The organism is Clostridium mediterraneense (assembly GCF_900091705.1).
Lineage (GTDB): Bacteria > Bacillota > Clostridia > Clostridiales > Clostridiaceae > Sarcina > Sarcina mediterraneense.
Genome location: NZ_LT594785.1, coordinates 549,505 through 607,175, shown reverse-complemented (window position 1 = coordinate 607,175; position 57,671 = coordinate 549,505). Strand labels below are relative to the sequence as shown.

The window sequence follows — 57,671 nt, the reverse complement described above, 5'->3', positions numbered from 1 at the left end:
CAACTCTTGCTTCAAGATTAGCTCTTGTATCAGCAACAACAACTTCACCTAATAATTCAGCAAATTTTGCTGCATGTTCTGCTTCCTCAAATGCAATTCTCTTATAAGCTTCAGCTACTTCAGGGTATCCTTCCCTATCAGCTTGTCTTGACATTGCAATATACATTCCTACTTCTGTACATTCACCTATAAAATTAGCTTGTAAACCTTCTACAATTCTTGCATCTACATCTTTAGCTACTCCAATTACATGTTCATCTGCATAAGCCATTCCTTGAACTTGCTCTACAAACTTTTCTGGACCTACTCCACAGATTGGGCACTTTTCTGGTATTTCTCCCTCAGCAATATATCCACACACTGTACAAACATATCTTTTCATTTTAAATTCCTCCAATTCAAATTCCTAAAAATTAAATAAACTTTATTTATTACTTTTATCTACTATAAAAATATTAACTAAACTTTATTTAAAATCATTCTTTGAATATATTATAAAGTAATAATAATTATTTATAAATAATTATTATTACTTAATTTAATTAATATATATATAATAAACATCATTTTTTGTAAAAAATATTATTAAAAACAATATTTTGTATAATATTATTATCTCATTTTTAAATAACTAAAAAAAGTGCTATCTAAAAATATTATAAATTTAATAAAAAAATAACTACCTTATAAAGGTAGTTATTTTTTTGAAAGCTATTTAACTTTACTTTCTATTAAAGCAGCAAGATTATTTGCCATTTTATCAATTTCTTCTTGGTTTTCACCTTCTAGCATAACTCTTACTAGTGGTTCTGTACCTGAAGGTCTTATAAGAACTCTTCCTGCTCCTTCTAAAGCTTCTTCTATTTTTTTAATTTCTGATTTAATTTCTTCATCTATTTCATGAATGTTTTTCATTGAGTTAGGAACCTTAGCATTTACTAATACTTGTGGTAATACCTTCATAACTTTTGCAAGTTCTGATAAGCTCTTGTTTGATTCCTTAACTATTGTTGAAATTTGAAGTGCTGTTGCAAGTCCATCACCTGTAGTATTATGTGATAATAAGATTATGTGTCCTGATTGTTCTCCACCAATTGAATATCCATTTTCAACCATATTTTCAAGAACATATCTATCTCCAACCTTAGTTGTAACAACATTTATTCCTTCTTTTTTACATGCAAGCATAAGTCCTAAATTACTCATTACTGTTACTACTAAAGTATCATCTTTTAATTGACCTTTTTCTTTTAAATATTTAGCTGTTATTGTTAATAAGAAATCTCCATCAACAAGCTTTCCATTTTCATCTACTGCTAAACATCTATCAGCGTCTCCATCAAAAGCAAAACCTAAATTACATTTATTTTCTTTAACAAACTTCATAAGTTCTTCTGGATGTGTTGATCCACAATTTTCATTTATATTTGTTCCATCTGGTGTATTGTTAATTACACAAACTTCTGCTCCTAATTCTTTAAAAGCTTTTTCTGCTACTGAATATGCTGCTCCATTTGCACAATCTAAAGCAATTTTAAGTCCTTCTAATGATGTATTAACAACATTCTTTGAGAATTCAATATAATGTTCTTCTGCTTTCTCATCTATTGTTTCTCTTCCTAGGTCAGCTCCAACTGGTGAAGGAACCCCTTCAAATCCGCTTTCTATTACTTCTTGTATTTTATCTTCTAATTCATCTGATAATTTATATCCATTTGCATTAAAGAATTTAATTCCGTTATATTCTACTGGATTGTGTGATGCTGAAATCATTACTCCTGCATCTGCGCCATATTTCTTTGTTAAATATGCAACTGCAGGTGTTGGTATAACTCCTATAACAACAGCTTCTGCTCCAACTGATAATATTCCTGCTACTAAAGCTGATTCAAGCATATCTCCTGATATTCTTGTGTCTTTTGCAACTAATATTTTAGGTTTGTGAGCTGCTTGTGTTAAAACATATGCACCTGCTCTACCTAAATTATAAGCTAATTCTGCTGTTAATTCTGTGTTAGCTATTCCTCTAACTCCATCTGTACCGAATAATCTTTGCATTTTGCCACCTCTAAAATTCTATCTACTTTATTAATATTCTCTTTAGTAATATTTTTCTAACTAATTTTAAAATATATTTTATGCATTTAAATATAAACTATTGAAGTTTTCTTGTCAATTGTCATAATATCTAGCATAGTCGCTTATAAACCTAAAATTAAAAATAACTTTATATTTTTTTTCAAATTTATATTATATTTAAAATTTAAAAGCATAATATTAAGTAAATTAGTGATTTATTAAAATAAAATAGCATTAGTAGTACTTTATAGTAGACATAAAATTTATAGACAATTAGAATAGTATTATAAGCGTAATTTGAAAGGGGATTCAAAATGGGAACAAAAAAGAATAAATCTTTTAAACAATACATAAAAGATAATAGCAACAACACAGACTATGCATTTGGTGCAGAGTTAGAAAATTACGATAGAGAAAGCGTAGAAAAAAGAAGAGCTGTAATCAAAGAAATTATTACTCTTGCAGAAACATCAGAAAACTGGAAAGATGCAAGTACTAAATTCTATGAATTATTAGAAAACTTCAAGGAAATACCTTGCTCTGATCCAGTAGAACTTCCAAAGCTTAATGATGAACTAAATGAAGCTAGACAATTATTCTACGATAAGAGAAAAGAATTCTATGCAAAGTCAGAAGAAAGATTCAAAGAAAATGCTGTTAAGAAGCATGAGGTTTTAGATAAATTAGCAGAACTTCACTATACAAGTGAAAATCTTAGAGATATAGATATGGCTATAAAAGCTTTAAGTGATGAATTCTTTAATATTGGATTTGTTGGTAAAGAAGAAAATGATTCAATCTTTAAGAAATTCAATGAACTTAAGAATAACTTAAGAGCAGAAAGAAAGAACTCATTAAGTGATCTTAAAGAAAACTTTGATGAAAAGAGAGCTAAGAAAAAACAAATCATTGCAGAACTTGCTGGACTTGTTAACAATAAAAACTGGAAAGATGCAACTGTTAAATTCAATGCTCTTTGTGAAGAATTCAAAGAAATCGGATTCTCAGGAAAAGAAGAAAATGATGAAATATCAGAAGCATACAAGAATGCTAAGACAGCTTTCTTTAATGAAAGACAAAAATTCTTTGATGAAGTTAAAGCTAACAACTTAGTTCATATAGAAAAGAGAAAAGAATTAATCAATGAAGTTAAGGCTCTTTATGAAAATGAAAGTTGGAAAGAAGCTTCAGAAAAAGTTAAAGCTATAAGCGAAGAATTCTTCAAAGTTGGATTCTGTGGAAAAGATGTTAATGAAGATTTAATAAATGAATTTAAAGAAGTTCGTGACGGATTCTATGCCTTAAGACAAGAATACTTCGATAAAATAAATTCTTCAAAGAATGAAAAACAATTAGAATTCTTAAACAAGCTTGCTGGAAATAAAAAGGATTTCATAGAAAAGCTTAGAGGATTTATTTCAAATGATAATGAAAGACTTGAAGATTTCAAAGGTAGACTTTTATCAGTAAAACCTGGTGATAAAGCTGAAGAAATTATTGAAAACTATCAAAATATCATAGAAGATATTAAAACAAGAATAGCTAATAATAAGGCTAAACTTAAAGAAGTTCAAGATGAATTATTTAACGTTAATAAGCAAATAAATGAAATTAAAGATAAATAAAAATAAGGGCTGTCTCTTTTGAAACAGCCCTTATTTTATTGTAAGAAAAGTTTTATTAATTCTTACAACAACTCAAGATATTCTAGTCTTTTTTCCCTTCAAATCTATATCCTACTCCATATACAGTAATTATATACTTAGGTTTTTTATTATCAGCTTCTATTTTGCCTCTTAAATTCTTAACGTGAGTATCTATAACTCTATCATAACTTTCATTTTCTTCCCCAAGAGCTGCTAATAAAAGTTGTTCTCTACTATATACAATCTTAGGAGTTTTTGCTAATATTAATAATATTTTATATTCAGTTGCTGTTAAAGGAACTAGTTCCCCATCTAATAGAACTTCATGACTTTTAGTTTTTATAACTAACTTTTCATTATCAAAACTTAAAACTTCTTTTTCGGCACATCTTTCAGTTCTTTTTAAAACAGCTTTAACTCTAGCAACTATTTCTTTAGAATAAAAAGGCTTCGCTACATAATCATCAGCGCCCATTTCAAATCCTCTTAATCTATCATTAGAATCATTTTTTGAACTAACTACGATTATTGGAACATCTGACTTTTCTCTTATTGCTTCACATACCTCTTGCCCATTCATATCAGGTAAAATTAAATCTAAAAGAATTAAAGATATTTTATTATTATTAAATATTTCTAAAGCATCAGTTCCATTACTCGCTTTAAAAACTTTAAAGTTTTCTTTTAATAAATCTTGTTCTAATTCTTCAACAACTTCGGCCTCATTATCTATAATAAGTATACTCAATTCTTTCACCTCTTTTTTAATAGATCTACTAACACTTTATCCTCATTACCACAAATTAATATATATTATCTAATGTACATATAAAATTTTACTATAAAATCTAATACATTTTCTTACAAATAACTAAATAAACTATCCTATTATCTAATTTGCCTTATTTAACCTATCTAGAACTATATTATAACCATCACTTCCATATGTTAAAGCTCTATTAACCCTGCTTATTGTCGCAGTTGATGCCCCTGTAACTTCAGCAATTTCTATGTATGTCTTTTTTTCATCTAACATCTTTGCAACTTGCAATCTTTGAGCTAATGATTTTAATTCATTTATGGTTGAAACATCTTCAAAAAATCTATAACATTCTTCTTCATTCTTTAAAGTAAGTATAGCCTTAAATAAATAATCTAGTTCATCTGACTTTATTTTTGATATAAACTCACTCATATTGTTATACCTCCAAAAGTTGAATTAATAAATCCTTTACTACTTTATAATAATAAAGGATTTTATGCATAAAGTGAATAGATAAAATTCACATATTATTATTCTACAAATAAAATTTCACTTTTTCTTTTAGTATTACTACAAATATTTCTTGTAGGAGTAAGCCATATCTCTCCTGTTCCTTCATATACTTTATACTCTTTATGATTTATCTCTTTAAAATTACCTCTTCTAAAGATAATATCATTTTTAAAAACCTTAATAGTATTTTTATTCAATCTTTGCCTTAGGATTTCTTTCTCTGATACTGGAACTTCTATAACTACAATTCCATTACCACAAAGTAAAAGTTCATCCTCACCTTCATAATCTATATTTACCTCAGATTCACATACCCAAAAACTATCCTCTTTTATAATAATCTCATCATCTTCAAGACCTATAATAACAAAATCTTTTAAAGATGTATCAAGCATAATCTCTCCACTTCCACTATAAATAGGATATATGCTCTCTTCTTCCTCTTCATCTTCCGTTAATGAAAATATCTTTTTTGCAAAACTAGTTTCTTTATATATTTCATATTTACTTATCTGCCCTTTTAAATAAAATAATTTATCTTCTCTCACCTTAACCATAGAATCATCTAGATTAATCTTAAGTTGTTTTAATTTTTTATTTTCTCCTAAATTCTCATAAGAAAGTATTTTAAAAAAAGAATCACTTCGTACTTCCAATAAAGTATTTAATTCTTTTCTTGGACTTAATGAAGTCTTCATATAAAATCCCACCTTTTATTTCTGAAAGTTCATCATTTTATATTCTATAAATACTACATACTTACCTTTTTTATCTTTCATATAACTCATTTAAACTTTTAATTTTAGATATTAACTCTTCATCTAAAACATCCTTTTTAATTCTCCAACTCCAGTTATTGCCTAGCTTAGATGGAAAATTCATTCTTCCAGTACTTCCTACTAATAAAAAGTCTTGTATTTGAGCCATAGCTATCTTCCCAGTACTTGCCCAAGCTGTTCTTATAAGCCCCCAATTTATATCTTCATCCTCTCTAAGATTAATATATTTTTTAATATATTTTTTCTCATAATCATTAGTCTCATTATCAAACCAAGCTTTTACAGTATTATTATCATGTGTTGATGTATATACCAATAAATCTTCACAATAATTATGAGGTAAATGTTCATTTTTACTTCCACCACCAAAAGCAAATTCTAGAACTTTCATCCCCATAAAACCTGTTTCTTTTTTTAATTGCCTTACTTCATCAGTTATTACTCCTAAATCTTCTGCTATTATATTCACGTCTCCAAGTTCTTCTTTAATAACTCTAAATAAATTAAAACCTGGTCCTTTTATCCACTTACCTTTTTTTGCATTTTTAGCTTTTCCATCAACTTCCCAAAAAGACTCAAATCCTCTAAAATGATCTATTCTAATAAAATCATAAAGTTTAGAACTTTCTTTTATCCTTTTTATCCACCACTTATAATTATCTTTTTTCATGTATTCCCAATTATAAATAGGATTTCCCCAAAGTTGCCCTTCTTCTGAAAAAGCATCTGGTGGGCAACCTGACTGCTTATCTAGATTCATATCCTTATCATATTTAAACATATAAGGCTTACTCCAAGCATCTGCACTATCATCTGCAATATATATAGGAATATCTCCTATTATCTTTATTCCTAATTCATTAACATATAACTTTAAATTATACCATTGTTTAAAAAACTCATACTGAATAAAACACCAGTAATTTATCTCGTCATCTAATTCCTGTTTTATCTTTTTAATACTTGCCTTATCTCTAAACTTATATTCACTATCCCATTCTTTCCAAGAACTTAAATTAAACTTTTGTTTAATAGCCATATAAAGAGCATAATCTTCAATCCACTCTTTATTTTCATCCCTAAATTGTTTTATTTTAGAATATATATTATTCTTTGCATTCTCATATGCCTTTCTAAGTACCTTGTATCTAGTATTAAATATTTTCTCATAATCTACTTTATCTTCATTACTTCCATAATCCAAATTTTTATAATCACTCTCATCTAAAAGATTATCCATTTCTAATAATTTAAAATCTATAAAATATGGATTCCCTGCAAAAGCTGAAAAACTCTGATATGGTGAATCTCCATAAGAAGTCTGTCCTAAGGGAAGTATTTGCCAAAACTTTAATCCAGCTTCACTAAGAAAATCTGCAAACTTAAAAGCCTCTTCCCCAAAAGTTCCTATACCATAATCACTAGCTAATGATGAAATATGCATTATAACTCCACTACTTCTATCCATTGTCTCTCCTAAAAAAATTCTTATTAGATTATATGAAAAAATAAATAAATTTAGCTCATTTACTTAATTAATATTAATAAATTACATACATTTTTATTTTTTGAGCATAATAAAAGTATTGTTTGAACTATTTATTGTTGTTCCTTTCTGAATTATAATAAAAGGCTGCTTTTTTATTAAAGCAGCCAATTTTTTTATATAAGAATTTCTTTTAATTTATCACCAATAAGATTATCTATACTATCAATAAGTTCTCTTATACTATTATCATCATCAATACTTGTTCCACTTTCTAAAATAGATACTGGTTTCCCAGAACAGCAATTTCTAACTAAAGCATAGACATTTACATGCATATCAATATTTTTAAACTCTTCATACTTTAAATTTTCTTTATCAATACTTACAGTAAAATCTCTTACTCCATTATTAATCTTAATATCAAGTCCCTTATATCTTTTTGAAGAAACTTCTGCTAAAATAGCTTTCATTATTTCACCCCTAAATTAATTATTTTGTTTTACTTTATAGCTATGATGTAATAATTCATGAGCTTTTCCTTTTCCAAACTCACCCATATACTTTTCATACATTTCTATTATTGAAGGATTATCATGAGCTTTTCTCTTTTCTAAAGTATTAGCATCCTGATTATATAAAACAGAAGCTCTTAAAGTTTTAATATCAATTTTACTTCTTTGTTCTGCTGATAAATGAGGTTGTCCACCACCATTTACACAACCACCTTGGCAACCCATAACTTCTATGAAATGATATCCTTCATTTACTTTACCAGAATTCATAAAATCAAATAAATTAGAAGCTCCATTAACTACAGCAACTTTATATTCATTTCCATCAATCTCTACCTTAGCTTCTTTTATTCCATTTAAGCCTCTAACTGCTTTATATTCTATATCTGTAAGATGTTCACCCTCGATAAAATCTTTAAGTGATCTAAGGCTTGCTTCCATAACTCCACCTGTTGCTCCAAAAATTGCACCAGCACCTGAATATAGTCCCATAGCAGGGTCAGCCACTCCATTTTCAAGATTTGCAAATTTAATTTTTCTAGCTTTAATCATTTTTGCAAGTTCTCTTGTTGTTATAACAGCATCTATATCTCTATTTCCATTAGTTTGCATATCTGGTCTATCAGCTTCAAACTTTTTAGATGTACAAGGCATTATTGTTACAGTAAATATATCTTCAGCTTTTATTCCAGAAATTTCAGGATAATATGTTTTTGTTGCTGTACCAAATATTTGTTGTGGTGATTTAGTTGTTGATAAATTAGGAATTAATTCTGGATAATAATTTTCAACCTGTCTAACCCATGAAGGACAACATGAAGTAAACATAGGGAAAGGCCCATTATTCTTTATTCTAGCTGCTAATTCAGTAGCCTCTTCTACTATTGTCATATCAGCACCAAAGTTTATATCAAATATTTTATCAAAACCTATTTCTCTAAGTGCTGTATATAATTTTCCTGTTGTATCAACTCCATATCCCATATTAAAAAGTTCACCCATAGCAGTTCTTACCGATGGAGCCATAGCAACTATAACATGCTTATTTGGATCATTTAAAGCTTCTTCAACTCTATCAATATGTGATTTTTCCTTAAGAGCATCAACAGGACATGCTATTACACATTGTCCACATAATAAACAATTAGTATCATCAAAACATTTAAGTTCTTCTGGTCCTACTATTCTTCCACCATCAACTCTATGGAATTTAATTGAATTGGTTTTTGTTTTAACTCTACATGCAGCAACACATCTTCCACATACAACACATTTACTTCTATCTAAAACTATAGATTTACTTCTTTCATCTACAAACTCACTTTTATCTTCTACTTTAAAAGGTTTTGAAGCTCTAGCCTTAGTTTTTATCACAAGTTTTAAAAATTCACAATTTTCTTTTCTTCCACAAGGGCCACACTTAAATTCATGTTTGTCTAAAAGAGCTGAAACTGTTGATTTTATTTCATTAGTAACTCTTTCTGTATTAGTTCTTATAACCATTCCATCTTTAGCTTTAATAGCACAAGCTCTTGCTAATTTTTCTTGACCTTCTATTTCAACTAGGCAGACTCCACATTGTCCAATATTATTACAATCTTCTAAAAAACAAAGAGTTGGAATATCTATTCCATTCTCCTTAGCTAACTTCAAAATAGATTGTACTCCTTCAAATTCTATTACTTTATCATTAATAGTTATTTTATTCAATTAAATCCCCCCCAAATATTAATCTACTCATCTTAATAATGTTATATTACCATATATTACTTTAATTATAAATAAAGCCTATAAATAGATATAATAAGCTATCCCTTATTTGAGATAGCTTATTGAATTTAATTATATAATTTTACCTCTTCTTCTGAATTTAAAACTCTTAAAGCACCTTCTGCTAATGCAAGCATTTCATCTTCTCCTCCATAAACAGTTATTGGTGCAATCCATCCAACATTTTCTTTTATTTCAGAAACAACCATTTTACTATAAGCTATTCCACCAGTTAAAATTATTCCATCAACTTTTCCTTTTAAAACAACTGATTGTGCTCCTATATATTTGCATATTTGATATATGAAAGCATCATAAGTAGCTTTAGCTTCTTTATCACCATTAGTAATTCTCTTTTCAATCTCTCTTTGGTCATTAAGACCTAAATAAGCAACATATCCACCTTTTCCAACAATCTTACTATAAATTTCATTTTGTGTATATTTACCACTAAAGCATAATTTAATTAAATCACCAACTGGAACTGCTCCTGCTCTTTCTGGTGAAAATGGACCATCACCATCTAAAGCATTATTTACATCAACAACTCTTCCATATTTATGAGCTCCAACTGATACTCCACCACCCATATGAACAACTATAAGATTTAGATGTTCATATTTCTTTCCAAATTCCTTTGCATATCTTTTTGCAACCGCTTTTTGATTTAAAGCATGAAACTTACTCTTTCTAGGTATTTCAGGGCATCCAGATATTCTTGCAACATCTTCAAGCTCATCAACAACTACAGGGTCAACTATAAAAGCTCTCCCCCCTACTGAGTCTGCTATTTCTCTTGCAAGAATACCTCCAAGATTTGAAGCATGAGCTCCTTGAACTCCAACTTTTAAATCATTTACCATACTGTCATTAACTTCATATGTTCCACCTTCTATAGGTTTTAACATCCCCCCTCTTCCAACAGCAACATTTATATCTTTAATATTAAAATTCTTTTTAGCTAATATATCTAATATTAAATCTTTTCTAAATCCTAATTGATCAGAAATAGTATCATACTTTTGTATTTCTTCAGTTTGATGTCTTAAAGTTTCTTCAAATATTTCCTTTTTATCTTCAAATACTGAAATTTTTGTTGATGTAGAACCTGGATTTATAACTAATAATTTATATGGCATTTAAATTCTCCCCCTTGAAATTAAGAATTCTGTGCTACAAGTGCTGCAAGCGCTATTGAATTAACTTTTACTTCAAAACTATCTGCTCTTGATGTTAAAATTACAGGAGCTGAAGTTCCAACTAATAAACCACCATTTCTAGTCTTTGATAACATAGTTAAAGTTTTATACATAACATTAGCTGTTTCTATATTAGGTAAAAGAACTATATCTGCTTTTCCTGCAACTTCTCCTGAAACTCCTTTATGTTCTGCTGCTTCTGTTGAAATAGCATTATCTAAAGCAAAAGGTCCATCAACAATACAATTTTTTATTTGTCCTCTATCACTCATCTTAGCAAGAAGTGCTGCATCTATAGTAGCTTGCATATCTTGATTAACAACTTCAACTGCACAAACTGCCGCAACTTTTGGATTATTAATTCCACAAGCATTTGCTACCTTTACTGAATTATTTACTATTTGAACTTTTGCCTTTAAATCTGGATATGTGTTAAATGCTGCATCTGTAAGCATTAATAATCTTTCATACCCTTCTATATCAAAAACAGCCACATGAGACATAAGCTTTCCTGTTCTTAAACCAACTTCTTTATTTAAAACACTTCTTAAAAAAGTAGCTGTATCTACAAGGCCTTTCATGACCATATCAGCTTTTCCTGATGAAACAATCCTTACAGCTTCTAAAGCTGCTTTCTTAGTATTCGGTTCATTTACTATTTCAAAATTATCTAAGTCTAAGTCAATTTCTGCTGCTATATTTTTTATTTCTGCTTCATCCCCAACTAATACAGCATCAACTATTCCTCTTTTTGTTGCTTCCTTTAATGCTTCTAATACTGGTTTGTCCTGAGCTACTGCAACAGAAAGTTTTTTCTTTTCTACTTCCTTTAGCTTTGCAAATAAATCATCAAAATTTTTACTCATCATTACACCCCTCAAAATTAAAAAGTTCATATCACTATACTAAACATAGTAAACTTATCTCTTATACCCTTTTTAATTTTATCAAATTAATCCTTTTTTATCAAATATTAACATTTATTTTATTGAATATAAAATTTTATAATCTATTTTAAAGTATTTTCCTAAAATTTCTTTATTATTCAAAAATAAAAAAAGAGCTATCTCTATTAAGATAACTCTTTTTGTAATTAAACTAATGGTGCGTATTTTTCCATAATCTTTTCAGCTACTCTTATACCATCAACAGCTGCTGAAATAATTCCACCTGCAAAGCCAGCACCTTCTCCTGTTGGATAAAGTCCTGCAAGTGTTATACTTTCAAATCTTTCATCTCTCTTCATAGTTACAGGAGCTGAAGTTCTAGCTTCTATTCCTGTCATAACACTATCCTTATCTCCAAAACCTTTAATCTTTCTATCAAAATCAGGTATTGCTTCTTTAATAGCTGCAATTACATATGGAGGTAAACATTCTCTTAAATCTCTAAATACATAGTTTGGAGCTACTGAAGGTGTTATTCTTCCAAGCTTTGTTGAAACTCTATCTTCTAAGAAATCTCCAACTAATTGAACAGGTATTTTATAATTTGAACCACCTAATTTATAAGCAAGTTCTTCATATTTTCTTTGGAACATCATACCTGCAAGTGGATGATCTGAACCATAATCTTCTGGTCCTACTGTAACAACTAAAGCTGAATTAGCATTTTCTTTATCTCTAGCATGATAACTCATTCCATTTACACAAAGTCTGCCTTCTTCTGAAGCTGCTCCAACAACAACTCCTCCTGGACACATACAAAATGAATAAACCGCTCTTTTTAATTCTTTACTTTGATATGTAAGTCTATATTCAGCTGCTTTTAATTTTGGATGATTAGCAAATTCTCCATATTGGTTAGCATTAATCTCTTTTTGAGGATGTTCTATTCTAACTCCAATAGCAAATGGTTTTGCTGTCATAAATACATCTTCTTTATACAGCATTTCATAAGTATCTCTTGAACTATGTCCAATAGCTAGAACAACATTATCTGCTTCTATTTCTTTTCCATTTACTATAATACTCTTAATTCTTCCATTTTCTTTAGTTAAACCTTCAAATCTTGAGTTAAAATTAACTTCACCACCAAGTGAAATAATTTCTTCTCTAATATTTTTAACTACACCTTTTAATATATCAGTTCCAACATGAGGTTTTCCTCTATATAAAATATCTTCTGGGGCCCCATGTTCTACTAAAGTTTTAAGTATGTATTCACATCTATTATCTTTAATTCTTGTAGTAAGCTTTCCATCTGAAAAAGTTCCTGCTCCACCTTCTCCAAATTGAACATTAGATTCTTTGTTTAAAATACCAGTTTCCCAAAACTTATCCACAGTCTTACTTCTGTTATCCACATCTTCTCCTCTTTCATACACAACTGGCTTATAGCCTTTTCTAGCAAGAAGTAACGCTGAGAATAAACCTGCTGGTCCCATTCCTATAACTACAGGTCTTGTTTTTAATTTTTCTTCACCATATACAAAATCATCTGTATAACTAGCATTTTCTATTCTAACACTAGGGTCTTTTAGCTTATTTACTAAAGCTTCCTCATCTTTCATTTCTATATCTATAGCATAATTAAATTTTAAATCATTTTTCTTTCTTGCATCTAAAGATTCTTTAACTATCTTAAAATCACCTATTTTATTTTCAGGCATTCTTAATTTTTTAGCTATTTTTTTCTTTAGAACTTCATCTCCTTCTTGAATAGAAAGAGTTATATTATTTATTCTAATTGTCATAAACTACCTCCTAATTTATATCCTTAGTAGATTCACTGCTTATTATTATAACATCATTTATCCATTCTAAAAAAAAATAATCCTTGAAAAATTTAAATATATATCCAAGGATTATTTTAATTATTTTATTTAAATATTAAGTAGTCTTTTTATCATTTGATGAAGTAGCTTTTTTTGCGCTTGCTGTTGGTTTTACTGGATTCTTAATCTCAGGTTTTGTCTCATTATCTGTTCCATCTGGATTATTTTCTGGTGGAGTTGGCTCTACTGGCTTTACTATTGGAGTAACAGTAACTCCTACTGCCGCTGGTAGAGTTTGATTTACCTTTACATTAGTATAAGGATTATTTATAACTAAGTTTACATCTCCACTACTTGTAAGTTCTGAAACATTTACCTGACAAGTAATTTTACTTGGATCAACAGCTTCTAAATCTTTTTCTGAACCTGTTAAAATAACCTCTACACTACTTTGTGAAAGTGCATACTTATAATTTTCATTTTCTCCAATCATTTCTATAGGTACAGATATTGTTTTGCTCATAGCTTTATTTACATTAATTCTAACATTTATAGTATTACTTCCTGATAAATTAATTACACCTGCTGGTAACTTAAGTTTAACTGGAATATCAGTACTTCCTGTTATGTTAGATAAATTAATTGGCTCTGTACTAATTGATGTTATAGGTGCAGCTCCTTTTTGATTTGTTACAATTTCTATTGAAGGTACACTAGGTATTATGCTCTTTAAACTTATACCATTAGGTAATTCCCCTGTTGTTTCAACCTTTATTGGAACTGTTGTACCTTTTTCCACATTAATTAAAGCATTTGCTGTTGCTGGATTTATAGTCACTCCATTAACCACTTGATTTGCTGAATTTAAAGCTATTATTGGTAGATTTAAAACTTCTGCACTATTAACATTATCAACTTGTTCTCTTATAACAAGCTTTGTAACCTCATTGACAAGACTTTCAGGTCCTTCTACAACTGCCGTTGCTGGGCTTATATTTACTTTTTTAACATAAGTACCTGCTGAATTCTTAACATTTATTTCTGAATAAATGGGCATAGTCTTCTTTTCTAAGGCTTCTAATTTAATTTTTACAAGTGGATAATTATTTTGTATTACAACTCCATTTGGTGCACTTGCAATCTCAACTGGAATATTATTTTCTCCAGCAGTTAATCCATAAGCACCTAAATCTGCAAATAATTTAAACTGTGATTTATTTATCTTATAAATTTGTGAAGAAGGTCCTTCAACTTTAAGACTTACTGTTATATCTTGATTTGGAGCTAAGGCTAATCCATATTGTGATAATATTTGAGAACCAACTATTTCAACTGGAATATTTGCAACTACTATTTCCCTTTTTGGATTTTCAATATTATTTACATATAACCAAAGTCCAAATGAAAGTAAAATACATATTACCTTTATTAATATTTCTTTCTTCTTAGCTTTGTTACCCATTCTTCTACCCTTCCTTTGAGTGATCTGCTTCCTTTATCTCTTCTATTTCTCATTATTCTTAGAAGCATATTTTTAAGCTTTTCTTTATCATAGTTTTTTGTAAGCCTTCCTTTAACAGCTAATGATATATTACCTGTTTCTTCTGACACAACAATTATAAGAGCATCTGATGCTTCTGAAAGCCCTATAGCAGCTCTATGTCTTGTTCCTAGAAGCTTATCTATATTTAAATTATTAGTTAAAGGTAAAACGCAACCAGCTGCAACTATTCTATCGTAGCTTATAATCATTGCCCCATCGTGAAGAGGAGTATTTTTAACAAATATATTTTCTATTAAAGAATCAGTAATTACAGCATCTATTTGTGTACCTGTTTTGACAAAATCATCTAGGCCCGTTTTTTGTTCTAATGCTATTAAAGCACCTGTTTTTGTAGCTGCCATATTAGATACTGCTTCTACAAGTTCATCAACCACATGCTCAAGCTCTTCATCATCAGCTAAAATATGTAAATCGTTGAATGTACTACTTCCTATATGTTCTAAAGCTTTTCTTATCTCTGGTTGGAAGATAATAACCATAGATAAAACCCCTATTGTAAGTGTTTTTGTAAGAATAAAATTCAATGTATTTAATCTTAAAAAATGACTTATAGGTATTAATAACAAAATAAGAAGAATTCCCTTTAAAAGTTGTTCTGCTCTTGTTTCTTGTATTAATTTATAACCTTTATAGAAGATATATGCAACTACTAATATGTCTATAATAGCCCATATTGAGATGCTGCTTTTTGTAATATTAAATAAAAACTCCAATTCCTGCATCATTTTCACCTCTTTGCGATACTATTTATAATTATACACTAAAAATCTTTTAAAAAATATAACTCAATATTCATATTTACATAATTTATTGTAATTAAAATTACTTCCCTTTCATATATTTAAATAAACAATTTACATAGGAGGGAAAAATGAATACTAAAAAATTTAAAAGCTTTATTTCTAATCCATTCACAATAACTTTTCTACTACTTATATCACTACTTGTAATACTAACAATAAAAACTATTATTAAACCAAATAGCTTTAAAGAACTTAAAAATATAAGTAATGAAGTAAACTCCATAAATATACAAACAAGTAATAAAAATAATATAGATGCCAAAAGTTTCATTGAATCTTTTGATAAAAATATCTCTAAACTAGATACTTTAATTCAAGAAACAAATAACATTAAAGTTTCAGATGATTTAAAAGAGCAAAAAGCACTTCTAATAAGTAGTATTAATAAAAATATAGAATTTTATAAAAATATAATATATACTCTTGAAAATATCAATAGTCCTTCATTAATAGAAAATAATAAAAAAGTACTAAAATCCAAGAGTGAGCTAGAAGATTCCTTTAAAAAGCTTAAAAATTATGAAATTGAACTTAATTTAAAAGATGATAAAAAAACACTAATCTCAAAATCTTTAAACTATATAAATGAGCTTATTAAGTTAAATAGAGATAGTGACATAACATTACATCAGAACGCAAGTTTTAAAACAAATATTGATTATATCTATACTGAATTTGCTCCTCTTAATGAAGACCTATTTGAAATAATAAAGTTAGTTAAAGAAGATAATAGAACTCTTGAGCCTGTTTTAAAATCTGTTAACGAAAAAATAGAGGAATTTAATAAATTAAATATAGAACTTCATTCTTTATCAATTCCTGATGGATATCAAGATTATTTTCAAGCAATGCTTGATATATTTAATAACTATGAAATTTATATAAATCAAATGAGAGATTACTTAATTTCTGAGGTGAGTAAAAATCCTAAAAAAGACTTATATAACAAGGCTAAGACCTCCTATAAAACTCTAAATAAGTCAATAATATCATTCCAAAAATTATCAACTAAATACAATTAAAAGCACAAAAAAACTAATTTAGGTATTAAAAGATTCTTTTTGGTTACACTACTCAAGGTACAGAGTTACAAAAGGAGGTTTCTATGAAAACAAAATATTATTTTAGTTTTTTCTTAACCTGTAGCTTACTAATTATCACTAATTTTATTAGCCCTAAGGCTAATGGACAAGAAATCGGAACTTTTAATGCAGCAAACAAAATCGAGAATATAAATAAACCAAGTTCAATAGAAAAATTAATTCCTACTTATCTGGAACCAACATACTCAACTAAAGATTTATATCTTGAGCATGAATCGGTAGTTCAAGTATTTAAGAGCAATAATAAATCTATAGAACTTTCTCAAAATGATATAAATCTTATGGCAAAGATTGTTTATGCCGAAAGTAAGGGTGAACCTTATAAAGGTAAGGTTGCTGTTGCTTCTGTTATTTTAAACAGAGTAATCGACCCTAATTTTCCAAATACAGTTGAAGGTGTTATTAAACAAAAAAATGCTTTCTCTTGTGTAGTAAATGGAGAAATTAATGTTGTCCCCAATAGTGATAGTTATAACGCTGTTATGGAGGCCATTAGAGGTAATGATCCTACTAATAAGGCACTATATTATTATAATCCAGCCATAGCTACTTGCACCTGGATGAAAGGTGTAGAAAAGAAAAACGTAAAAAATATCGGAAGACATGTATTTTTCGAAATTTAAAAAAAGTAGGAGCTTTAATGCTCCTACTTTTTTTATTAATCTATATATTTTTCTATAGTAGACCTTAAATCATCTTTTTTTCTAAAACCAACAAGTCTTTCTTTAAGCTCTCCATCTTTAAAAAGCATTAAAGTAGGTATACTTGTCACATTATAATCATCTAGTACATCTGATTCTTCATTAATATCTACTTTTACAAATTTAACTTCTTTTAATTCATTCCTTAGTTCATCTAATATTGGAGATGTAAGTTTACAAGGTTCACACCAATTTGCCCAAAAATCTACTAAAACTGTCCCTTTACTTTCTAGAACCTCTTTTTCAAAACCACTATATTTATGTTTCATAATATATAAACCTCCTAATCTATCCATATAATCTTCTGTAATATTTCAAACCATTAATTAAATTATTTATTCAAAAGTTCCTTTTACAATATTAACTCCATCTTTTTTAAGAACTTTTCCTCTTGCTATTACTCCATCAATTTCAAGCTCTTCTTTAGTTAAAATAACTAAATCTGCATCCTTACCTTTTTGAATTTCACCTTTATCTGAAAGTCCTAAAACACTAGCTACATTAGATGTTATAACTTTTAAGCCATCTTCTAGTGATATACCTTTGTCTATAGCATATTTTACCTCTCTAAATAAAGTTCCAACAGAACATACTCCAAGACCAATTAAATTTCCATCATCATCAAATACTGGGTCACTTCCATTACCATCAGATGAAAAAGTTATATTTTCTATAGGAACATTATTATTTAAAAGATAAACTAGTCCTTCTCCAGCTCTAAATTCATCTTCTGTTATATATTTTGGGTTTCCTGAAGTAGTAAGGTCTATAACTCCATCTAATTTTGTAAGTTTTATCCCCTCTTCCATAAGTTTTCTACTTCTATTAACATGAGTTGGTAGTACTTGTCTTGCTGGTATCTCAGTTTCTTCTAGCATCTTAAAGATATAATTCATCTTTCTTGCACCTTCGCCTAAATGTATATTAACAACACCAGATTTTCCTGATAAAAGTCCACCAACTCTAGCTTGAGCTATTTGGTTAACAAATTCTTGATAAGTACCTTGTGAACTTCTATGATCTGATAAAGCTATTTCTCCGAGTCCTATAATATTTTTTACAAGAGTTATATCTTCTTTAACTGACCCCATTAAAGTTTTCTTTACCGGAAATTCATATGAACCTGTATAACAATAACAGCTAACTCCTTCTTCTTCTAATCCATAAACTTTTGCTAAAAGAGTTCTCATATCTCTACATATTCCATCTGTACCTATACAGCCCACTAAAGAAGTAATACCCGCATTTATTATCTCACTTAATTGTAATTCTGGAGTTCTAGTTTTAAAACTACCTTCTCCTCCTCCACCAATAATATGCACATGAGAATCAACAAACCCAGGTACTACTATTTTTCCACTTGCATCAATTACTTCAATATCTATAAATTTATCTGGTATATTAACATTTTCATAAATTCCTTCTATTTTATCATTAGCTATAATTATATCCCTAACTCCAAGATACTTTGGACTATAAACTTCTGCTCCTTTTATAATTTTTATCATAAACTCACTTCCTAGCTTTAGTTATTTAATATAGATTCTATTTTTTCATTGTTATATATAGAATCATCAAATTGATCTCTAAGCCTTCTAGCAAATTTTTTGCTTTTTTCTTTATCCCTAGACTCATTTAAAGTAGCAAGCTTATATAAAACTTCCGCTAAATACCCCTCCTCTTCATTATTATTTTCTTTTGAATAAGCTTCATAATACTTAATAGCATTTTCATTATCTTTTAACTTTTCATAAGACACTGCAAGCATATAAGTTATATGCTTCTTTAAATAATTTTCCTCAGAATAATCATAGGCTTTTAAGAATCTCTCTTTAGCTTCCCCAAAATTCTTAGATTTAAATTGCTTTACACCTTTATGATAAAAATATTCTGCTCCATTTGAACTTATAAGAGTTTTAGCTTCTTCATAAACTTTTTTCTCTTCTTTTGATAAATTTTCTTTTTCAGCTAATAAAATAAGTTTCTCTATATCTTCATACCCTTTATCGCTTATAGCAATTTTAAGCTCCTCAATATCAAAAACTTTCTTTTCTACTTCTTCTTTTTTAGGCTCTTCTTTTTTAACTACTTCTTGCTTCTTATCTTCCTTCTTAGCTATTACTGTCTCAGTTGTTTTTTTACTATTACCATCAATAACTCCTATAGAATTTATTAATACTCCACCCATAATAATTCCAACAACTGTTGCTGAACCTATTATAATTTTCTTTTTATTAAGTGGCTTTTTTTCCACCCTATAATATTCACCTTGTTTATTTACTATCTCTAAATTTTCTTTAGCTACTTTATTCTTACTATCCATTTCTAAAACTTTTACTATATTTTCTCTTGCCATAGTAAAATTTCTTTGCTTTATATAGCAATATGATAAAGCATTCCTTACATTTATTATGTTAAAGTCACTTACACTTGCTTCTTTTAAAAGCTTTACTGCTTCTCTAATCTTCACTTCTTTTATCTTAATTAAAGCAGTTCTATACTTTTTTTCATTCTCATTAAGTACATCTTCCTTATAAGCTTTTATATATGATTTTGCTATATCATCATCATTAAAATCAACATTTATCTGCCAAGTAGCCTCTGCATCTTTTCCTTTTCCTATTAAATAGAAAATCATTCCTTTTAGATTAAGAGCTGCTGAATTTTTCATATTTATAGCTATAGCCTCTTCTAAGACTTTTAAAGCTTTTTCTAAATCTCCATTATGAAAATATTTCACTGCTTTCTCATAAACTTTTTTAGACTCCTTCATAACTACACCTCTTTTTCACCTCTACACCTTAATACAATAATTATAGCAACTCCTTTGCGTATAAAATCTATTTTTGTAAAAATTAACTATTTGTTAAAATAAAAAAGGAGACTTCATCTCTAATACGACAAAGTTCTCCTTAATTCTGTATTTTTCTTATTTATCAAACAGTATAGACTTTCCAAGAGCTAACACTTCTCTTGTATAATAAAGAGGTATAACAGACGGTGGAGTTTTAGTCCCTTCCATATAAACTTCACCATATCCAAGTCTTTTAGCTAAAAAATAACTTCTTAAACAATGGAATGAGTTAGTAAAAACTCTAACCTTAACTTCATCTATAAATTTACCTGTTTTACTTTCTATTATATCTTTAGAATACTTAAAATTTTCAAAGGTTGAAGTTGATTTATCTTCTAAAATTATTCTTTCTTCAGAAATACCATGATTAACTAAATATCTCTTCATTGCTTCTGCTTCAGAAATTAATTCATCATCTCCCTTACCACCTGATAAAAGTATATATTCTCCATCATCATTCTCTTTTAAATATTTTATAGTTCCATCAAGTCTACTTTTAAGACTTTTTGAGACTTGATCACCATCAAGCCCTGCTCCTAGAACCATAATAATATCCGATTTATCTTTAGTCTTAGTCATTGCAAATATCACCATGCTTCCCTCTACAAAAATAAAGAAACTTAAACATACTGAAAAAAATATGATAACTCTTTTTTTAAATTTATAAAATTCATCTCTATATCTTCTATATTCATATCTTTTCTCTAAAAAATAAAGTGATACAAATGTACTTCCTATCAATAAAAATACAGAATCAAATAATGTAACACCCTGAAGAAATAAAAGAAATACATAATATATTATAAAAATAGCCCCTACAACTAAACTCCACTTTTTACTTTCCTTCACCTAATCACCTAATTCACAAAAATCTTATATGTTTAATAGTATACCACATTTTTACATATATTTTCTGAATCTAGTCTACTTTTTTATCTTCTGTAAATAGACAAATTTAATTCTTCTTTTTAAATATATATCTAAATATGTAATTATAAATAAAAGGTTGTCCTAAAAGGACAACCTTTCATATATTATTCTTGTTCCATTATTATTTTCTTAGCTGTAAGCATTGATGTTGCACTCATTGAGAATTCATCTAAACCATATTCAACAAGTGTTGGGATAGCTGCTTCATCTCCAGCCATTTCTCCACACATTCCAACCCACTTACCATGTTTGTGAGCTCCATCTATTGTCATCTTTATTAATCTTAATACAGCTGGGTGCATTGGATTATAAAGGTATGATACTTTTTCACTCATTCTATCTGCTGCTAATGTATATTGGATTAAGTCATTTGTTCCTATTGAGAAGAAATCAACATGCTTTGCAAGTTCATCAGCCATAACTGCCGCTGCTGGAATTTCAACCATGATACCCCATTGAATATCTTCTGAAACCTTAATTCCTTCAGCTAATAATTCTTGTTTACATTCTTCAACTACAGCTTTAGCTGCTTCAAATTCTTCAAGCCCTGAAATCATTGGGAACATTACTGCAAGCTTTCCATAAACAGAAGCTCTTAATAAAGCTCTTAATTGAACCTTAAAGATTTCTTTTCTATCAAGACATAATCTAATAGCTCTATATCCTAAGAATGGATTCATTTCTTCTGGTAATGGTAAGTATGGAAGTGTTTTATCTCCTCCGATATCAAGAGTTCTAATAACTACTTGTCTACCTTCTGCTTTTTCTAAAACATACTTATAAGCTTCATATTGTTCTTCTTCTGTTGGAGCATTATCTCTATCCATATATAAGAATTCTGTTCTGAATAATCCAACTCCATCTCCACCGTTAGCCATAACTTGATCTATATCTTCTGGCTTACCAATGTTTCCACAAACTTCTACTCTTTTACCTGATTTAGTAACTGTTTTAACAGTTATTAATTTCTTTAATTCTTCTTGTTCAGCTTTAAAAGCTTCTTTCTTAGCTATATATTCATTAACTACTTCTTCACTTGGATTAATGATAGCTAAGCCTTCTATACCATCAACAATTATTGTATCTCCATCTTTAACAGATGTTGTAATATCTCCAATACCAACTACAGCTGGAATTTCTAATGTTCTAGCCATAATAGCTGAGTGAGATGTTCTACCACCTATATTTGTTAAGAATCCAACAACTTTGCTTCTATCTAATTGTGCTGTATCTGATGGTGTTAAGTCATGAGCTACAACTACTGTATTTTCTTTAGCATTTTCAAATGGATTAACTGAAACTCCAGCAGCATTAGCAATGATTCTGTTAGATACATCCTTTAAGTCAGCTGCTCTTTCTCTCATATAATCATTATCCATTGATTCAAATATCATAACAAATGTATTTCTTGTATTTTCAATAGCTTTTAAAACATTTAATTGTTCTGTTTCAATAGCCATGTCCATAGCCCCTGCAAATTCTGGATCATCTAATAATGTTAAGTGAGCTTCGAATACTTCTGCTTCTTCAGCACCCATTTCCTTAGCTGCTTTTTCTTTGATTACTTGTAATTGAGCTTTTGATGCTTCTAAAGCTTTAGCAAGTTTAGCTTTTTCTGCCTCTATATCTGTAATCTTTTCATCAGTTATAATAACTTCCTCATGTTTTTGAATTAGAACTGTTCCTATAGCATATCCTTTTGAAGCTGCAATACCTTTTTTCATTATGTAACTCCTCCTTAAACTTATCTTTAAATTTTACTAATACCTTAAATTATTTATAAAAAAAACTTTTAATTTTTAATCTATTTATTACACTATTTATAATTAGCAATTTATATGCCAAATTATATTTAGTTTTTCTGTTGTTAATATAGTTTACATATAATTTTTCTTTTTAACATTTTATATTAACTATATTATGTTTCTACCCTAAATTATATGTTGTCTAAATCCATTTATTCCCACTCATTTCTATTTGTTATTTATTTATCTTAAACTTAATTTACCTTTTATCTAATTTTGATAAAATTTATCAGATAATTGCTTTATTATTGATATTTTTTATCATATAATTAATATATTGATATATTTTATCAATATATTAATTTATTAATTATAAATGTAGGAGGTTTTATGTATTATCAAAATATAAAAATAACAACCCCTTCCGGCCTTCATACAAGATTTTCAGCAATGATTGTCAATAAGGCTTCTGAAATTACTTCAAAATATAAAATTAATTTATATGTAAAAAAAGAAAATTATACTGATTGGTTGGGCATTAGTATGCTTGGTCTACTTGCTCTTAAAGTAAATACAAATGAAATTTTAAGCATTGGTTGCAAAGATGTTGGAATGATTTCAAAACTTGCAATTCAATCTTTAATTGAATATATAGATACTTATATAAACTCTTATCCTGATACTATGCCTAAAATAGATAAGTTTATAGATGAAAGTACTATAGCTAATGAACAAGTTTTTGATGAATTACCTATCGGTGTACTAGCAATAGATATGAATGAAAATATAACTAAAGTTAATAATCACGCTTTAAATATTTTAGGGACTTCTTTTTCTGATACTATAGGTAAGCCAATAAAAAAATTAATCCCTAATTCAAAACTAGGAAATATATTAAAAACTAAAAATAAGGAATTTGGTGAAATTCTTTATATAAATAATAGAACTACTATAGTAAATAGGTCTCCTCTTTTTTCACATGATGAACTTATTGGAGCTATTGCTGTTATACAAGATATTTCTGATATAGTTGGTCTTAAAGAAATAAATGAGAAATTTACTAAAATACTTGAAAGCTCTAATGATCTAATCTGCTTTGTTGACGAAAATGGAAAAATAAATTATGTTAACCCTGCATATATAGAACACTTCCCTAATCAAAGTAAAAACATAATAGGTAAAGATATTTTCTCTATTTCGCCTAATGGATATAGAGCTAAAGCCTTTAGAGATAAAAAAGTATTAGATAATATACTTCATACTAAAGATGGTATAGATATAATTTCTAAAATAGACCCTATATTTATAGATAATAAATTTAAAGGAGTTATATCTACTTCTAGACCTATTACTGAACTTAAAGAACTTATAGATAAATTAGAACGTTCTGAGGAAGAACTTAATTTCTATAAGGAAGAATTTTTAAAGAGTATTAGTTCTGATTCATCATTTGATGAGATAATTGGATCTAAAACTAGTCTTAAAGATATTATGTATATATGTCAAAAAGCAGCTAAAAGTATTTCAACTATTTTAGTTAGAGGTGAAAGTGGTACAGGTAAAGAACTTATAGCTAGATTTATTCATACTAATAGCAATAGAAGAGATATGCCTTTTGTTAAAGTTAACTGTGCTGCTATTCCTGAAAATTTATTAGAAAGTGAATTATTTGGTTATGAAAAAGGAGCTTTTACAGGTGCTAATAAATCTAAACCTGGAAAATTTGAAATAGCTAATGGTGGTACTATATTCTTAGATGAAATTGGTGATATGCCACTTTCTATGCAAGTAAAACTTCTTCGTACCCTTCAAGAACGTGAAATTGAAAGTCTTGGTGGCCTTGCTCCTAAGAAAATAGATGTTAGAGTTATAGCTGCTACAAACAGAAACTTAGAAGAAATGATAATAAATAATGAATTTAGAGAAGACTTATATTATAGATTAAATGTATTATCAGTTCTTCTACCTTCATTAAAAGATAGAAAAACTGATATTCCTATTCTTGTGGAACATTTTATTAAAAAGTTGAATGTTAAACTTGGTACTTCTATAAAATCAATAGATAGCAAAGCACTATCTATTCTTTTGGAATATAACTTCCCAGGTAATATCAGAGAGCTTGAAAATATAATGGAAAGAGCTATGAATCTTTGTATAACTAACATAATATCTACTCAAGATTTACCTCCTTATCTTCTTCCAAAAACAGAATTATCTAATGATATCTTAAAGCTAGATGAAGATAATATTCTACCTTTTGAAGAATATGAAAAGAGAATAATCTCTGCTGCTCTAAAAAAATATAAATCATTTAATAAAACAGGAAAAGCTTTAGGTCTTACACATAGAACTATATCTTTAAAGTGTAAAAAGTATGGAATAAGACTTGATGAAGATATCTAAATAAAAAAGGAGCTGTCTATTTAAAACAGCTCCTTTCTTTTAAAAACAAATCTTATCCTCTGCTTTTCTACAGTCCTCTTCATTTATCTCTTTTAACTTTTTAATATCCTTAATGCCTTCTTTATCAACTCTTACACATTGTTCCTTAATCATTTCATCAAAAAATTCTTGTATAAACTCACCATTTCTATTATCATACTTTTCATCATCTAATATATCTTCAAAGAATTCCTCAATATCATCATAAGCTTCTTTTGAAATACTATAATCATTTACTTCACTAAGTCTATTTAAATAGTCCATCATTTCATCAACTGAGTAATCAAAGAAATCTATTCCTTTTTCAATTAAATTTTCTAATTCTTTTTCACTATGAAGCATAGTTTCAATTAATTCCTCTTCTCCTGAAAATACAACTATAAAATGTCCATTAGTATAATCTACAAGTTCTAATATATTATCAATAGCTGCCTTACAACTTATAATTTCTTCTATATCTTCTGCTGAATTAGAATATAAATTATTTAAATATACTAAGCCCCCACCATAATTGTCCATACTCTTTTCAATTTCTGAATTATCTTCACCTTCAAGTACTTTTATTAAATCTCTTTTTATAAAGCTATATTCAGGAATAAGTCCTAGAGTATAATATATTTTAGCTAATATTTTTGCTACTTCTTCTTTTCCAAGACCTACATTTCCTTCAAATACATAAATATAAGGTATTTGCATACTTCTAAGACCAACTCTTTGTCTTAGGATTTGAACCTTTAAATAGCTTATAAGCCTCTTTATATCATCCTTCACTTCATTTAAAGCTATCATAGGCTCAAGTTCATATTTAATTATATTATCAAGTGTATCTTCTATATATTTATTAATTCCAAGAGGTTTACCCTTAAAGAATGTTCCCTCAAATATTTTTTCTTGATTACTATTTAAAAGTTTTCCTTCTCCCCATTGTAAATCTTCTTTCCACTTACCATCATAAATTATATTTCCCTCTATATCATAGCTAGTTCCTTTTCCATTCCTTTTACCTTCTTTAAACTCACCTTCATATACCTTTTTACCTTGAATATCAAATAGAACCCCTTTTCCATCAAATAATCCTTTTTTTATATCTCCTTCATATATAACATAATCATTATAATAAATCTTTCCTTTTCCATTTTTGATTTCATAGGTATAATTCTTTTTAGACATTAAATCATCGTAATTTATATTAACCTCATCTTTATTACTCTCTTCCTTAATATCTATATCTTGCTTATCATATTTTTCTTCTTCATTTTCTATATAATCATCATCCTGCTTATCATCATCTTCACTATAATTCTCTTCTTTATCTTTTTCATCATAATAGTTATCATCTTGCTTATTATATTCATCAGAATTATTATCACCTTTTTCTGACTCTAAATCATCCTGCTCATCATAAGCCTTTTTTATATTTTCTTCATAAACTTCTTCTACAGTTTCTTGTTTTATAAATTTAGATTCATCAAAATCCTCTTCTGAAAAATATTGATTATTAATCTCATATATTTCTTCACTATTTTCAATATATTTTTGTCTATCCCCTACATCATTTATACATTCTGACTCATTATATTCATCTACTCTATGTTCATCCGCTAAACAATCTTTATCATTACTATTTATTTTTTCATCCTTATATATATTGCCATTTCTAAATTCTCCAGTGTATTCTAAAATACCATCTTTATTATACAAACTACCTTCTCCATTCTTTAAATCTTCCTTCCACTCCCCTTTGTATTCTAAGGTACCATTTTTATAATAACTCTTTCCTTCTCCTGATTTTTGGCTCATCTCAAATTGACCTTCATATTCTTTATCCCCACTTTCAAAATAAAGAACACCTTGTCCACTAGCTTTACCTTTATTCCAAGTCCCTTCATAAAATTTTGCTCCACCCTCATAAAATAAAACCCCAACTCCATGAGGTTTATCTTCTTTCCATTCTCCAACATATTTTGTTTTTCCTGAAGGATAATATAAAGTTCCAAGCCCTGATCTATAATTTCCTTCAAATTCTCCCTCATAAATAGCCTTAGAATTTTTACCATATATTATTTTATAAACGCTCACTAATTAACACCTCTAATAAAATTCCTATTACTTCTTTATATTTATAATTTTATGAAAGTGTTAAACTTTCTATGTAAAAATAAAAAAGTATTAGTATGTTATTTCATACTAATACTTTTAAAAACTATTTATTTAAAGCTTCTTTCCATTGTTCTTCTTTAAATCCAACAAGAACTTTATCACCTAATACAAGTAATGGTCTTTTTACAAGCATTCCATTAGTTGATAATATATCTAATAATTCTTCTTCTGGAGCTGTCTTTACCTTATCCTTTAATTTTAATTCTCTATACATTATTCCTGATGTATTAAATAATCTATTTAAAGTTAGACCACTCTTTTTATAGAACTCTCTTAATTCTTCTTTGCTAGGATTATCTTCAACTATATGTCTATCATCAAATTCTACATTATTTTCTTCAAGCCATTTTTTTGCTCTTTTACATGTTGTGCATTTTGGGTATTCTAAAAATAAAGCTTTCATACCTTTCACCTCATTATCTTATTAATAATAATTATTATATAACATAATATTTCCATGTACAAGATATAACTTCTATTTTTTAGGAAGTATTACATATGCCTTAAATAAATCACCCTCACATTCTATCCTAAAATCTCCATCATGCATTTCAACTATACTCTTAGCAATAGCTAGTCCTAAACCTGAACCCTCTATATCAGAATTTCTAGACTTATCTCCTCTTGAAAATCTTTCTACTATATCCTTCTCATCAAAATTTAATTCATAAGCAGAAATATTTTTAAATGAAATTTCAGCATAATTTTTTAAATCATTTATTTCAACATAAATTCTAGTATTATCAAGTCCATACTTTAGAGCATTAGTAGCAAGATTTTGAAATACTCTTGATATTCTCATACCATCAACATTTAAATAAAGCTCTTCTACTCCACTAATCTTAAATTCCATATTCTTTTCAGTATTATAATCACTAAGTTCTCCCATACTTTGATGTACAAGTTGAACTATATCTATATCATACTTATCTAGAGTAACTCTACCTGAATTCATTTTAGAAACTTCAAAAAGGTCCTCTATAAGATTTTTAAGTCTATTAGATTTTTTATCTAAAATATCAATATATTCTTTTCTTTCCTGCTCAGTTATATCTTCTCTCTGGATTATATTTACATAATTTATTATTGACGTTAAAGGGGTTTTTAAATCATGTGAAACATTAGAAATTAATTCTGTTTTCATTTTTTCTGAAGCTACACCCTTTTCAATAGATTTCTTATATCCTATCCTTATATCATTAATTCCTTTTCCAAGCCTTTGAATTTGAGGATCATCATTTTCTCTTATCTCTATGTTAAAATCACCTTTTTTAATTGATTCTAAATTAGACATTATAAATTCAATAGCTTCATATCTATAAAGTATTTTCACTCCTACATGTATAACTAAAATTATTGGGACTAAAATAATAGTTACTAACCTTAAATCATTATAAAAATCCTGAAAAATATTAATACCCATTGTTTCAAAAAATGATGTTAAAGCCATAAAACAGACTGCAAAAATTATAATTATCCAAACTACTTTATCTTTTATAAATTGCTCAAAAATTAAATTTCTTTTAAGTAATGTCAGAACTGCATTATATATCTTAAATAAATATCCCCATCTAAAACTATCTTTATATAATTTCCAACCTAATTTCTTTACCATATGAAATTTTTTAAATAAGATTATTAAAACTATTACACTAAAAAATCCACTTATTATAATAGATAAAACTATTGATTTTATTTCACTATTATATAATTCAGCCCTTGAAAAATATATTTCTTCAAACTCATCTGATGTATCTAATCTACTAGCAATTATATTTTCCTCATTATTTAATATATCTAAAATATAATCCGTATCAGAAAAATCATACGCTAAATCATAAAACCATGATTTATTAGAATAAGCTGTATTTGAAACTTTATCAAAAACTACTACTCCTATATCAGATGAAACACCTTGAATCTCTAATAGTGCTTCCTGATTAATATCTAAAATCTCTCTATCTCTAAGAGTTTCTAAATAAGGCTTTTTCTTATGTATTAATCCTGAAATCTCTTTAGCATCAGCTATTAATCTTTCACGCCTATACTGTTCTGCATCAATCAAAGCAAGATTATTAGGTACATAATAATTATTAATATCTCTTCCAAAGAATAATATACTAATAAAAATTGGTATAGATATAATAAGCATTAATAAAATAAAATTTTCAGTACTTCTAGTTCTTAGATTGAAATCTTCAAGCCAAATTTTGAACTTTTTCTTAAGATCAACTTCCTTACTACTTTTGATATTTTCCTCTTCTACATTATTCTCTATCAATTTTGTATCCAATTCCCCATACCACCTTTATATATTCTGGATTCTTGGAATTAGCTTCTATCTTTTCTCTCATTCTTCTTATGTGTACAGTTACAGTATTCTCGCTCTTATAGAAAACTTCTCCCCAAACCTTTTCATATATTTCTTTTATTGAAAATATTCTTCCTTGGTGAGATGCAAGCAAGACTAATATCTTATACTCAGTTGCTGTAAGTTTTATATTTTGTCCTCTAAGAACTACACTCTTCTCAACTGTATCTATAAACATATCTTTTATCTTTATCTTCTGTGATGAATTTTCTATATCTAAAGGCTTATCATATCTTCTAAGCTGAGATTTAACTCTAGCTACAAGTTCTAAATGATTAAATGGTTTTGTTACATAATCATCTGCTCCTATATTAAGTCCTAATATCTTATCTCTATCTTCTGATTTTGCTGAAAGTATTATTATAGGTATATTTTTAGTCTCTCTTATTTTAAGACAAGTTTGTATACCATCAAGTCTTGGCATCATTATATCTAAAATAACTAAATGTATTGGTTCACTTTCTAATTTTTCTAAAGCCTCTATCCCATCATTAGCTTTAATTACTTTTATCCCTTCACTTCTTAAATATATATCAATTGCATCCCTAATTTCTTTTTCATCATCTGCAACTAGTATTGTATATTGTTCCATAGCTCCCCCTATTTCACCTTAATATTTTTAAAATATATTCTATAATCAAAATAGTATCATATAAATTTTACCTATTTATTAAATTTAAATTAATTAAGATAGTAAATCATAATAATTTTAAGTAATTAGGAGGTTTATCACATTAAAATACTGATATATGCTTTTTTCTTTAAATACATAGATATATCAAACTAGCGTATTCTTTGAAATCTTATATAATGTAACTTATTATAGATTTTTAGGAGATTATTTTTATGTATTATCTTAGGAAAAACCGAACTGTAGTTATTGACATTATTACTATAATAATAGGGTGTTTTATAGCTTCTCTTGGAGTTAATATGTTCTTAGTTCACGCTAAACTTCTTAGTGGTGGAGCAACAGGTATAGGACTTATATTCCAATACTTAACTGGAGTGAATTCCGGTATAGTAGTTCTATGTATTAACATACCTTTATTTATTTTAAGTTACTTAAAGCTAGATAAAAAGTTTACTATATATTCTATGGTTGGTACTATTTCATTATCAGCGTCACTTTACATAACATCAAACTTTACAAAAGTACTAGCTACTAATGATACTTTACTTTATTGTATTTATGGTGGTGTACTTTGTGGAATTGGTTATGGATTTGTATTCTCAAGAAGTGGATCAACTGGTGGAACTGATATTATAGCAATGTCTATAAAGAAAAAGTACTCTAATTTCAATATAGGTAAACTTGGACTAATAATAAATCTTATCATTGTTTCTGTTGGTTCAATATTCTTTGGACTTCCAGTAGCACTTTATACATTAATCTCTATGACTATGCAAAGTATATTAATCGATAAGGTTATTAATGGTCTTCAATCTAAAAAGCTTCTTCTTATTCTTACATGTAAAGAACAAGAAGTCATCGATCATATTATTATAGATATGAACAGAGGAGTTACTTCTCTTCAAGCTGAAGGTGAATATACTAAAAAGCACGGAAAAATGTTATATTGCCTTGTAACAACTAGACAAATGATCGAATTAAAAAATAGAATACTAGATATAGACCCTAAAGCATTTATTACAGTAATAGATGTTAATGAAGTAAAAGGTAAGGGTTTTGAATCTATGATTTAATACATAGCTTGGAGTTATCTGAAAAGATAGCTCCTTTTTATTTATATAAATTATCTTTTATTTGAATAAAAAAACACTCTATAAAATATAAATATTATGTAACAATACTTTGGGAGTAATATATGAATTTAAAAGAATTAAAAATAAAAAAAATTTTCTTTATTATAAAAGTAATACTACTTCTTATAATAAGTATTTTAATTATCTATATGATAATTATAAATAACAGATTAGATAAAACAGATTATCCACCTTCTAATGCATTAGAAGTTTCTCCACTAACAGGTAAAGAAAATCTAAATCTTAACCAAGATAAAATAATCTACAATATAGAATATCTTGGCTCTGATATATTTAGTCTACATAAAATATATGAGAATGATATTATATACGAAATTTATGATAAAAAAACTGACTCTCGTAGCTATAAAGCAGCATCAATAAAAAATATAGGTAGTCACAAAGATATAGTTCCTCTTCAATCTAATACTACTAATAACTTTCCTAAGCTGTCCTTTATAAATTACTCTGATAAAAAAAATTTTATATCTGATAATTTTGTAAGTGATGTTTTTATAGAATATGGACCTTTATGCTCAACTGGACTTATATATACTAATGGCCATTATAAATATATAAACTCCGTAACGCAAGAGGATGTACATCAAGATACAAATGAACCATTAAGCTTTGCTAATATAGTAATACAATTTATTAATCCAAAAGATAAAACAAAAGGTGAGGGAATTTTATTTACAGGAGGACTATCTAAAGAAATCGTTTGGAATAATAATGACTTTTATTTTAAAAAAGGAAATAAACCTATGATTCTAAACAAAGGAAATAGTCTTTGGGTTCCTCTTGATATCTCTCTTAAAGATAGAGTTATATATAATAAATAAAGATATAAAAATAAAAATACTTAAATCTATCTTAATAATTATTTTTTAGAAAATAAAAGAATTAATTTATAAAATAAAAAGACATGATTAATAAGTAAAATCATGTCTTTTTATTATTAGAATCTATAAATTTCTAAAGTTTTATACTATTTAGTTTTGTGCTTTTGATTCTGAATTAAAATATATTTCAATTGAATCCGCTAAAACTCCTGCTATCTTATCTTGATATTCTTTAGTTGTAAGTAATCTACACTCTTCTTCATTAGATAAGAATCCACACTCTACTATTACAGATGCTGCATCAATATTATCTCTTAATATTCTAAATTGAGTTCCTGCTGGCTTTGATACTCTATTATTATCTTTATCTATCTTCTCTTTAACATTAGATTGTATAGTATCAGCTAAAAGCTTACTCTTAGTTCCATTAGAACAATACCAAACTTGAGTACCTTTATATTTAGCTTCTGGGAATATATTTTGATGTATGCTAACAAAAGCATCACAATTAGTAGCCTTCTTCATTTTAACTCTATTTTCTAAGTCTTCCCTCTTCTTTTGCTTAACTTTTTGTCCTTCCTTATACAATCCAACATCTGTTTCTCTTGTCATAGTTACTCTATAACCTTTTGCTTCAAGTTTTTGCTTTAATAAAAGAGAAATATCCAAATTAATATTTTTTTCTACAACTCCACTTTTAGAAACAGCTCCCCCATCTATTCCACCATGACCTGGGTCAATTAAAATAACCTTATCTTGATTTGCAAAGACCATTTTATTTGGTATAAATACAAGTAGAATAATTGCTAGGCTCATCATAATAAAACTTTTATTTTTCAACATTTACACCTCTTAACATAAATTTTTAATTCAATATTACTTAGTATTTCTAAAGATATAAAAAATATTAAGATAATTTATAACAAAATAAAATAAAAAGTTATCCACAGGTTATTCTAAAAAATTAACCTGTGGATAACTTACAAAAAATACAACCACAGACAAATATCTGTGGTTGTTACTATTTTATCTACTATTTTGAATTACGCTATCAGCTATATTAGTAGCATGATCACCTATTCTTTCAAAGTTACTTAAAAGATCCATGAATATAGCTCCCTCATAAGCACTACACTTACCTTGGTTTAATCTTGCAATATGATTATTTCTATATTCCTTTTGTTGTGAATCTATTCTTATTTCAATATTATATACTGATTCAGCTCTATCAACATCTCTATTTTCATAAGCTTCTATTGCTGTATCAAGAGATTTTATAGTATCAGCATAAACTGATCTTAATTCTTTTAAAGCTTCCTCTGAATAATCTAACTTCTTAACAGTTCTTTGAAGTGCGAGTTCTGCTATATTTTCTGCATGATCTCCGATTCTCTCAATATCAGTTATAACATGGAATGTTGCAGTAACTATATTCTTTTCTTTATCTGAAATATCACGCTTAGATAGTTTAACTAAATAAGCTGTTATTGATTCTTCTAATACATTTATTATTTCTTCATTTTCATAAACTTTCTTAACTAGTTTCTCATCTTTGTTTTCAAAAGCTTTCATACTAAGTTCTAAGTTATGTTTAGCCTTATTAGCCATTCTTATTGTTTCTTTAATAACTTGTCCAGCTGCGATAACTGGTGTTTCAAGTATTTTATCATCTATATATTTAGGTCCAACTTTTTCTATTTCGTCTTCTCCCTTTACTATAGTATTAACAGCTTTAATTAATAATCCAATGAATGGGAAGATTATTACTGTAGCTCCTATGTTAAATATAGTATGTGCATTTGCTACCTGTCTTGCAACATCTCCATCGCTTAATTTCATAACTGTTGTTGCTATAACCCCTATAAATGGTAAACATATTATAGTTCCAATTACATTAAATAAAAGATGTAAAAGTGCTGCTTTTTTAGCTGTAATACTTGTACCTATACTTGCAAGTAATGCTGTTACACATGTTCCTATGTTACATCCGAATAATATTGGAAGAGCTGCTTTAATATCTATAGCACCTGCTGTTGCAAGTGAAATTAAAATACCTGTTGTTGCTGATGAACTTTGAAGAACTGCTGTCATAGCAAGTCCAACTACAATTCCTATTAACCAATTATCACCTATAGCAACTACCATTCTTGAGAATAATGGAGAATTAGCAAGTGGCTTCATTGATTCACTCATCATTGCCATTCCCATAAATAAAATACCGAATCCAAGTATTATATTACCAAGTTCTCTTCTTTTCTTGGCTTTTGCCGCCATAACTATTGCCGCACCTACAGCAATAAATAAAGGTGCATAATCTGTAAGTTTAAATGCTACTAACTGAGCTGTAATAGTTGTCCCTATATTAGCCCCCATAATAACTCCTGCTGCTTGAGCAAGATTCATAAGTCCTGCATTAACAAAACCAACAACCATAACTGTTGTTGCACTAGAACTTTGTACTACCGCAGTAACAATAGCCCCCACTACTACTGCGATAAAAGGATTTTTAGTAACCTTTTCTAAAATCCCCTTTAATTTATCCCCTGCTGAATTTTCAAGGCCTTCGCCCATTATCTTCATTCCATAAAGAAATAACCCTAATCCTCCAGCAAGCTTCATTATCGTAGATATCGTAAATACTGCATTATCATTCAAGGCATTTTCCTCCACTAATTTAATTTTATCTTAAATTTAATTCCCTTACTAGTTTACAATATATGAATACCTTTGTTAAGTAGTTGTCGCTTAACTTAACCTAAACTTAATACAGCATACAAATATTTCCTTTAATTTGAAAATTAAATTCTTATTTACTAAAATTTTAGCTATATTTTTTATATTTTAATAATTCTCTCACATATATCTACTATTTTTTAACTATTCACGTTTACATTTTATTAATATACTAATTATAAAAATAAAAAAAGAGAGGTAAAAACCTCTCTTGTAAAGTAAGAAGATATTATCTCTTTGAGAATTGTGATGATCTTCTAGCTTTCTTTCTACCGTATTTCTTTCTTTCAACCATTCTTGGGTCTCTTGTTAAGAATCCAGCTTTCTTTAATTCAGGCTTTAAGCTTTCGTCAGCTTTTAATAAAGCTCTTGAGATACCATGTCTGATAGCTCCTGCTTGACCTGTTGTTCCACCACCGTGAACATTAACTAAAACATCGTACTTATCCTTTGTTTCTGTTAATACTAATGGTTGGTTAACGATCATTCTTAAAGTATCTAAACCAAAGTATGTTTCGATTTCTCTGTTATTTATTACAACTTTACCTTCTCCAGGTACTAGTCTTACTCTTGCAACTGATTTTTTTCTTCTTCCAGTTCCCATGTATTGAACCTTTGCCATTTGAATTCCTCCTCCCGAGCTTTATATTAGTACTTTAATTCAAGTACTTGTGGATTTTGTGCTGCGTGTGCGTGTTCTGCACCTCTGTTAACCTTAAGTTTCTTTAACATTTTTCTTCCAAGAACACCTTTAGGTAACATTCTTCTTACAGCTTCTTCGAATACGAATTCAGGTTTCTTTTCTAAAACAACTCTGTATGGAGTTTCTTTTAATCCACCTGGATATAAGCTGTGCTTTCTCATTAATTTTTGATCTAATTTCTTACCTGTTAAAACAACCTTTTCAGCGTTTATAACAATTACGAAATCTCCACAGTCAACGTTTGGTGTAAATGTTGGCTTATTTTTTCCTCTTAATATTGAAGCAACTTGGCTAGCAACTCTTCCTAATGGCTTACCAGCAGCATCAACAACATACCATGATCTTTCAACTTCTTGTGCTTTTGCGATGTATGATTTCATAGTTTTTTCCCTCCCTAGATTTTTCAAATAGTTTTCATTAAATTTAATCGTTCTTATATGTAAAACTTCCACTTTATGCGGACCTTATACACAATCTTCTCTTACAAACAAATACCATTATAATACACGGTTACGGGCGTGTCAACTTATTTCTTTATTTTTAATAAAAAACTTTTTCTAAGCATAATCCCTGTGCTTGCACACATTTTCCAGCCATTTTTCTGTTCTTAGATTCTAATATATTTTTAATTTCAGCTGGCTTTGTTTTACCCCTTCCAACATCAATTAATGTACCAACTATTATTCTAACCATATTATATAAAAATCCATCTGCTGATATATATATTTTGATTTTATCATCTTCTTTTTCTATATGTAAATCTGTAACTGTTCTTACAGAAGTAATAGCAGAGCTACCTAGGCTCTTAAAAGCTTCAAAGTCATGTTTACCTATAAAATATCTACATGCCTCATTCATGTCCTCTAAATTTAATCTTCCTCTATAATGTAGCATATAATTTCTTCCTATAGTTGGTGACTCTCTTCTATTTAATATAGTATAACAATAAGTTTTCCCTGTTGATAAATATCTAGCATGAAAATCTTTATCTACTTCTTCAGATTCTAAGATAATAATATCATCTGGTAACTTTGTATTTATAGCATCTTTAAATCTATCTCCTGGTATTGTAGAGTTAGTATGAAAATTTGCAACATATCCTTTTGCATGGACTCCTGAATCTGTCCTACTACTACCAAACACTTCAACCTCTTCTCCTATAGCTTTTGAAATAGCTTTTTCTAAACATTGTTGAACTGTTCTACCCTTAGGTTGTCTTTGCCATCCACAAAAATCTGTTCCATCATATTCTAGCTTTATTTTTATATTTCTCATTTTTTTCTCCAATCAATCACAAAATAAATTCTAAACTTCAAATAAGAAAAGTGTCTCAAAATTGAAACACTCCTCCTATAAATAAAATCTAAATTATATCCATTCTAAGTAAAACTGTTAAACCTATAAGAATTATAATTGAAATATAGGCAATTAAATCTTTTGCTCCATATTTTAATTTTTTCATTCTAGTTCTTCCATCTCCACCTCTATAGCATCTAGCTTCCATAGCCATTGCTAATTCATCTGCTCTTCTAAATGAGCTAATAAATAATGGTACAAGTAATGGAACTAGGCTTTTAGCTTTTTGAACAATATTTCCTGATTCAAAATCTGCTCCTCTAGCTTTTTGAGCTTTCATTATTTTATCTGTTTCATCAATTAAAGTTGGTATGAATCTTAATGCTATAGTCATCATCATAGCGAGTTCATGTGCTGGGAACTTAACTTTCTTTAATGGATTTAATAAATTCTCAATCCCGTCTGTAAGCTCTATTGGTGATGTTGTAAGTGTTAATAATGATGTACCCATAATAAGTAGTATAAGTCTTAAAATCATGAATATACTTGTTCTTATCCCCTGCGTATATATAGATAAGAACTTCCACTTCCAAACAAGATCACTAGGAGCTCCCTTTATCATAAATAAATTAAATAAAGCTGTAATAACTATAAGAATAAATACAGGCTTTAAACCCTTATATATATACTTAAAAGGTACTTTTGATATAATTATAGCTAAAGCTAAAAATATCGCTATAAAAATGTATCCATATATCTTCTTAACTAAAAATAAATTTATTATAAATAATAAGGTTATCAAAATCTTAGTTCTTGGATCTAATTTATGAGTGAAGGAGTTACCAGGTATATACTGTCCTATAGTAATATCCTTAATCATCTAACCCCTCCTTCTTTTTTATAATTTTTACTAACTCTTGTTTAGCCTCTTCTATTGTAAATATATCATCTGATATATCAAATCCTTTTTTTCTAAGTTCTCTTACTAGATAAGTTACTTGTGGAACCCCAAGTCCTATCTTCTCTAAAGTTTCTACTTCCTTAAATACTTCTCTAACAGTACCATCAAGAGCAACTTCTCCCTTATTCATAACAATTACCCTACTAGCAATTTTAGCTACATCCTCCATACTATGACTAACTAGAATTATAGTCATTTTATATTCCTTATGTAGAATTTTAATCTGTTCTAAAATATCATCTCTTCCTTTAGGATCTAATCCAGCTGTAGGTTCATCTAAAATAAGAACTTTAGGTTCCATAGCTATAACTCCAGCTATAGCTACTCTTCTTTTTTGTCCTCCTGAAAGTTCAAAAGGTGAAAGATTTCTATATTTTTCATAATCAAGCCCTACCATATTCATTGATCTTTTTACTCTTCTAGTAATCTCATCTTGATCAAGCCCCATATTTCTTGGACCATATTCTATATCTTTTTCTATAGTTTCTTCAAATAATTGATATTCTGGATATTGAAAAACTAATCCTACCTTTTTTCTTATTTCACTAAGCTTAATACCTTTATCTCCAAGATCCATACCATCAACTATAATCTTACCTTTATTACCTTTTAAAAGACCATTTAAATGCTGTATTAAAGTTGATTTACCTGATCCAGTATGTCCTATAAGTGCCACAAACTCTCCATCATTAATTGTAATATTAACATTATTTAATGCAACTTTTTCGAAAGGAGATTTAGGCATATATATATGTGTTAAATTTTCTATTTTAATTGACATAATTTCTCCACCATCTCATCTATATTTAATATCTCTGTAGAAATTTCAATTCCCTCTTTTTGTAGTTCATAAGCAAGTTCAGTTACTTGTGGAACATCAAGTCCTATTCTCTTAATCTCTGCTACATTTGAGAAAACTTCCCTTGGTGTACCTTCAAGTTTAATCTCACCTTGATCCATAACTATAACCCTATCTGCTTGTGCTGCTTCATCCATATAATGTGTAATTAAAATTATTGTAATACCTAAATTCTTATTTACATCCTTAATTGTCTCCATTACTTCTTTTCTACCTGAAGGATCAAGCATCGCTGTAGGCTCATCTAATATTATACATTTTGGCATCATAGCTAGTATACCTGCGATAGCTATTCTTTGCTTTTGTCCTCCTGATAATAAGTGTGGTGCATGCTTCCTATATTCATACATTCCAACTTTTTTTAAACTATCATCAACTCTTCTTCTTATTTCATCAGGATCAACACCTAAATTTTCTGGACCAAATGCAACATCTTCTTCAACTATAGTAGCAACTAGTTGATTATCTGGATTTTGAAATACCATTCCAGCTCTACTTCTTATCTCCCAAAGTAAACTATCCTCAACAGTATCCATGCCATCAATAAACATCTTACCTTCTGTAGGTAAAAGTAAAGCATTCATATGCTTTGCTATTGTTGATTTTCCTGAACCATTATGTCCTAATACAACTAGAAATTCACCCTTTTTTACCTCAAGTGAAACTGAATTAACTGCTACCTTTTCTATCTTCTCTTCTTCGTTTATATATTTAAAAGTTAAATTACTAGCTTTAATCATATTCTCTGACAAAAGATACACCTCCTATTTTCTAATTCAAATTCCTAATATAATCATATATTATCTAAATGTTTTTATATATATTGTACGCTAAATATAAGAACCTGTCTTAAAGATATTGTTACAATAAATAATATAATTACGACAATAATTATTAATAGATATAATTCAAAATTTATTTATTATAATTAAATAATATTTATAAATTAATAAAGTTTTTATAAAAAAAATATCTACTTATAAAATAATACTATTAATAGTTTTATTTTGTAAATAGATATAACTTAAATGAATATAAAAATAGGGATTAAGTATAACACTTAATCCCCCAAAACAAATTATACTAATTCAAGTATAACTGTTTCTGCTCCGTCTCCTCTTCTAGGACCTACTTTGTACATTCTTGTGTATCCACCGTTTCTTTCAGCGTACTTTGGAGCTATGTTATCAAATAAATCTTTAACAACATCTTCTTCTGTTACATAAGCTAAAACTTGTCTTCTTGCGTGAAGATCTCCTCTTTTACCAAGAGTTATCATCTTTTCAGCGATGCTTCTTGTTTCCTTTGCTCTAGTTACAGTTGTTTCGATCTTTCCATGCTTTAAAAAGCTTGTTACTAAGTTTCTTAGCATAGCTCTTCTTTGGTCAGTAGGACGACCTAACTTACGATATCCTGCCATTGCTCTACCTCCTAACTTATTCGTCGTTAACTTTTAAATTTAAGCCTAGCTCGATAAGTTTCTTTTCAACTTCTTCAAGTGACTTCTTACCAAGGTTTCTAACCTTCATCATATCATCCATGCTCTTAGCTGCAAGCTCTTGAACAGTGTTGATACCAGCTCTCTTTAAGCAGTTATATGATCTAACTGATAAATCAAGCTCTTCTATAGTCATTTCTAGTGCTTTTTCTTTTTTATCTTCTTCTTTTTCAATCATGATTTCAACATCATTTGTATTATCTGTTAAAGTCATGAATAACTTAAAGTGCTCTATAAGGATTTTTGCTGATAAAGATATAGCTTCTTCTATCTTTATTGTTCCATTAGTCCATACTTCAAGTGTTAACTTGTCATAATCTGTGATTTGACCAACTCTAGTATTTTCTATTGTGAAGTTAACTCTCTTTACAGGAGTATAGATAGAATCTATAGCTATAGCTGATAATGGAAGTTCTTCAGTTTTGTTCTTATTTTGAGTAACATAACCTCTACCTCTATTAACAGTTATCTCCATATATAACTTACCATCTTCATCTAATGTAGCGATATGTAAATCCTTATTTACAACTTCTACATCACCATCTGTTGTTATATCTGCGCCTGTAACCACTCCTGGTCCTTTTGCATCTATATAGATAGTTTTTGGTCCTTCACCTTCCATTGTTAATGCTAAAGCTTTAAGATTTAAGATTATTTCTGTAACATCTTCTTTAACACCAGCAATAGTTGAGAATTCATGAAGAACTGAGTCAATTTTTACAGATGTAGGTGCAACTCCTGGTAAAGAAGAAAGTAATATTCTTCTTAATGCATTCCCAAGAGTAGTTCCATAACCTCTTTCAAGTGGTTCAATGGCAAATTTACCATATGTACCATCTTCATTTGACTCTATACATTGAATAACTGGCTTTTCGATTTCTAACATTCGCAAACCCTCCTTAATATTAAAATGGCAACCTTATTCTGAGGGCAACTGATCCATCTTAAAAAAGTCATTCCTTTAAGATTAATTACTATTTGCTATATAACTCAACGATTAGAGTTTCATTAACTGGAACGTCAATATCTTCTCTTGCTGGCACTGAATTAACTGTACCCTCGAAGTTTTCTAAATTCGCTGATAACCATTGTGGTAAAGCCTTAGGGTTCTCAACAAAAGTCTTGAACTTTTCTGAAGCTCTACTCTTCTCACGAACTGAAATTACATCGTTAACTTCAACTAAGTATGAAGCAATATCAACTTTTTTTCCATTAACTAAGAAATGTCCATGATTAACTAATTGTCTTGCTTCAGCTCTTGATGAACCAAAACCTAGTCTAAACACAACATTATCTAATCTCATTTCTAAGAATCTTAATAGTAATTCACCGGTAACTCCTTTAGCCTTATCAGCTCTTTTATAAGTATTTCTGAATTGGCTTTCAAGAACTCCGTAAATTCTTCTTGCTTTTTGTTTTTCTCTTAATTGTACTCCGTATTCAGAAAGCTTCTTTCTGTTTACCCCATGTTGTCCTGGAGCATAGCTTCTTCTTACGAAAGCACACTTATCTGTGTAGCATCTATCCCCTTTAAGGAATAATTTCATACCCTCTCTTCTGCAAAGTTTACACTTTGCATCAGTATATCTTGCCATATCCTTACACCTCCCGTTATGTTACTATACTCTTCTTCTTTTTGGTGGTCTACAACCGTTGTGTGGAATTGGAGTTACGTCTTTGATTAAAGTAACTTCTAATCCAGCAGCTTGTAAACTTCTTATAGCTGCTTCTCTACCTGCACCTGGTCCTTTTACGTAAACTTCTACGCTCTTTAAACCATGTTCCATTGCTGCTGCTGCTGCTGTTTCAGCTGCCATTTGAGCTGCATATGGTGTACTCTTTCTTGAACCTTTGAAACCAAGGCCACCAGCACTTGCCCATGCTAATGCATTTCCTCTTTCATCAGTTAAAGTAACTATTGAGTTATTGAAAGTTGACTTTATGTGTGCTGCACCATGTTCAACATTCTTTCTGTCTCTTTTTCTTCTAGTCTTTTTAACTTTTTGAGCCATTATGTTTTACCTCCCTAATTATTTCTTCTTGTTTGCTACAGTCTTCTTAGGACCTTTTCTTGTTCTAGCATTTGTCTTAGTTTTTTGTCCTCTTACTGGAAGACCTTTTCTATGTCTCATACCTCTATATGATCCAATTTCTATTAATCTCTTAATGTTTAACTTAACTTCTCTTCTTAAGTCACCTTCAACAGTAAAGTTAGCATTGATATAATTTCTTATTTCGTTAACTTGATCTTCTGTAAGATCTTTGATTCTTACGTCAGCGTCAATTCCTGTTTCTTTAAGGATTTCTTGTGACTTTGATAATCCTATACCATATATATAAGTTAGACCTATCTCAACTCTTTTTTCTCTTGGTAGGTCAACACCTGCTATTCTTGCCATTAATTACACCTCCTGGTTTTGAAATGCTGATTGCTTAATCAATCCTTTATTTTCTTAACTATATTAATTAAATTTTAGGCTAGTAAATTTCTGCTGCAAATAGCATTCAAAACTTACTCACATTAACAGAACGCCTATATAATCATATTTTAGTTTTTAGAAAAAGTCAATAAATTTCCTTTTTCCATAAAACTAAATATTATTAAGGTTATTTAATTCTTAGCCTTGCTTTTGCTTGTGCTTAGGATTTTCACAGATTACCATTACTCTTCCTTTTCTTCTTATAACCTTGCACTTTTCGCAAATAGGCTTAACTGATGGTCTTACTTTCATCGGTAACCCTCCTTATTTTGCTCTCCAAGTTATTCTACCCTTTGTAAGATCATATGGTGAAAGTTCTATTGTTACTTTATCACCAGGTAGAATTCTTATAAAGTTCATTCTTAATTTTCCTGAAATATGAGCATTTATTTCATGCCCACTTTCTAATTTTACTTTAAATGTTGCATTAGGTAATGATTCTAAAACAGTACCTTGCATTTCAATTACATCTTCTTTTGACATAAGGTAATCAAACCTCCTTGACAGTGCCATTAAGCTTTATTAAATTTATTATTAAATATTCACTATATTTATGTGAATGAATTGAATTATTTCGCCATCAATCACACTTGTAAGTATTAATTGTTTAACTTACTTATTGGCAATAATTTAATTATCAAGTATATTATAGAAGTATTACCCTTCTTATCTTACTTTATAACCAATCCTGCCAACTAAGTTATTCAGCTTTCACCCCATTGATTACCCAGTCATAAATCATATATTAAAACATGAATTTATAACTAAGCAATACGCATGAATTATTTTACTAGTGTCAATATCTCTGGTCCATCAGGTAAAATTGCGATTGTATTTTCATAGTGTGCTGATAGAGATCCATCCGCAGTAACTACTGTCCACCCATCACTTAATGTCTTAACATGATGTTTACCGCTATTAACCATCGGCTCAACAGCTAAGGCCATTCCAACCATAAGCTTTGGACCTTTTCCTGGCTTCCCAAAGTTAGGCACATCTGGACTTTCATGAACTTCTCTGCCAATACCATGACCAACAAAGTCTCTTACAATTGAAAATCCTTGTGATTCAGCATATTGTTGTATCTCATGAGATATGTCTGATAATCTATTGCCTACTTTAGCTTTTTCTATACCTTTGAAGAAACTTTCTTCAGTAACTTTTATAAGTTTTTTAGCTTCTTCAGAAACATTTCCTACTGGAAATGTTCTTGCTGCATCTCCATGGAAACCACCGATAAATGCTCCGCAATCAACAGAAATTATATCTCCATCTTTCAGAGTATAACCTCCAGGTATACCGTGAACTACTGTATTATTTATAGATATGCAGACTGAAGCTGGGAAACCATATAATCCTTTAAAAGAAGGTTTCGCTCCATGCTTAGTTATAAATTCTTCAGCTATCTTATCTAACTCTGCAGTTGTAATACCTGGTCTTATATTCTGCTCTAACAAGTTTAAAGTTTTTCCAACTATCTCTCCTGCTTTTCTCATGAGCTCAATTTCTAAATCATTTTTTAATATAATCATTAATTATTGCTCCCTAAGATCTCACAGATACTTTCAAAGACCTCATTAATTGCTTTTGTTCCATCAACAGCTGAAAGTTGATTTTTATTTCTATAAAAATCAATTAATGGTTGTGTTTGTGCTTCATATACATTTAAACGATCTTGAACTATTTCCATAGTATCATCTTTTCTTTGTATAAGATCACTACCACAAACATCACATTTTCCTTCCACAACTGGTGGATTAAACTTCACATGATAACTTGCTCCACATGAAGGACATACTCTTCTTCCTGTCATTCTTTCAACTATAAAGTTTGAAGGAACTTCTATTAAAAGAGCTGTGTCTAGTTTTTCTCCTCTTTCGCTTAGGAACTTATCTAAAGCTTCTGCTTGCTCTACTGTTCTTGGAAAACCATCTAGTAAATATCCTTTTTTACAATCATCCATTGATAATCTATCGTTAACCATGTTGATAGTTACTTCATCAGGAACTAATAAACCTTTATCTATATAGCTTTTAGCTTCTATTCCTAAAGGTGTATTTTCAGAAATATTCTTTCTAAAAATATCTCCTGTTGAAATATGTGGAATTGAATATTTATTACTGATTGATTTAGCCTGTGTTCCCTTACCAGCTCCTGGAGGACCTAATAATACTATTTTCACGGGAAATCATCTCCATAATTTTTCTTATTATTTAAGAAATCCTTTGTAATGTCTCATTGTTAATTGAGTTTCTAATTGTCTCATTATTTCTAATGATACTGAAACCATAATTAATAATGATGTACCTCCAAATTGTATCCCTTTAAAGTTTGTATAATTTGCAATTATAACTGGTAATACAGCTAAAAATGCTGCAAATAAACCACCAAAGAATGATACTCTATTAAGAAGTTTTTCAAGGTAAATTGCTGTTTCTTGACCTGGTCTAATTCCTGGAATAAATCCTGAAGATTTATGCATATTTTCAGCCATTTCTTCTGGTTTAAATGTTATCTGAGTATAGAACCAAGTAAAGAATATAGTTAATAGTGCATAACATATTGGATATAATATTTGTTGTTCATTAAATGGACTCCAATTATTACTTGTAATCCAAATTGCCACACTATTATTAGGAAAGAATCTAGCTATAGTTGAAGGGAATCCCATAACTGACATAGCGAATATAATTGCTATAACAGTTGATCCTATAATACTTAAAGGAATATGAGTATTTTGACCCTTATAAACCTTGCTACCAACTGATTTACCAGCATAATGCACTGGAACTCGTCTTTCCGCTAATGATAGATATATTACACCACAAAGTAATGCAATTGTGAATACTGCAAATAATACTACCTCTACTACATTTGTTTCACCTGTTTTAGTTAAATCAATCATTTGAGCTGCTGTCATAGGTAATCCTGAAATAATATTAGTGAATATTATTAAAGAAATCCCATTTCCTAAGCCTTTAACAGTAAGTTGATCTCCTAACCACATTAAGAAAGTTGAACCAACTACTAATGAAATTATAATAAGTAATACTGTCATTGGATTACTATTGCTAAGTGCTCCACTACTACGTATTAATAAATAACTTCCATAGGACATAATGATTCCAATGAAAATTGATAAATATCTCGTGATATTCTGAATTTTCTTTCTACCATCTTCACCCTCTTTAGATAATTGCTCTAATTGAGGAATAGCAATTGTTAACAATTGCATTATGATTGATGAGTTAATATAAGGAACAACTCCTAAAGCAAAGATACTAAATCTTTGTAGAGCACCTCCTGATATTAAGTTATAAAAACCGAATAGTCCTTCTGATTGTGTTAAACTTTTCAAGCTTTCTGTATTAATTCCAGGAACAGGAATATGACTTCCCATCCTGAAAATTACAACTAAGAATACAGTCCATAATAATCTCTTTTTTAAATCTGGAACTTTCCAGGCATTGCGTAGGGTTGATAGCATACTAATTCACCTCAACTTTTCCTCCAGCTGCAACAACTTTTTCTGCTGCTTGCTTTGAGAACATGCAACCTTTAACAGTTAACTTTTTCTCAATTGATCCATTACCTAAGATTTTAACTCCATCATTTAACTTACTTACTACTCTTCTTTCAAGTAATAATTCTGGAGTAACTTCTGTACCATCTTCAAAAATGTTTAATCTGTTAACATTTATTGTAACAAAGTGCTTTGTGAATGGGTTAGTGAATCCTCTCTTAGGAAGTCTTCTGTATAATGGCATTTGACCCCCTTCGAATCCTGGTCTTACTCCACCACCTGATCTAGCCTTTTGTCCTTTTTCACCTTTTCCAGCATTTCTACCTGTACCTGATCCTGTACCTCTACCTAATCTCTTAGATGATTTAACTGAGCCAGCTGCTGGCTTTAATTCATGAAGTTTCATAGTTATCTACACCTCCTCTATATATAATTATTATATTTCTTCAACATTAAGCATATAGCTAATTTTCTTAACCATACCGTTTATTTGAGGTGTTGCCTCATGTTGTACTGATTTTCCTATTTTCTTAAGTCCAAGGGCATTCGCTGTAGCGATATGGTCTTTTTTTCTACCGATTAGACTCTTAACTAATGTAATCTTTAACATCGCTATCCCTCCTAACCTAATATTTCCTCAACAGATTTTCCTCTTAATTTAGCTATTTGTTCAGCTGTCTTTAAGTTAGCTAATCCATTGATTGTTGCTTTAACCATGTTTCTTGGGTTGTTTGAACCTAATGATTTAGCTCTAACGTTCTTAAGTCCTGCTAATTCGATAACAGCTCTTGCTGGACCTCCAGCGATAACTCCTGTACCTTCTGTAGCTGGCATTATTAGAACATCACCTGTTCCAAACTTTCCGTGTATTTCATGAGGAACTGTTCCATCAACTATGGCAACTTCTACTAAGTTCTTCTTAGCGTCTTCAATTCCTTTTCTGATTGCTTCTGGGATTTCGATTGACTTACCTGTTCCAACACCTATATGTCCGTTTTCATCACCGACAACAACTAAAGCGCTGAATCTGAAGTTTCTACCACCCTTAACAACCTTAGTAACTCTGCTTATATTTACAACTTTTTCTTTAAGTTCTAATGCGCTAGGATCGATTCTCATTGCTTTTTCCCTCCTTATTCCTAGAATTTTAGACCTGCTTCTCTAGCTCCGCTAGCTAAAGCTTCTACTCTTCCGTGATATATGTATCCGCCTCTGTCGAATACAACTTCAGTGATTTCTTTTTCTAATGCCTTCTTAGCAATCATTTCTCCAACTAACTTAGCTGATTCCTTGTTGCTTCCTACTTTATCAAAACCTTTTTCTACGCTTGATGCAGCAGCTAATGTTACGCCATTAACGTCATCTATGATTTGAGCATATATGTTTTTTTCACTTCTATATACAGCAAGTCTTGGTCTTTCTTGAGTTCCGAAAACTTTCTTACGAACTCTTAAGTGACGCTTAGCTCTAGCTTCGTTTTTGTTTGCCTTCTTGAACATAAGATTCACTCCTTTCTAATTATTACTTACCTGTTTTACCTTCTTTTCTTCTTATAACTTCATCAGCATACTTGATACCCTTACCTTTATATGGTTCTGGTTTTCTCCACTTTCTGATATCCGCTGCTACTGCTCCAACCTTTTGCTTGTCGCATCCTGAAATTATTACCTTTGTTGTTCCGTCTACTTTAATTTCAACACCTTCAACAGGTTCTACTTCTACTGGGTGTGAGAAACCTAAGTTCATTACAAGTTTCTTTCCTTGTAATTGTGCTCTATATCCAACCCCGTTTAATTCTAATGTTTTTGAGAAACCTTCGTTTACTCCAACAACCATATTATTTATTAAAGCTCTTGTTAATCCATGTAATGCTCTGTGATCTTTGTTGTCACTTGGTCTTGTAACAACTACTTCGTTATTTTCAACCACGATTTTCATGTCTTTATTCATAGCTTCTGTTAGCTCACCTTTTGGACCTTTTACTGTAACAACGTTCTCTGGTGTTACAGTAATAGTTACTCCAGCAGGTATAGCTATAGGTAATCTACCTATTCTTGACATATTCGCCACCTCCTGTGATTTTGGATCCGTAAAATATTAAAATCATTGCTTCAATCTATTAATCAATCTATTTAAACTTGAATTAAATCAGAAATTACCAAACGTAACAGATAACTTCTCCACCTAATCCTAATTTTCTTGCTTCTCTATCAACAACTAATCCTTGTGATGTTGAAACTAAAGCGATTCCTAATCCGTTTAATACTTTAGGAACTTCATCTTTCTTACAGTAAACTCTTAAACCTGGCTTAGAGATTCTCTTTAATCCAGTTATAACTCTTTCGTTATCTGAGCCATACTTAAGTGATAATCTTAACATAGGAACAACTCCATCGTTGTATTCCTCAACTTCCTTTAAGTATCCTTCTTGTAATAATATATTAACGATTGCCTTCTTAACTGTTGAAGAAGGAACTTCTACTACTTCATGTTTAACAGAATTTGCATTTCTGATACGTGTAAGCAAATCTGCGATAGGATCTGTCATAACCATTATTTTGTGCCTCCTTTCGTTCTATTAAGTATTACCAACTTGCCTTTTTACATCCAGGAATTTCACCTTTATAAGCTAATTCTCTGAAACAGATACGGCAAATACCGAATTTCTTTAATACTGAGTGTGGTCTTCCGCATAATCTACATCTTGTGTATGCTCTTGTTTTGTACTTAGGTTCTTGTTTCCACTTCTCGATCATTGCCTTACGAGCCATCTTAAACCCTCCTTATTATTGAGCAAATGGCATTCCAAGGAATCTTAATAATTCTCTTGCTTCTTCGTCAGTCTTAGCTGTTGTTACGAAGATAATATCCATTCCTCTAACTTTATCGATTTTATCATATTCTATTTCTGGGAATATTAATTGTTCTTTAACTCCCATTGAGTAGTTTCCTCTACCGTCAAATGACTTACTTGAAACTCCTCTAAAGTCTCTAACTCTTGGAAGAGCTATTGTCATTAACTTATCAGCAAATTCATACATTTTAACTTTTCTTAAAGTTACTTTGCATCCTAAAGGCATGTTTTCTCTTATTTTAAAGTTAGCAACTGATTTCTTTGCTCTTGTTAAGATTGGCTTTTGACCTGCTATTAAAGTTAAATCTGCAACTGCTGATTCTAAAACCTTAGCATTATCTTTAGCTTCTCCAACTCCCATATTTATAACGATTTTTTCAAGCTTTGGAACTTCCATAACATTTTTGTATCCGAACTTATCCATCATAGCTTGAACTACTTCTTTTTCATATTTTTCTTGTAGTCTTGGCATCATGTAAAGTACCTCCTTTCAACTTCTAGAATGTTTCTCCACACTTTTTACATACTCTTACTTTTGCGCCATCTTCTAATAGCTTGTGTGCGATTCTTGTAGCCTTCTTGCATTTTTCACAGTAAAGCATAACTTTTGAACTGTTTATAGCAGCTTCCATTTCTACAATTCCGCCTTGCATATTTTGTCTGTTTGGCTTTTGGTGCTTCTTAACTACGTTAACGTCTTTAACTACAACTGTTCCCTTTTTAGGGTTTACTTTAAGAACTTCACCGATTTTGCCTTTATCTTTACCAGATATAACTACGACTTTATCTTGCTTTCTAACATGTACCTTCATCTTAGCACCTCCTAATCCTTAAATTATAGAACTTCTGGTGCTAATGATAAAATCTTATTAAATTCTTTATCTCTTAGCTCCCTAGCAACTGGTCCGAATATACGTGTTCCTCTTGGTTGCTTGTCATCCTTTATTACTACTGCTGCATTTTCGTCAAATTTGATGTATGATCCGTCATTTCTTCTCACACCTCTTACTGATCTAACAATAACAGCTTTTACAACTTCACCTTTTTTAACAACTCCACCTGGTGTTGCAGTTTTAACACTAGCTACTATTACGTCTCCAATGTTTCCGAACTTTCTCTTAGATCCGCCTAATACTCTGATACACATAATTTCCTTTGCACCTGAGTTATCAGCAACTTTTAATCTAGTTTGTTGTTGTATCATGAAATTACCCTCCTTTCAGAATTCAGACGATTACTTAGCCTTTTCTGTAATTTCAACTAGTCTCCATCTCTTATCTTTTGATAATGGTCTAGTTTCCATTATTGAAACCTTATCGCCGATTTTTGCTTCATTATTTTCATCATGAGCTTTGAACTTAGTTGTTCTGTTAACTGTCTTACCGTATAATGGATGTCTTACCTTTGTAGCTACAGCAACAACGATTGTCTTATCCATCTTATCTGAAACAACTATACCTAATCTCTTTTTTCTTAAATTTCTCTCCATAGGTGTTACCTCCTTTCAGGATTTACTATTGAACCTTAAGCTCTTCTTCTCTAATTATTGTCTTAATTTGAGCTATTGATTTTTTCACTTCTCTGATTCTCATTGGGTTCTCTAATTGACCTGTTGCTAATTGGAATCTTAAATTGAATAATTCAGCTTTAAGGTCATTTAATTTAACAATTAAATCTTGAGGATTACTTGTTCTTAGTTCTTTTATCTCTCTAGCCTTCATTATTCTTCACCACCCATTTCCTCAAAATCTCTTCTTGTAACGAACTTAGTCTTTACAGGAAGCTTGTGTGAAGCAAGTCTCATAGCTTCTCTAGCTACTTCTTCAGCTACACCTGATAATTCGAATAATACTCTACCTGGTTTAACTACTGCTACCCAGTATTCTACAGCTCCCTTACCTTTACCCATTCTTGTTTCAGCAGGTGTTGCTGTTATTGGTTTGTCAGGGAATACTTTAATCCAAAGCTTTCCGCCTCTTCTTATATATCTATTAATTGCAATTCTCGCAGATTCTATTTGGTTACTAGTGATCCAACCACAAGTTTTAGCTTGGATACCGAAATCTCCATATGCTAAGAAGTTTCCTCTTGTAGCTTTACCCTTCATTCTACCACGTTGTACCTTACGATGTTTAACTCTTTTAGGCATTAACATGACTATAGTCCTCCTTTCTTAAGCTTACTATGCGTTAGCTTCTTCTACTTTTTCTACTTTTTTTGTTGGAAGAACTTCTCCATTATAAACCCAAACTTTAACTCCGATCTTTCCATATGTTGTGTCTGCTTCAGCAAAACCATATTCTATATCAGCTCTTAATGTTTGTAGTGGAATTGTTCCTTCATGATATTGTTCTGTTCTAGCAATTTCAGCTCCGCCTAATCTTCCTGAACAAGCTATCTTAACACCTTTAACGCCTAATTTCATAGCTCTTTGAATTGATTGTTTCATTGCTCTTCTGAATGAAATTCTCTTTTCTAATTGTAATGCTATGTTTTCTGACATTAATTGTGCGTTTGAATCAGCGTTCTTAACTTCAACAATGTTAATTAAAACATTTCTTTGAGCTACTATATCAGCAACTTTTTTCTTTAAGGCTTCGATTCCTGCTCCGCCTTTTCCTATAACAACACCAGGTTTAGCTGTGTGTATGTTAAGTTTTAATCTTTTTGCTGCTCTTTCAATTTCAATCTTTGAAATTCCAGCTGTGTAAAGTTCTTTCTTTACGAATTTTCTTATTGCTTGGTCTTCAACAAGGTTATCAGCAAAATTCTTCTTACCTGCGTACCATTTTGCATCCCATCCTTTGATGACACCAACTCTTAGTCCATGAGGATTTACTTTTTGACCCACTCTTTTTCCCTCCTTACTATTAAGCTTCTTTAACTACAAGAGTTATGTGGCTTGTTCTCTTATTTATTCTAAACGCTCTTCCTTGTGCACGTGGTCTGAATCTCTTTAATGTTGGTCCTTGACCTACATAAGCTTCAGCAACGATTAACTTAGCGCTGTCTAATTCATTATTGTGTTCTGCATTTGCAACTGCTGATTTAAGTACCTTTTCTATTACTCTAGCAGCATCTCTTGGAGTATATTTTAATATTGCAAAAGCTTCATTTACGTTCTTTCCTCTAATTAAACCAAGAACAACTCCTACTTTCATTGGAGACATTCTTACATATTTAGCTATAGCTCTAGCTTCCATTTAAGGTTCCTCCTTTCTAGGCTGTATTATCTTCTCTTTGATGTTTTTTCTGTATTAACGTGTCCTTTATAAGTTCTTGTTAATACGAATTCACCTAATTTGTGTCCAACCATATCTTCACTTACATAAACAGGAACATGCTTTCTTCCATCATGAACAGCAATTGTGTGTCCTATCATTTGTGGGAATATAGTTGAGCTTCTTGACCAAGTCTTGATAACTTTTTTATCTCCACTTTGGTTCATTTCTTCAATTTTCTTTAAAAGACCAGCTTTTATAAAAGGTCCTTTCTTTATTGATCTACTCACTAGAATTGCCTCCCTTCATATCATTGATTCAAGCGACTATTGCTTGAAGAGAATAATCTTCTCTCTTCAAACTACTTAGCGTTTCTTCTCTTAATGATGAATCTATCTGAATATTTCTTATTCTTTCTAGTCTTGTATCCAAGTGCTGGTTTACCCCATGGAGTAACTGGACTTGGTCTACCTATTGGTGACTTACCTTCTCCACCACCGTGTGGGTGATCGTTAGGGTTCATAACTGATCCTCTTACAGTTGGTCTCCAACCTAAGTGTCTCTTCTTACCAGCTTTACCTATATTAATAATTTCGTGTGTTGTATTTGAAACTGTTCCAATAGTAGCTCTACACTCTATTCTTACATATCTCATTTCACCTGATGGTAATCTTAATGTAGCATAGTTTCCTTCTTTAGCCATTAATTGAGCTGAAGTACCTGCTGATCTTACTAATTGTCCACCCTTACCTGCTTGTAATTCGATATTGTGGATAAATGTACCAACTGGCATGTGCTTTAATTGCATTGCATTACCAACTTTGATATCAGCACCTTCTCCTGATACAACTACATCTCCTACTTTTAATCCAACTGGAGCAAGTATGTATCTCTTTTCCCCATCTGCATATACAACTAATGAAATGTAAGCTGATCTCATTGGATCATATTCAATTGTTGCAACCTTTGCTGGGATGCCATCCTTATTTCTCTTGAAATCTATTATTCTGTATTTTCTCTTAGTTCCACCACCACGGTGTCTTACAGTTATTTTACCTTGAGCATTTCTTCCAGCTTTTCTCTTCATTGAAACAAGAAGTGATTTTTCTGGAACGTCTGTTGTTATTTCTTCGAATGAAGCAACAGTCATTTGTCTTCTCGCAGGTGTTATTGGGTTAAACTTTTTAACTGCCATTATATTCCCTCCTTATTAATCCTTCTCTGGCCTCAGCCACTACCGGTTACTATTATTGCATTCCTTCAAAGAATTCAATAGTATTTCCTTCTGCTAGTGTTACTACTGCCTTCTTGTAGTTAGCTCTCTTCCCGATGTGAACGCCAACTCTCTTAGTTTTTCCTTCAAATCTCATTGTCTTAACATCTTCAACTTTAACATTGAAAACTTCTTGAACAGCGTTCTTTATTTGAACTTTGTTTGCTGACATATGAACAGTGAAAGTGTATTTACCTTCTGCCATAGCTGCCATACTCTTTTCAGTTATAACTGGCTTTCTTATTATATCATGGCTTGTTAATTTCATTATGCGTACACCTCCTCAATCTTGTTTACAGCTTCTTTAGTAATCATTAATTTTTCATACTTTAATAAGTCATAAACGTTTATGTTGTTTAATGGAAGTACTGTAGCTCCTTCAATGTTTCTGAATGATTTATAAACATTTTCGTTTGAGCTTGCAGTGATTATTAAAGCTTTCTTTGCTTCAAAAGCATTTAACATCTTTACAGCTTCCTTAGTTTTTGGAGCAGCGAATTCTAAGTTTTCTAATACGATCATGTTGTTATCAGCAACTTTGCTTGATAAAGCTGATCTCATAGCAACAACTCTCATGCTCTTTGGTAAAGCCTTTCTATAGCTTCTTGGTTTTGGTGCAAATACGATACCACCCTTAATCCATTGTGGTGCTCTTATTGACCCTTGTCTTGCTCTTCCTGTTCCTTTTTGTCTCCAAGGCTTGATTCCTCCACCTCTAACTTCAGATCTAGTCTTAGCTGATTGAGTTCCTTGTCTCTTATTAGCTAATTGAGCAACAACTACTTGATGTAATACTGCTTCGTTTATTTCAGCAGCGAATACTACTTCGTTTAATTGAATATCTTCAACTTTTTGTCCTTCTTTATTAAATAATCCTAATGTAGGCATTTCGTTTCCTCCTTTCTACAGAAATTAAGCCTTAACGCTGTTTCTGATAACTACTGTACTCTTGTTTGGTCCTGGAATTCCACCCTTAATTAAGATGATATTCTTATCAGCCATAACTCTAACAACTTCTAAGTTTAATACAGTTGTGTTAACAGCTCCCATGTGTCCTGGCATTTTCTTATTTTTGAAAGTTCTTGATGGGTCTGATGCAGCTCCCATTGAACCTGGTGCTCTGTGGAACTTAGAACCGTGAGCCATTGGCCCTCTGCTAGCATTCCATCTCTTAATAACACCTTGGAATCCCTTACCTTTTGAAATTCCTGATACGTCAACTTTATCTCCAGCTTCAAATATATCAACTTTTATTTCGTCTCCAACATTGTATGCTGAGATATCATCTAATCTGAATTCTTTAAGAGTTCTTCTTAATGAAACTCCAGCCTTAGCTAAGTGACCTTTCTTTGGTTTGTTTAATAATTTTTCTCTTACTTCACCAAATCCAACTTGTATTGCTTCATATCCATCAGTTTCAACTGTTTTCTTTTGAACAACAACGTTTGAACTTGCTTCTACTACTGTTACAGGAACAACTTTACCATTTTGGTCAAATATTTGTGTCATTCCTATTTTCTTTCCTATTATAGCCTTTTTCATTTAGCTACACCTCCCAAACTTATTAGCGGATTGCTTTCGCATTCATAACAGTTTATTTTTATTTACTTCAATCTTCTATAAAAAATTATAGTTTGATTTCGATATCAACACCAGCTGGTAAGTTTAATCTCATTAGAGCGTCAACTGTCTTAGGTGATGGATTAACGATATCTATTAATCTCTTGTGAGTTCTTATTTCGAATTGTTCTCTTGAGTCTTTGTAGTTATGAACAGCTCTTAGGATTGTTATAACGTCCTTCTCTGTTGGTAGAGGTACTGGACCTGCAACTTTTGCTCCTGTTGACTTAGCTGTTTCAACTATTTTTTCAGCTGATTGATCTAATATTGTATGATCAAAAGCCTTTAATTTGATTCTTATTTTTTGCTTTGACATTTGGTTTCCCTCCTTTTCATGTACGTTTTACTTCTCAACGCACAACAGCATTATTCTGTAAACTGTCCCTGGTGTTTCACATTTTCAAAAACACCAATACAGAACCCCTGTCGTTGGATTCTAGATCCTAACATACTCATCAAGAATTAACCCGGAAGTTCGGCAACCTCTTGATTCATCGCTGTTTGCTTTGCAACTTCTTCATTATACTATGTATATTTTATTTTTTCAAGTATTTTTTCAGTATTTTTTTAGTATCAATTTATTGCTATTTAAATAAAAAAAATTATAATTTTTTATTTAAATTTTACTTAAGATTAGAGTTCTAAGTGTATAATTAAATACTTTCCAAAAGAATAATTAATTATTCTTTTTATCAACAAAAAAGAGAGAGATGAATTTATCATCTCTCTCCTAAGGCCTTTTATGAAGAACTATATTTTGTTTTATTAAAAATTATTGCGCATCTAATATTTAATTTAACTCCATATAGCTTTTTAGTATATACTTTAAAATTCAACTTCTTATATAATAATTAAAATTTAGAATTATTCTACTATTGAAGTAACAACTCCTGAACCTACTGTTCTTCCACCTTCTCTAATAGCGAATCTTAATCCTTCATCCATAGCTACTGGTGTGATTAATTCAACGTTCATATCGATGTGGTCTCCAGGCATAACCATTTCCATTCCTTCTGGTAATTTGATTGATCCTGTAACGTCTGTTGTTCTGAAGTAGAATTGTGGTCTGTATCCATCGAAGAATGGAGTATGTCTTCCACCTTCTTCTTTCTTAAGTACGTATACTTGACCTACGAACTTCTTGTGAGGGTTGATTGATCCTACTTTTGCAAGTACTTGACCTCTTTCGATTTCTGATCTTTGAACACCTCTTAATAATGCTCCAACGTTATCTCCAGCTTGTGCTTCGTCTAATAACTTTCTGAACATTTCGATTCCTGTTACAACTACTTTTCTGCTTTCTTCTGCTAATCCAACGATTTCTACTTCGTCTCCTACGTGAAGAACTCCTCTTTCAACTCTTCCTGTTGCAACTGTTCCTCTACCTGTGATTGTAAATACGTCTTCAACTGGCATTAAGAAATCTTTGTCTGTTGCTCTTTCTGGTGTTGGGATGTAGCTATCTACTGCTTCCATTAATTCTACGATTGGAGCTATTGAAGCTTCATCTGTTGGGTTTTCTAAAGCCTTTAATGCTGAACCCTTGATTACTGGTATATCGTCTCCTGGGAAGTTGTATTCGCTTAATAATTCTCTTACTTCCATTTCAACTAATTCTAATAATTCTTCATCGTCTACCATATCAGCCTTGTTTAAGAATACTACTATGTAGTCAACTCCAACTCTTGATGCTAATAAGATGTGTTCTCTTGTTTGAGGCATTGGACCATCTGCTGCTGAACATACTAAGATAGCTCCATCCATTTGTGCAGCCCCTGTAATCATGTTCTTAACATAGTCTGCGTGTCCTGGACAGTCAACGTGAGCATAGTGTCTGTTTTCTGTTTCATATTCAACGTGTGAACTGTTGATTGTGATTCCTCTTTCTTTTTCTTCTGGTGC

General features: G+C 30.0%; 67 protein-coding genes and 1 pseudogene (1 of these 68 running past the window's edge). 6 read left to right on the top strand and 62 right to left on the bottom strand.

The genetic code is table 11. The features are described 5' to 3' along the window. Both BN8917_RS14600 and glmM read right to left on the bottom strand, forming a co-directional pair. Positions 1 to 382: pseudogene (locus BN8917_RS14600) on the bottom strand (NADH peroxidase) (its annotated part extends 152 nt beyond the left edge of the window); the annotation flags it as partial. Between the two features lie 329 nt (positions 383 to 711). Next, positions 712 to 2,058, bottom strand: a complete 1,347-nt coding sequence (gene glmM, locus BN8917_RS04885; protein WP_066871430.1) for a phosphoglucosamine mutase — start codon at positions 2,056 to 2,058, stop codon at positions 712 to 714. A gap of 335 nt (positions 2,059 to 2,393) precedes the next feature. On the opposite strand from glmM, the gene BN8917_RS04880 reads away from it, so the two are divergent. Next, entirely contained in the window at positions 2,394 to 3,704 is a 1,311-nt protein-coding gene (locus BN8917_RS04880) for a DUF349 domain-containing protein (RefSeq protein ID WP_066871427.1), read from the top strand. 82 nt (positions 3,705 to 3,786) lie between these two features. Here the strand turns inward: BN8917_RS04880 and BN8917_RS04875 are convergent, their stop codons facing one another. The 11 genes from BN8917_RS04875 to cdaA all read right to left on the bottom strand — a co-directional run bounded on the left by BN8917_RS04875 (position 3,787) and on the right by cdaA (position 15,752). Next, complete coding sequence (locus tag BN8917_RS04875; protein ID WP_407641389.1) at positions 3,787 to 4,482, bottom strand: response regulator; 696 nt, start codon at positions 4,480 to 4,482, stop codon at positions 3,787 to 3,789. Between the two features lie 135 nt (positions 4,483 to 4,617). Then, positions 4,618 to 4,920 (bottom strand): YerC/YecD family TrpR-related protein, encoded by a 303-nt coding sequence (locus BN8917_RS04870; RefSeq protein WP_066871421.1) that lies wholly within the window; start codon positions 4,918 to 4,920, stop codon positions 4,618 to 4,620. A gap of 98 nt (positions 4,921 to 5,018) precedes the next feature. Then, positions 5,019 to 5,699: an AIM24 family protein gene (locus BN8917_RS04865; RefSeq protein WP_066871418.1), complete on the bottom strand. Its 681-nt coding sequence runs from the start codon at positions 5,697 to 5,699 to the stop codon at positions 5,019 to 5,021. 70 nt (positions 5,700 to 5,769) lie between these two features. After that, positions 5,770 to 7,248, bottom strand: coding sequence for a 4-alpha-glucanotransferase (gene malQ / locus BN8917_RS04860; RefSeq protein ID WP_066871415.1), 1,479 nt, complete (start codon positions 7,246 to 7,248; stop codon positions 5,770 to 5,772). A 194-nt stretch (positions 7,249 to 7,442) separates the two neighbouring features. Next, the gene (locus BN8917_RS04855; protein ID WP_066871412.1) at positions 7,443 to 7,739 is read right to left on the bottom strand and encodes a hypothetical protein; all 297 of its coding nucleotides are present in this window, start codon (positions 7,737 to 7,739) and stop codon (positions 7,443 to 7,445) included. A 15-nt stretch (positions 7,740 to 7,754) separates the two neighbouring features. After that, a complete protein-coding gene (locus BN8917_RS04850) occupies positions 7,755 to 9,491 on the bottom strand; it encodes a ferredoxin hydrogenase (RefSeq protein ID WP_066871409.1) in 1,737 nt (578 codons plus the stop codon). A gap of 128 nt (positions 9,492 to 9,619) precedes the next feature. Beyond that, a complete protein-coding gene (gene buk, locus BN8917_RS04845; RefSeq protein ID WP_066871406.1) occupies positions 9,620 to 10,690 on the bottom strand; it encodes a butyrate kinase in 1,071 nt (356 codons plus the stop codon). Positions 10,691 to 10,710: 20 nt separating this feature from the next. Beyond that, positions 10,711 to 11,616, bottom strand: coding sequence for a phosphate butyryltransferase (gene ptb, locus BN8917_RS04840; protein ID WP_066871402.1), 906 nt, complete (start codon positions 11,614 to 11,616; stop codon positions 10,711 to 10,713). Positions 11,617 to 11,843: 227 nt separating this feature from the next. Further along, complete coding sequence (locus tag BN8917_RS04835; protein WP_066871399.1) at positions 11,844 to 13,445, bottom strand: NAD(P)/FAD-dependent oxidoreductase; 1,602 nt, start codon at positions 13,443 to 13,445, stop codon at positions 11,844 to 11,846. A 136-nt stretch (positions 13,446 to 13,581) separates the two neighbouring features. Next, a complete protein-coding gene (locus BN8917_RS04830) occupies positions 13,582 to 14,928 on the bottom strand; it encodes a CdaR family protein (protein ID WP_066871396.1) in 1,347 nt (448 codons plus the stop codon). Continuing rightward, the gene (gene cdaA / locus BN8917_RS04825; RefSeq protein ID WP_066871393.1) at positions 14,895 to 15,752 is read right to left on the bottom strand and encodes a diadenylate cyclase CdaA; all 858 of its coding nucleotides are present in this window, start codon (positions 15,750 to 15,752) and stop codon (positions 14,895 to 14,897) included. The genes BN8917_RS04830 and cdaA overlap by 34 nt, the downstream gene beginning before the upstream one ends. Before the next feature lie 149 nt (positions 15,753 to 15,901). On the opposite strand from cdaA, the gene BN8917_RS04820 reads away from it, so the two are divergent. Both BN8917_RS04820 and BN8917_RS04815 read left to right on the top strand, forming a co-directional pair. Next, complete coding sequence (locus tag BN8917_RS04820; protein WP_066871390.1) at positions 15,902 to 16,855, top strand: hypothetical protein; 954 nt, start codon at positions 15,902 to 15,904, stop codon at positions 16,853 to 16,855. 83 nt (positions 16,856 to 16,938) lie between these two features. Further along, positions 16,939 to 17,559 carry a cell wall hydrolase gene (locus BN8917_RS04815; protein WP_066871387.1) on the top strand — a complete coding sequence of 207 codons (621 nt, stop codon included), beginning with the start codon at positions 16,939 to 16,941 and terminating at the stop codon, positions 17,557 to 17,559. 35 nt (positions 17,560 to 17,594) lie between these two features. On the opposite strand, the gene trxA is transcribed toward BN8917_RS04815, so the two are convergent. The 5 genes from trxA to ptsP form a co-directional block, all read right to left on the bottom strand. Next, positions 17,595 to 17,906: a thioredoxin gene (gene trxA / locus BN8917_RS04810; RefSeq protein WP_066871384.1), complete on the bottom strand. Its 312-nt coding sequence runs from the start codon at positions 17,904 to 17,906 to the stop codon at positions 17,595 to 17,597. Between the two features lie 66 nt (positions 17,907 to 17,972). Beyond that, a complete protein-coding gene (gene iadA, locus BN8917_RS04805; RefSeq protein WP_066871380.1) occupies positions 17,973 to 19,145 on the bottom strand; it encodes a beta-aspartyl-peptidase in 1,173 nt (390 codons plus the stop codon). Between the two features lie 17 nt (positions 19,146 to 19,162). Further along, positions 19,163 to 20,410, bottom strand: coding sequence for a tetratricopeptide repeat protein (locus tag BN8917_RS04800; protein WP_066871377.1), 1,248 nt, complete (start codon positions 20,408 to 20,410; stop codon positions 19,163 to 19,165). Positions 20,411 to 20,566: 156 nt separating this feature from the next. Continuing rightward, on the bottom strand, positions 20,567 to 21,340 hold the full coding sequence (locus BN8917_RS04795) for a YdcF family protein (protein ID WP_066871374.1): 774 nt from the start codon (positions 21,338 to 21,340) through the stop codon (positions 20,567 to 20,569). A 185-nt stretch (positions 21,341 to 21,525) separates the two neighbouring features. Continuing rightward, positions 21,526 to 23,145, bottom strand: a complete 1,620-nt coding sequence (gene ptsP, locus BN8917_RS04790) for a phosphoenolpyruvate--protein phosphotransferase (protein WP_066871371.1) — start codon at positions 23,143 to 23,145, stop codon at positions 21,526 to 21,528. 411 nt (positions 23,146 to 23,556) lie between these two features. On the opposite strand from ptsP, the gene BN8917_RS04785 reads away from it, so the two are divergent. Then, positions 23,557 to 25,569, top strand: coding sequence for a sigma 54-interacting transcriptional regulator (locus BN8917_RS04785; protein ID WP_066871368.1), 2,013 nt, complete (start codon positions 23,557 to 23,559; stop codon positions 25,567 to 25,569). Positions 25,570 to 25,608: 39 nt separating this feature from the next. On the opposite strand, the gene BN8917_RS04780 is transcribed toward BN8917_RS04785, so the two are convergent. From BN8917_RS04780 to BN8917_RS04765, 4 genes are all read right to left on the bottom strand, one after another. Beyond that, positions 25,609 to 27,687, bottom strand: coding sequence for a hypothetical protein (locus BN8917_RS04780; RefSeq protein WP_066871365.1), 2,079 nt, complete (start codon positions 27,685 to 27,687; stop codon positions 25,609 to 25,611). A 124-nt stretch (positions 27,688 to 27,811) separates the two neighbouring features. Continuing rightward, the gene (locus BN8917_RS04775; protein ID WP_066871361.1) at positions 27,812 to 28,171 is read right to left on the bottom strand and encodes an arsenate reductase family protein; all 360 of its coding nucleotides are present in this window, start codon (positions 28,169 to 28,171) and stop codon (positions 27,812 to 27,814) included. A gap of 72 nt (positions 28,172 to 28,243) precedes the next feature. After that, a complete protein-coding gene (locus tag BN8917_RS04770) occupies positions 28,244 to 30,061 on the bottom strand; it encodes a sensor histidine kinase (protein ID WP_235829979.1) in 1,818 nt (605 codons plus the stop codon). Next, on the bottom strand, positions 30,036 to 30,731 hold the full coding sequence (locus BN8917_RS04765) for a response regulator transcription factor (RefSeq protein ID WP_066871358.1): 696 nt from the start codon (positions 30,729 to 30,731) through the stop codon (positions 30,036 to 30,038). The genes BN8917_RS04770 and BN8917_RS04765 overlap by 26 nt, the downstream gene beginning before the upstream one ends. Positions 30,732 to 30,985: 254 nt before the next feature. Between BN8917_RS04765 and BN8917_RS04760 the strand changes: the two genes are divergently transcribed. Both BN8917_RS04760 and BN8917_RS04755 read left to right on the top strand, forming a co-directional pair. After that, positions 30,986 to 31,846 carry a YitT family protein gene (locus BN8917_RS04760; RefSeq protein WP_066871355.1) on the top strand — a complete coding sequence of 287 codons (861 nt, stop codon included), beginning with the start codon at positions 30,986 to 30,988 and terminating at the stop codon, positions 31,844 to 31,846. 122 nt (positions 31,847 to 31,968) lie between these two features. Continuing rightward, positions 31,969 to 32,748, top strand: coding sequence for a DUF3048 C-terminal domain-containing protein (locus BN8917_RS04755; RefSeq protein WP_066871352.1), 780 nt, complete (start codon positions 31,969 to 31,971; stop codon positions 32,746 to 32,748). Positions 32,749 to 32,898: 150 nt separating this feature from the next. Here the strand turns inward: BN8917_RS04755 and cwlD are convergent, their stop codons facing one another. The 40 genes from cwlD to tuf form a co-directional block, all read right to left on the bottom strand. Continuing rightward, a complete protein-coding gene (gene cwlD, locus BN8917_RS04750) occupies positions 32,899 to 33,591 on the bottom strand; it encodes an N-acetylmuramoyl-L-alanine amidase CwlD (RefSeq protein WP_066871350.1) in 693 nt (230 codons plus the stop codon). A 183-nt stretch (positions 33,592 to 33,774) separates the two neighbouring features. Further along, on the bottom strand, positions 33,775 to 35,367 hold the full coding sequence (locus BN8917_RS04745; protein WP_066875378.1) for a Na/Pi cotransporter family protein: 1,593 nt from the start codon (positions 35,365 to 35,367) through the stop codon (positions 33,775 to 33,777). A 343-nt stretch (positions 35,368 to 35,710) separates the two neighbouring features. Then, a complete protein-coding gene (gene rpsI / locus BN8917_RS04740; RefSeq protein WP_066871347.1) occupies positions 35,711 to 36,103 on the bottom strand; it encodes a 30S ribosomal protein S9 in 393 nt (130 codons plus the stop codon). 26 nt (positions 36,104 to 36,129) lie between these two features. Beyond that, complete coding sequence (rplM, locus tag BN8917_RS04735; RefSeq protein ID WP_066871343.1) at positions 36,130 to 36,564, bottom strand: 50S ribosomal protein L13; 435 nt, start codon at positions 36,562 to 36,564, stop codon at positions 36,130 to 36,132. A 160-nt stretch (positions 36,565 to 36,724) separates the two neighbouring features. Next, positions 36,725 to 37,459 (bottom strand): tRNA pseudouridine(38-40) synthase TruA, encoded by a 735-nt coding sequence (gene truA, locus BN8917_RS04730; protein ID WP_066871340.1) that lies wholly within the window; start codon positions 37,457 to 37,459, stop codon positions 36,725 to 36,727. 88 nt (positions 37,460 to 37,547) lie between these two features. Continuing rightward, complete coding sequence (locus tag BN8917_RS04725) at positions 37,548 to 38,360, bottom strand: energy-coupling factor transporter transmembrane component T family protein (RefSeq protein ID WP_066871337.1); 813 nt, start codon at positions 38,358 to 38,360, stop codon at positions 37,548 to 37,550. Beyond that, complete coding sequence (locus BN8917_RS04720) at positions 38,353 to 39,222, bottom strand: energy-coupling factor transporter ATPase (RefSeq protein WP_066871333.1); 870 nt, start codon at positions 39,220 to 39,222, stop codon at positions 38,353 to 38,355. The genes BN8917_RS04725 and BN8917_RS04720 overlap by 8 nt, the downstream gene beginning before the upstream one ends. Next, entirely contained in the window at positions 39,207 to 40,052 is an 846-nt protein-coding gene (locus tag BN8917_RS04715; RefSeq protein ID WP_066871330.1) for an energy-coupling factor transporter ATPase, read from the bottom strand. Before BN8917_RS04715 ends, BN8917_RS04720 begins: the two co-directional genes overlap by 16 nt. Before the next feature lie 326 nt (positions 40,053 to 40,378). Further along, positions 40,379 to 40,720: a 50S ribosomal protein L17 gene (gene rplQ / locus BN8917_RS04710; protein WP_066871326.1), complete on the bottom strand. Its 342-nt coding sequence runs from the start codon at positions 40,718 to 40,720 to the stop codon at positions 40,379 to 40,381. 16 nt (positions 40,721 to 40,736) lie between these two features. Continuing rightward, positions 40,737 to 41,684 (bottom strand): DNA-directed RNA polymerase subunit alpha, encoded by a 948-nt coding sequence (locus BN8917_RS04705; RefSeq protein ID WP_066871323.1) that lies wholly within the window; start codon positions 41,682 to 41,684, stop codon positions 40,737 to 40,739. 88 nt (positions 41,685 to 41,772) lie between these two features. After that, a complete protein-coding gene (rpsD, locus tag BN8917_RS04700) occupies positions 41,773 to 42,393 on the bottom strand; it encodes a 30S ribosomal protein S4 (RefSeq protein ID WP_066871320.1) in 621 nt (206 codons plus the stop codon). Positions 42,394 to 42,417: 24 nt separating this feature from the next. Further along, positions 42,418 to 42,813 (bottom strand): 30S ribosomal protein S11, encoded by a 396-nt coding sequence (gene rpsK / locus BN8917_RS04695; RefSeq protein WP_187117203.1) that lies wholly within the window; start codon positions 42,811 to 42,813, stop codon positions 42,418 to 42,420. Positions 42,814 to 42,828: 15 nt separating this feature from the next. Then, complete coding sequence (gene rpsM, locus BN8917_RS04690) at positions 42,829 to 43,197, bottom strand: 30S ribosomal protein S13 (protein WP_066871314.1); 369 nt, start codon at positions 43,195 to 43,197, stop codon at positions 42,829 to 42,831. A gap of 219 nt (positions 43,198 to 43,416) precedes the next feature. Next, entirely contained in the window at positions 43,417 to 43,530 is a 114-nt protein-coding gene (gene rpmJ, locus BN8917_RS04685; RefSeq protein WP_039312872.1) for a 50S ribosomal protein L36, read from the bottom strand. Between the two features lie 12 nt (positions 43,531 to 43,542). After that, a complete protein-coding gene (gene infA / locus BN8917_RS04680; RefSeq protein ID WP_066871311.1) occupies positions 43,543 to 43,761 on the bottom strand; it encodes a translation initiation factor IF-1 in 219 nt (72 codons plus the stop codon). Between the two features lie 299 nt (positions 43,762 to 44,060). Then, a complete protein-coding gene (map, locus tag BN8917_RS04675) occupies positions 44,061 to 44,810 on the bottom strand; it encodes a type I methionyl aminopeptidase (protein WP_066871308.1) in 750 nt (249 codons plus the stop codon). Further along, positions 44,810 to 45,460, bottom strand: coding sequence for an adenylate kinase (locus BN8917_RS04670; RefSeq protein ID WP_066871305.1), 651 nt, complete (start codon positions 45,458 to 45,460; stop codon positions 44,810 to 44,812). Before BN8917_RS04670 ends, map begins: the two co-directional genes overlap by 1 nt. Positions 45,461 to 45,487: 27 nt before the next feature. Beyond that, the gene (secY, locus tag BN8917_RS04665; RefSeq protein ID WP_066871302.1) at positions 45,488 to 46,765 is read right to left on the bottom strand and encodes a preprotein translocase subunit SecY; all 1,278 of its coding nucleotides are present in this window, start codon (positions 46,763 to 46,765) and stop codon (positions 45,488 to 45,490) included. A 1-nt stretch (position 46,766) separates the two neighbouring features. Next, positions 46,767 to 47,207, bottom strand: a complete 441-nt coding sequence (gene rplO / locus BN8917_RS04660) for a 50S ribosomal protein L15 (protein ID WP_066871299.1) — start codon at positions 47,205 to 47,207, stop codon at positions 46,767 to 46,769. 30 nt (positions 47,208 to 47,237) lie between these two features. Then, the gene (rpmD, locus tag BN8917_RS04655; protein ID WP_066871296.1) at positions 47,238 to 47,417 is read right to left on the bottom strand and encodes a 50S ribosomal protein L30; all 180 of its coding nucleotides are present in this window, start codon (positions 47,415 to 47,417) and stop codon (positions 47,238 to 47,240) included. Between the two features lie 5 nt (positions 47,418 to 47,422). After that, the gene (gene rpsE, locus BN8917_RS04650) at positions 47,423 to 47,920 is read right to left on the bottom strand and encodes a 30S ribosomal protein S5 (RefSeq protein ID WP_066871293.1); all 498 of its coding nucleotides are present in this window, start codon (positions 47,918 to 47,920) and stop codon (positions 47,423 to 47,425) included. Positions 47,921 to 47,940: 20 nt separating this feature from the next. After that, positions 47,941 to 48,300, bottom strand: a complete 360-nt coding sequence (gene rplR, locus BN8917_RS04645; RefSeq protein WP_066871290.1) for a 50S ribosomal protein L18 — start codon at positions 48,298 to 48,300, stop codon at positions 47,941 to 47,943. A 22-nt stretch (positions 48,301 to 48,322) separates the two neighbouring features. Then, positions 48,323 to 48,862: a 50S ribosomal protein L6 gene (gene rplF, locus BN8917_RS04640; RefSeq protein ID WP_066871287.1), complete on the bottom strand. Its 540-nt coding sequence runs from the start codon at positions 48,860 to 48,862 to the stop codon at positions 48,323 to 48,325. Positions 48,863 to 48,956: 94 nt separating this feature from the next. Next, positions 48,957 to 49,355: a 30S ribosomal protein S8 gene (rpsH, locus tag BN8917_RS04635; RefSeq protein ID WP_066871284.1), complete on the bottom strand. Its 399-nt coding sequence runs from the start codon at positions 49,353 to 49,355 to the stop codon at positions 48,957 to 48,959. A 31-nt stretch (positions 49,356 to 49,386) separates the two neighbouring features. Further along, positions 49,387 to 49,572, bottom strand: a complete 186-nt coding sequence (locus BN8917_RS04630) for a type Z 30S ribosomal protein S14 (RefSeq protein ID WP_055071676.1) — start codon at positions 49,570 to 49,572, stop codon at positions 49,387 to 49,389. A gap of 15 nt (positions 49,573 to 49,587) precedes the next feature. Beyond that, on the bottom strand, positions 49,588 to 50,130 hold the full coding sequence (gene rplE / locus BN8917_RS04625) for a 50S ribosomal protein L5 (protein ID WP_084748483.1): 543 nt from the start codon (positions 50,128 to 50,130) through the stop codon (positions 49,588 to 49,590). Positions 50,131 to 50,152: 22 nt separating this feature from the next. Continuing rightward, positions 50,153 to 50,467, bottom strand: coding sequence for a 50S ribosomal protein L24 (rplX, locus tag BN8917_RS04620; RefSeq protein ID WP_066871281.1), 315 nt, complete (start codon positions 50,465 to 50,467; stop codon positions 50,153 to 50,155). A gap of 23 nt (positions 50,468 to 50,490) precedes the next feature. Then, the gene (rplN, locus tag BN8917_RS04615) at positions 50,491 to 50,859 is read right to left on the bottom strand and encodes a 50S ribosomal protein L14 (protein WP_066871278.1); all 369 of its coding nucleotides are present in this window, start codon (positions 50,857 to 50,859) and stop codon (positions 50,491 to 50,493) included. A gap of 30 nt (positions 50,860 to 50,889) precedes the next feature. Then, positions 50,890 to 51,144, bottom strand: coding sequence for a 30S ribosomal protein S17 (gene rpsQ / locus BN8917_RS04610; RefSeq protein ID WP_066871275.1), 255 nt, complete (start codon positions 51,142 to 51,144; stop codon positions 50,890 to 50,892). 25 nt (positions 51,145 to 51,169) lie between these two features. Further along, positions 51,170 to 51,376, bottom strand: a complete 207-nt coding sequence (gene rpmC / locus BN8917_RS04605) for a 50S ribosomal protein L29 (protein WP_066871272.1) — start codon at positions 51,374 to 51,376, stop codon at positions 51,170 to 51,172. After that, positions 51,376 to 51,810: a 50S ribosomal protein L16 gene (rplP, locus tag BN8917_RS04600; protein WP_066871269.1), complete on the bottom strand. Its 435-nt coding sequence runs from the start codon at positions 51,808 to 51,810 to the stop codon at positions 51,376 to 51,378. Before rplP ends, rpmC begins: the two co-directional genes overlap by 1 nt. Positions 51,811 to 51,837: 27 nt before the next feature. Further along, complete coding sequence (rpsC, locus tag BN8917_RS04595; RefSeq protein WP_066871266.1) at positions 51,838 to 52,506, bottom strand: 30S ribosomal protein S3; 669 nt, start codon at positions 52,504 to 52,506, stop codon at positions 51,838 to 51,840. A gap of 19 nt (positions 52,507 to 52,525) precedes the next feature. Continuing rightward, positions 52,526 to 52,858: a 50S ribosomal protein L22 gene (rplV, locus tag BN8917_RS04590; RefSeq protein ID WP_066871263.1), complete on the bottom strand. Its 333-nt coding sequence runs from the start codon at positions 52,856 to 52,858 to the stop codon at positions 52,526 to 52,528. 26 nt (positions 52,859 to 52,884) lie between these two features. Next, entirely contained in the window at positions 52,885 to 53,166 is a 282-nt protein-coding gene (gene rpsS / locus BN8917_RS04585) for a 30S ribosomal protein S19 (RefSeq protein WP_066871260.1), read from the bottom strand. A 71-nt stretch (positions 53,167 to 53,237) separates the two neighbouring features. After that, complete coding sequence (rplB, locus tag BN8917_RS04580) at positions 53,238 to 54,071, bottom strand: 50S ribosomal protein L2 (RefSeq protein ID WP_066871257.1); 834 nt, start codon at positions 54,069 to 54,071, stop codon at positions 53,238 to 53,240. 52 nt (positions 54,072 to 54,123) lie between these two features. Further along, complete coding sequence (gene rplW, locus BN8917_RS04575; RefSeq protein WP_066871253.1) at positions 54,124 to 54,417, bottom strand: 50S ribosomal protein L23; 294 nt, start codon at positions 54,415 to 54,417, stop codon at positions 54,124 to 54,126. Further along, on the bottom strand, positions 54,417 to 55,037 hold the full coding sequence (rplD, locus tag BN8917_RS04570; RefSeq protein ID WP_066871251.1) for a 50S ribosomal protein L4: 621 nt from the start codon (positions 55,035 to 55,037) through the stop codon (positions 54,417 to 54,419). Before rplD ends, rplW begins: the two co-directional genes overlap by 1 nt. Positions 55,038 to 55,061: 24 nt before the next feature. Next, positions 55,062 to 55,691, bottom strand: a complete 630-nt coding sequence (rplC, locus tag BN8917_RS04565; RefSeq protein WP_066871248.1) for a 50S ribosomal protein L3 — start codon at positions 55,689 to 55,691, stop codon at positions 55,062 to 55,064. Positions 55,692 to 55,776: 85 nt separating this feature from the next. Next, the gene (rpsJ, locus tag BN8917_RS04560; protein WP_066871245.1) at positions 55,777 to 56,085 is read right to left on the bottom strand and encodes a 30S ribosomal protein S10; all 309 of its coding nucleotides are present in this window, start codon (positions 56,083 to 56,085) and stop codon (positions 55,777 to 55,779) included. A 548-nt stretch (positions 56,086 to 56,633) separates the two neighbouring features. Then, on the bottom strand, positions 56,634 to 57,671 hold a 1,038-nt coding region (gene tuf / locus BN8917_RS04555), incomplete at its 5' end, for an elongation factor Tu (protein WP_066871242.1).

What these genes read in the sequence shown, in the direction of transcription:
- glmM (WP_066871430.1), bottom strand. Translation starts at nt 2,058, where the DNA reads ATGCAAAGATTATTCGGTACAGATGGAGTTAGAGGAATAGCTAACACA.
- BN8917_RS04880 (WP_066871427.1), top strand. Translation starts at nt 2,394, where the DNA reads ATGGGAACAAAAAAGAATAAATCTTTTAAACAATACATAAAAGATAAT.
- BN8917_RS04870 (WP_066871421.1), bottom strand. Translation starts at nt 4,920, where the DNA reads ATGAGTGAGTTTATATCAAAAATAAAGTCAGATGAACTAGATTATTTA.
- BN8917_RS04865 (WP_066871418.1), bottom strand. Translation starts at nt 5,699, where the DNA reads ATGAAGACTTCATTAAGTCCAAGAAAAGAATTAAATACTTTATTGGAA.
- malQ (WP_066871415.1), bottom strand. Translation starts at nt 7,248, where the DNA reads ATGGATAGAAGTAGTGGAGTTATAATGCATATTTCATCATTAGCTAGT.
- BN8917_RS04855 (WP_066871412.1), bottom strand. Translation starts at nt 7,739, where the DNA reads ATGAAAGCTATTTTAGCAGAAGTTTCTTCAAAAAGATATAAGGGACTT.
- buk (WP_066871406.1), bottom strand. Translation starts at nt 10,690, where the DNA reads ATGCCATATAAATTATTAGTTATAAATCCAGGTTCTACATCAACAAAA.
- ptb (WP_066871402.1), bottom strand. Translation starts at nt 11,616, where the DNA reads ATGAGTAAAAATTTTGATGATTTATTTGCAAAGCTAAAGGAAGTAGAA.
- BN8917_RS04835 (WP_066871399.1), bottom strand. Translation starts at nt 13,445, where the DNA reads ATGACAATTAGAATAAATAATATAACTCTTTCTATTCAAGAAGGAGAT.
- BN8917_RS04830 (WP_066871396.1), bottom strand. Translation starts at nt 14,928, where the DNA reads ATGGGTAACAAAGCTAAGAAGAAAGAAATATTAATAAAGGTAATATGT.
- cdaA (WP_066871393.1), bottom strand. Translation starts at nt 15,752, where the DNA reads ATGCAGGAATTGGAGTTTTTATTTAATATTACAAAAAGCAGCATCTCA.
- BN8917_RS04820 (WP_066871390.1), top strand. Translation starts at nt 15,902, where the DNA reads ATGAATACTAAAAAATTTAAAAGCTTTATTTCTAATCCATTCACAATA.
- BN8917_RS04815 (WP_066871387.1), top strand. Translation starts at nt 16,939, where the DNA reads ATGAAAACAAAATATTATTTTAGTTTTTTCTTAACCTGTAGCTTACTA.
- trxA (WP_066871384.1), bottom strand. Translation starts at nt 17,906, where the DNA reads ATGAAACATAAATATAGTGGTTTTGAAAAAGAGGTTCTAGAAAGTAAA.
- iadA (WP_066871380.1), bottom strand. Translation starts at nt 19,145, where the DNA reads ATGATAAAAATTATAAAAGGAGCAGAAGTTTATAGTCCAAAGTATCTT.
- BN8917_RS04800 (WP_066871377.1), bottom strand. Translation starts at nt 20,410, where the DNA reads ATGAAGGAGTCTAAAAAAGTTTATGAGAAAGCAGTGAAATATTTTCAT.
- ptsP (WP_066871371.1), bottom strand. Translation starts at nt 23,145, where the DNA reads ATGAAAAAAGGTATTGCAGCTTCAAAAGGATATGCTATAGGAACAGTT.
- BN8917_RS04785 (WP_066871368.1), top strand. Translation starts at nt 23,557, where the DNA reads ATGTATTATCAAAATATAAAAATAACAACCCCTTCCGGCCTTCATACA.
- BN8917_RS04775 (WP_066871361.1), bottom strand. Translation starts at nt 28,171, where the DNA reads ATGAAAGCTTTATTTTTAGAATACCCAAAATGCACAACATGTAAAAGA.
- BN8917_RS04765 (WP_066871358.1), bottom strand. Translation starts at nt 30,731, where the DNA reads ATGGAACAATATACAATACTAGTTGCAGATGATGAAAAAGAAATTAGG.
- BN8917_RS04760 (WP_066871355.1), top strand. Translation starts at nt 30,986, where the DNA reads ATGTATTATCTTAGGAAAAACCGAACTGTAGTTATTGACATTATTACT.
- BN8917_RS04755 (WP_066871352.1), top strand. Translation starts at nt 31,969, where the DNA reads ATGAATTTAAAAGAATTAAAAATAAAAAAAATTTTCTTTATTATAAAA.
- cwlD (WP_066871350.1), bottom strand. Translation starts at nt 33,591, where the DNA reads ATGTTGAAAAATAAAAGTTTTATTATGATGAGCCTAGCAATTATTCTA.
- BN8917_RS04745 (WP_066875378.1), bottom strand. Translation starts at nt 35,367, where the DNA reads ATGAAGCTTGCTGGAGGATTAGGGTTATTTCTTTATGGAATGAAGATA.
- rpsI (WP_066871347.1), bottom strand. Translation starts at nt 36,103, where the DNA reads ATGGCAAAGGTTCAATACATGGGAACTGGAAGAAGAAAAAAATCAGTT.
- rplM (WP_066871343.1), bottom strand. Translation starts at nt 36,564, where the DNA reads ATGAAATCATACATCGCAAAAGCACAAGAAGTTGAAAGATCATGGTAT.
- truA (WP_066871340.1), bottom strand. Translation starts at nt 37,459, where the DNA reads ATGAGAAATATAAAAATAAAGCTAGAATATGATGGAACAGATTTTTGT.
- BN8917_RS04725 (WP_066871337.1), bottom strand. Translation starts at nt 38,360, where the DNA reads ATGATTAAGGATATTACTATAGGACAGTATATACCTGGTAACTCCTTC.
- BN8917_RS04720 (WP_066871333.1), bottom strand. Translation starts at nt 39,222, where the DNA reads ATGTCAATTAAAATAGAAAATTTAACACATATATATATGCCTAAATCT.
- rplQ (WP_066871326.1), bottom strand. Translation starts at nt 40,720, where the DNA reads ATGGCAGGATATCGTAAGTTAGGTCGTCCTACTGACCAAAGAAGAGCT.
- BN8917_RS04705 (WP_066871323.1), bottom strand. Translation starts at nt 41,684, where the DNA reads ATGTTAGAAATCGAAAAGCCAGTTATTCAATGTATAGAGTCAAATGAA.
- rpsD (WP_066871320.1), bottom strand. Translation starts at nt 42,393, where the DNA reads ATGGCAAGATATACTGATGCAAAGTGTAAACTTTGCAGAAGAGAGGGT.
- rpsM (WP_066871314.1), bottom strand. Translation starts at nt 43,197, where the DNA reads ATGGCAAGAATAGCAGGTGTTGACCTACCAAGAGAAAAAAGAGTTGAG.
- rpmJ (WP_039312872.1), bottom strand. Translation starts at nt 43,530, where the DNA reads ATGAAAGTAAGACCATCAGTTAAGCCTATTTGCGAAAAGTGCAAGGTT.
- infA (WP_066871311.1), bottom strand. Translation starts at nt 43,761, where the DNA reads ATGTCAAAAGAAGATGTAATTGAAATGCAAGGTACTGTTTTAGAATCA.
- map (WP_066871308.1), bottom strand. Translation starts at nt 44,810, where the DNA reads ATGATTATATTAAAAAATGATTTAGAAATTGAGCTCATGAGAAAAGCA.
- secY (WP_066871302.1), bottom strand. Translation starts at nt 46,765, where the DNA reads ATGCTATCAACCCTACGCAATGCCTGGAAAGTTCCAGATTTAAAAAAG.
- rplO (WP_066871299.1), bottom strand. Translation starts at nt 47,207, where the DNA reads ATGAAACTTCATGAATTAAAGCCAGCAGCTGGCTCAGTTAAATCATCT.
- rpsE (WP_066871293.1), bottom strand. Translation starts at nt 47,920, where the DNA reads ATGAGAATCGATCCTAGCGCATTAGAACTTAAAGAAAAAGTTGTAAAT.
- rplR (WP_066871290.1), bottom strand. Translation starts at nt 48,300, where the DNA reads ATGTTCAAGAAGGCAAACAAAAACGAAGCTAGAGCTAAGCGTCACTTA.
- rplF (WP_066871287.1), bottom strand. Translation starts at nt 48,862, where the DNA reads ATGTCAAGAATAGGTAGATTACCTATAGCTATACCTGCTGGAGTAACT.
- rpsH (WP_066871284.1), bottom strand. Translation starts at nt 49,355, where the DNA reads ATGGTTATGACAGATCCTATCGCAGATTTGCTTACACGTATCAGAAAT.
- BN8917_RS04630 (WP_055071676.1), bottom strand. Translation starts at nt 49,572, where the DNA reads ATGGCTCGTAAGGCAATGATCGAGAAGTGGAAACAAGAACCTAAGTAC.
- rplE (WP_084748483.1), bottom strand. Translation starts at nt 50,130, where the DNA reads ATGATGCCAAGACTACAAGAAAAATATGAAAAAGAAGTAGTTCAAGCT.
- rplX (WP_066871281.1), bottom strand. Translation starts at nt 50,467, where the DNA reads ATGAAGGTACATGTTAGAAAGCAAGATAAAGTCGTAGTTATATCTGGT.
- rplN (WP_066871278.1), bottom strand. Translation starts at nt 50,859, where the DNA reads ATGATACAACAACAAACTAGATTAAAAGTTGCTGATAACTCAGGTGCA.
- rpsQ (WP_066871275.1), bottom strand. Translation starts at nt 51,144, where the DNA reads ATGGAGAGAAATTTAAGAAAAAAGAGATTAGGTATAGTTGTTTCAGAT.
- rpmC (WP_066871272.1), bottom strand. Translation starts at nt 51,376, where the DNA reads ATGAAGGCTAGAGAGATAAAAGAACTAAGAACAAGTAATCCTCAAGAT.
- rplP (WP_066871269.1), bottom strand. Translation starts at nt 51,810, where the DNA reads ATGTTAATGCCTAAAAGAGTTAAACATCGTAAGGTACAACGTGGTAGA.
- rplV (WP_066871263.1), bottom strand. Translation starts at nt 52,858, where the DNA reads ATGGAAGCTAGAGCTATAGCTAAATATGTAAGAATGTCTCCAATGAAA.
- rplB (WP_066871257.1), bottom strand. Translation starts at nt 54,071, where the DNA reads ATGGCAGTTAAAAAGTTTAACCCAATAACACCTGCGAGAAGACAAATG.
- rplW (WP_066871253.1), bottom strand. Translation starts at nt 54,417, where the DNA reads ATGAAATTAACAAGCCATGATATAATAAGAAAGCCAGTTATAACTGAA.
- rplD (WP_066871251.1), bottom strand. Translation starts at nt 55,037, where the DNA reads ATGCCTACATTAGGATTATTTAATAAAGAAGGACAAAAAGTTGAAGAT.
- rplC (WP_066871248.1), bottom strand. Translation starts at nt 55,691, where the DNA reads ATGAAAAAGGCTATAATAGGAAAGAAAATAGGAATGACACAAATATTT.
- rpsJ (WP_066871245.1), bottom strand. Translation starts at nt 56,085, where the DNA reads ATGTCAAAGCAAAAAATAAGAATCAAATTAAAGGCTTTTGATCATACA.